We start from the raw sequence: 43,153 nt of genomic DNA on the forward strand, positions 1-43,153 counted from the left end.
TACCACTTCGCTGCCGGCAGCGGAGGTGCGGGAGGCATCCTTGGCGGCGCTCATGGCATCCGTGGTGTTGCGGGCCACTTCATTGACGGTGGACTGCATCTCGTTCATGGCGGTCGCCACCTGGGAGACTTCGTTCTGCTGGATGGCCATGCCGCTGGCGGACTGGCTGGAGATGGCGCTCACCTCCTCCACTGCGCTGCTGAGTTGGCTCACGGAGCCGGCGATCTCGCTCACCAGATCGGAGAGGGAGCCCTGCATCCGGTTGATGGCGGAACCCAGTTGGCCCAGTTCATCGCGGTTGAAGCGGCTGTCACGGATCCACTGCTGCAGTTCGCCCTGACCCAGATCGCCATTGGCAATACGCTGGGCCTGACGGGCCAGCATGATCAGCGGGTCGCGGATCTGGCGGGTCAGTACCACGGAGAGCACCACCACAAGGATCAGACCGAGCACCAGCGCGATGGTGACACTCAGATTGGCGGATTGATAAGAGTCGACAATATCGCTGCGGGATTCAGACGCATAACCATGGTTAATCTGGATAAGGGAGGCCACTGACTTGCTCAGCGCGGTATAAAGGGGAACCCCCTCCTCAAGGAAGATGCGTTGGGCTTCGGCAAGCTGATCGCTGTCTTGCAGCTGTTTGACTCGCTGGTGCAGGGCGACGTAACGATCCCAGTCAGATTTCACCGTATCGAAGGTACGGCGCTCCGCCACATCCTCAGGCCAGATCGTCTTGTCATGGGCAATCAGCTGCTGCGCGATCGAGTTAAGCTGTTGACTGGCAATATTCCGATATTCAGCCCTTTTCAGCGGCTCGGCAGCCACCACGAAATAACCCAGCTCATAACGACGCAACTCACCGAGAGAATCCCCGATCGCGCTGGTGCGATTGACCGCTGGCAAGATGCTGTCGGTAAACCGGATGGCAACATCATTCATGTTGCCAAACTGGACAAGGGCAAAACCGCCGATAAAGGCGACCATCAAACCGAGCACGGCAAAGCCGGCTGTGAGTTTTTTACCTATGGTCATGGTACTGGTATTCATGGGATATCCTGGTGGTCGTTAAATTCGTAGCACTCGTCCGGTTCACGCCCTCCTGGCATGAACTATCTGGCCACCTGTTCAGTGGCGCACCATCCAACCTTGATGAATATCTCTGAATTCCATGAGCGGCAGCGAGAGCCGTGAGGGGGCGCTAGAGTAACCGGATTGTGACGGTTCGGAAAGAGTCTACCCGGTTACTTTTTGTAAGGTGAAAACGAGGTTTTTTTCGTGTTCGATTAAATATACCGCTCAGATGAATAAATCGGAAAAATGCATAACGTTTGCATAAGGCAAGCAGCGCGGGTCAAGCCGTTGCAGGCCGCCACTCTCATCCGGGACCAATGAAAAACGCCAGCAATGGCTGCTGGCGTCTCGTTTATTCAGCAGGGCGGTTACAAAACAACCGCCATCTTATCCGCGCAGGCCGCCCAGAAATTCGGCCCGGGTATCGGGCTGGGTCTTGAACACCCCGCCGAGGGAGGTGGTGGTGGTATAGGAAGTGGAGTCCATCACGCCGCGCGCCTTGACGCAGTAGTGGGTCGCCTTGATGCTGATGGCCACATCCTTGGTGCCGAGCAGGGTCTGTAGCGCCAGCAGGATCTGCTGGGTCAGCCGCTCCTGCACCTGGGGACGACGGGCGAAGAACTGCACGATGCGGTTGATCTTCGACAGGCCAATCACCTTGCCGCGAGGGATATAGGCCACATGGGCCATGCCGTCGATGGTGACGAAGTGGTGTTCGCAGGTGCTGGTGAGGCTGATATCCCGCACCATGATCATCTCGTCCACCTGCATCTTGTTCTCGATCACCGTCACCTTGGGGAAGGTGGAATAGTCGAGGCCTGAGAAGATCTCGTTGACGTACATCTTGGCGATCCGGTGCGGTGTCTCGGCCAGACTGTCATCGGTCAGATCCAGCCCCAGCGTCTCCATGATGGAGCGCATATGGCCTTCGATCTTCTCCCGCTTCTGCTGGCTGTTCAGCTCGTTGGTGACCAGGGGAGTTTCCAGTCCCTGGGCTTCGAGGGCAGCCCTGACCAGCAAGGCTTCCGGACTTAAGGTTGTCATTATCTTCTCTCCCACGCTCAGGGACTGTGAGGGCCGCTCAAGGAGCAACCCCTTATGTTATGGCGACGCACAGGGCCGACGGTATCGCTGTAATGGTCGCCACACGGGATGTGACGGCCATCTGTTATGGCGGCATAGTAAACGGCCATTGCCGCCAAGATTCAAGTCAACTTGTGCGTCACCTCATACTTTATGGCCATCTACCCCCGTTTTAGCGCCGATTACCCCGAGATTCCCTCGAGATAACCTGCCCATCCCCGGGGATTTTTGTGATAATCCCGCCTTCAATCATAGAAAGAGGTCATGACGATGGGATTTGATACCAGCGGACTACTCCCCTTAAGCGATGCCCTGCAAGGGATGCTGGAACAACTCGCCTGCTGCTGCGATAGCGAGCAACTGCCCCTGCCAGAGGCCCTTGGCCGGGTTCTTGCCAGCGACATCGCCTCTCCCCTCGCCGTGCCCCCCTTCGACAACTCCGCCATGGACGGTTACGCCGTGCGCCTTGCGGATCTCGCCAGCGGCACCCCGCTCATCATGGCGGGCAAAGCGTTTGCCGGTCAGCCCTATCAGGGCGAGTGGCCCGCCGGCCACTGCGTGCGGATCATGACCGGCGCCCCGGTTCCCGCAGGCACCGATGCGGTGGTGATGCAGGAAGAAACGCAGGCCGACGGCGATCGGATCACTTTTCTGGCACAACCCGAACCGGGCCAGAATATCCGCCGCGCCGGCAGCGATATCGGCAAGGGCGCCTGCGTGCTGCCAGCCGGTACTCGCCTCACCCCAAGAGAGATGCCACTGCTGGCCTCCCTCGGCGTGGCTTCCGTCACGGTGCGTCGCCCGCTGAAAGTGGCCATCTTCAGCACCGGCGACGAGCTCAAACCGGTCGGTACCCCGCTTGCCCACGGCGATATCTATGACTCCAACCGCTACGGCGTGCGGGCCATGCTGGCGCGCATGGGCTGCGACTGCCTCGACCTTGGCATTATCCCCGACGACCCGGCCCAGCTACGCGCCGCCTTTATCCGCGCCGACGAAGAGGCCGATGTACTCATCACCACCGGCGGCGTCTCGGTGGGGGAAGCGGACTTCACCAAACAACTGCTGGACGAGCTCGGCGAGATTGGCTTCTGGAAGCTGGCCATCAAGCCGGGCAAGCCGTTTGCTTTTGGCCGTCTGCCCCGCGCCTGGTTCTTCGGCCTGCCGGGCAACCCCGTCTCCGCCATGGTCACCTTCGATCAGCTAGTGCAACCGGCGCTGGCCAAGCTGGCGGGCCAGCACTTCGAGCGCCCGCTCCAGCTGCAAGCCATTGTGGCCGAGCCACTCAAAAAGAGCCCGGGCCGACTCGACTTCCAGCGCGGCATCCTGAGTCAGGGACCGAACGGCCTCGAGGTGCGCAGCACCGGCTCGCAGGACTCCGCCGTGTTCAGCTCCCTGTCGCAAGCCAACTGCTACATCGTTCTTGAACGGGAACGGGGCCTCGTCGCCGCGGGCGAGACGGTGACCGTGGAGCCATTCGGGGGATTGCTGCTGTGAGCGAGATCCTGAGCGACGCCGAACTGCTGCGCTACAACCGCCAGATCATCCTCAAATCCTTCGACTTCGAGGGACAGGAGGCGCTCAAGCAGGCCCGTGTGCTGGTGATCGGCGCCGGTGGCCTTGGTTGCGCCGCCAGCCAGTATCTGGCGGTGGCCGGGGTTGGCCAGCTCACCCTGGTCGATTTCGACACGGTGGAGCTCTCCAACCTGCAGCGTCAGGTGCTACACAACGATGAGCGAATTGGCCACTACAAAGTAGACTCTGCCGCCCAGTCGCTGCGTGCGCTCAATCCCTGGCTCAAGGTGGAGACCCACGCTGCCGTGGCCGACGAGGCGCTGCTCGATACCCAGCTGCCCCGACATCAGCTGGTGCTCGATTGCACCGACAACCTGGCTATTCGCAACCTGCTGAATCAAAAGGCACGTCAGCACAAGGTGCCGCTGGTCAGTGGCGCCGCCATCCGACTGGAGGGACAGCTCTGCAGCTTCACCTGGAAGGATAATGAGCCCTGCTACGCCTGCCTCAGCGCCCTGTTCGGCGAGCAGGCCCTCACCTGTGTCGAAGCGGGAGTGCTCGCCCCCGTGGTGGGTCTGGTGGGCAGCCTGCAAGCGCTCGAAGCCATCAAGATCCTGGCCGGCATGGGAAAAAGCTACAGCGGACGCCTGTTGATGATCGACGGCCTGAGCGGCACCTTCCGCGAGATGAAGCTACCCAAGCGCCCCGACTGCCCCGTCTGCTCCCATCCTTGACGCAAACGGGATCAAAAAAGCCGAACCCTGTGGTTCGGCTTTTTGGTACCTGCACCTAACAACCCCTTCCTCAATGGGTCGTGAGGATCCGTTGCAACAGGTGATTAAAGCCCGAGGGGTCTTCCGCAGGCCAGGCGTGGTGGCCGTTGGGGGTGTGGATGGTGGCGTTGGGCAAGGCGGCAAACTGCTCTACCCGTTTGGCCAGCGGCAGGTAGTCGTGACTGGTGGAGATGATGGCCACCGGCTGCCAGATGGTGCCGAGCCGGGCGCGTACAGACCAGCCGGGTAACGCCTCCAGCAGCGCCTTGTAGGTTTTCTTTTTATTGCGCACGAAACGCAGCCGGAAGGTGTGGCGCACCTGCGCCAGATCCGGGCCCGGGAAGAGCTCGCGTCCCAACCACCAGGCGAGGGGGCGCATGCCAAACCAGCGCAGCCACTTGAGGCGCTGGGCGTAACGCTCCTGCTCTTTGGGTGTCTCCAGCAGAAACTCGCTAAAACCGTTGACCAGCACCAGCCCCTGCACCTTGTGGGGCAGTTGCAGCGCCAGCTCCAGCGCGACCATGGCCCCGAGCGACAATCCCACCACCCAGGCGGGGTCTGGCTGCTCGTCGAGCCAGTTCACCACATCGGCTGCCAGGGCCGCCACATCGAACGGCCCCTCCTGCATGCTCTGGCCGTGGCCGCGCAAGTCCAGCGCCACCACCCGGTAGTGTTCGGAAAACCGTTCGATCTGCGCCTGCCAGTCGAGGCTGGAGGAGCCCAGCCCATGCAGCAGCAACAGCAAAGGGCCCTCCCCCGCACTGCGCAGGGCAAGACCGTTGAATTTCATCACCTGATTGCGGCGCATCAGTGTATTGCCTCTCGACTCATCACCTGAACCATCTCTTGTTGTTATGTTGCCCGTGGCCATCCTGCCACGTTATCAGCACGGCGCTCAATCAGCCTTCGCTGACCAGACTCACCGCCTTGATATAAGCGTAGATCTGCTGCTCCGGCGCCAGCGCCAGCCGCCTGGCGGAGCGGCTGGTGATCCGGGCCAGCAGTATCTGCTCACCCAGCGCCAACTGCAACAGAGTCTGGCCGGGGCACACCTCGCGCACCGCCAGCAGACGGGTGACGAGACAGTTGGAGAGACTGGAGTGCTCGATGGGTGCCGTGGCAATCACCACATCCCGCCCGGCCACCTTGATCTGCAAAGGGCCGCTCTCATCCGGCACATGGGTCATGGTGACCCGCAGTTGCTGCTCACCGAGCTGCAGGGTCGCCATCTGCTCCTCTTCATCGTAGTGAGAGAGGGTCGCCGCCAGCATCACCCCGGCATCGTCGCGACTGGCGAGCGATAGATCGATGCGGGCGAAGATTTCGCTCGGCCTGCCTTGTGCCTCGACCCTGCCACCTTCCAGCAGCACCAGCTGATCGCAGAGCAGGCTCACCTCCTCCATGGCGTGGCTGACGAAGATCATCGGGATACCGCTCTCCTGCTGCAACCCCTTGAGCACATGGGCCTGATGGATGCGGCTACGCCGATCGAGCGCCGAGAAAGGCTCATCGAGCAGCAGCAGATCGGGCTCGGCCAGCAGCGCCCGCCCCAGCGCAACCCGCTGGCGTTGACCGCCAGAAAGTGCATGGGCAGGTTGCCCCAGCAGATCGGCAAAACCGAGCCGAGCAGCCAGCGCTTCGGGCTGCCAGCGCCCTCGCCCCTTGCGGGCCGCCAGTTGCAGATTGCCGAGCACCGTCAGATGGGGGAAGAGCCGTGAGTCCTGAAACACCAGCCCGATCCGGCGCGCTTCGGGCAGCAGTTGAGCATACTCCCGATCGCGCCACAGCAAGCGATCCCCGTTTTGGCGATCGAGCCCGGCGATGATGCGCAGCAATGTGCTCTTGCCGCAGCCTGAAGGGCCGAACAGGCCGAGGATCCCCCCCAGCTCGAGGGTCAGAGCGCAATCGAGGGTAAAGGAGCCAAACTCGCGCCGGACATGGAGGTTCAGGGCATGGCGGTGCGGCTCGTTCACTGGCGGCATAGTGGCGGGCAGGTTCATCCAAACACTCTCCGCTGTCTGCGCTGCAACACCCCGTAGACCAGCACCAGCATCACCAGCGAGAAGGCCATCAGGCCGCCCGCCAGATAGTGGGCGTGTCGGTAATCCATCGCCTCCACATGATCAAACAGGGCGATGGAGAGCACCTGGGTCTCGCCGGGGATATTGCCGCCAATCATCAGCACTACGCCAAACTCCCCCAGGGTGTGGGCAAAGCCCAGCGCCGCCGCCATCACAAAGCTCGGCAGAGTCATCGGCAAGATGATGTGGAAGAAGCGCTCCAGCGAGCCAAGCCCCAGGGTAGCGGCAGCTTCCAGCTCCTTGTTGCCCATGTTGACGAAGGCGGAGGTGAGCGGCTGCACCACGAACGGCAGCGAATAGAGAATGGAGGCAAACAGCAGGCCGAGAAAGCTGAAGGCGAGCGGGGCGCCAAAGGTGTCGCGCCACCAGGCGCCGAAACCATATTCGGGGGAGAAGGCGAGCAGCAGATAAAAACCCAGTACCGTGGGAGGCAGCACCAACGGCAGTGCCACCAGCGCCTCCACCAGCGGCCGCAGCCGGTTCTGACTGCGCGACAGCCACCAGGCCAGCGGCGGTGCCAGCAACAGCAAAATCGCTGTGGTGCAGGCCGCAAGCTTCAGGGTGAGCCAGACCGCCAGCAGATCCCCTTCACTCATTGCCGACCTCCCGGTTGATAAATGCCCCCAACGACATGGTCTCCATCCTTATTGCAAAGAGTGGCCGACCCGAAGGCCGACCACTCAGGGTATTGCATCAGGCCCATCCCCTTATTGGGGCAAGGCATAACCAGCTGCCTTGATCTGTGCCTGACCCGGCCCCTTGAGCCAGGCCACCAGCGCCTCGACCGCACTCCCTTTCTTCAATACCAGCCCCTGCTGTTCGATGGGGGGATAGAAGTCAGCCGGTACGGCCCAGGCTTCACCGGTCTTGTCCGCTTCCACCAGATTGGCCCAGGCGACAAAGCCCAGCTCGGCATTGCCGGTGTCGACAAATTGCCAGGTCTGGCCGATGTTGGCGCCGGTCAGCAGCCGGTACTGCTTGGGATCGATCTTGAGATGGGTGAGGGTCGCCATGGCGGCAGCACCATAGGGTGCTGTGCGGGCATTGGCGATGGCGAGGTTGCCTTTCCAGCTACGCAGGGTCACCTCGTCAGGGGCCGGCCCCCCCTTCTTCCACAGCCCCAGCTGGCCGATGGCGTAGGTGAAGCGATCGCTCCCCTTGCCCTCTTTTTCCAGCTTCTCGGGGGTCGCCACATCGGCGGAGAGGAAGAGATCGAACGGTGCGCCGTGACTGATCTGGGTGTAGAGCACCCCGGTGGCGGCAGATGAGATGGCCAGGGTGTGGCCGGTCTTGGCGGTGAACTCCTTGCCGATACGATCCATGGTGCCCTTGAAGTTGGCCGCCACGGCCACTTTCACTTCATCAGCCTGCACGGCACCGGTATGCAAGGTGGCGGCGCAGACGCCTGCGATGACAACAGATAACAGCGGTTTCATTCCCTTTCTCCTGATGGGGCCCGCACATCCGCGCCCCTTGGCGGGGCCGTGGTTCCCGTTGAACCTGCGCCCCTCGTGATGAACAGGTCAGGCTTGCCAGCGGGCAGCGGCGGCGTTGTCGCTCTCCTTGGCCTCGACCCAGCGTTGCACACCCTCGGCGGTCAGCTCTTTTTTCCAGAACGGCGCCCGGGTTTTCAAGAAATCCATGATGAAGTGACAGGCGTCAAAGGCGGCGTCGCGGTGGGCACTGCTCACCGCCACCAGCACGATCTGATCGCCAAGCCACAACTCGCCGATACGATGAATGAGGGTACACTCCTGCAGCGGCCAGCGGCGGCGGGCCTCCTGCACGATATCGGCCAGCGCCTTCTCGGTCATACCGGGGTAGTGCTCGAGGGCCAGCCCCTTCACCTCCTCCCCCTGATTGAAGTCGCGCACCTTGCCAACGAAGGTGACGATGGCGCCACTGTCGGGGCGGGTGGCTAGGCGGGCATATTCGTCCGCCAGCGAGAAATCCTCCCGCTGGACCAGAATGCGATCGGTCATGGTTGCCTCGCTCATCCTTAACCTCCGGTCACCGGTGGGAAGAAGGCGACCTCATCGCCATCGTTGATGGAGGTATCGAGGGGCACCAGGGTCTGGTTGACCGCGACCAAGAGCTTGCCTGCTTCCAGCGCCAGCGCCCACTTGTCGCCGCGCTCACAGAGCGCTGCGCGCAGTTGTTCGGCGGTGGCGTAGTCGCACGGCAGGTTCAGCTCGTCACACGCTACCAGCTCTCTTACTTGCGCAAAAAACAGTACCTTGATCATGCTTGTTCCCCGCTCGTTAACCCCAACTGAAAATGGCCGGACTTGCCGCCCTTTTTCTCTACCAGCCGCACCTGTTCGATCACCATGTCCTTTTGTACTGCCTTGCACATGTCGTAGATGGTCAGCGCCGCCACCGATGCCGCCGTCAGCGCCTCCATCTCTACCCCGGTCTTGCCGGAGAGCTTGCAGAGGGTGCGGATATGCACCCGATTCTGCTCGGCCAGCGGCACTATCTCCACCTCGACTTTGGTCAAGGCCAGCGGATGGCAGAGTGGGATAAGATCGGAGGTCTTCTTGGCGGCCATGATGCCTGCGATGCGGGCGGTGGCGAACACATCCCCCTTGTGGTGCTGGCCGCTCAGGATCAGCGCCAGCGTTTCGGGGGCCATGGCAACAAACGCCTCGGCGCGGGCTTCGCGCTCGGTCACCTGCTTGTCGGTCACATCCACCATATGGGCTTCGCCGCTCTGGTTCAGATGCGTCAGGTTGGGCTGGGTCTGCTTGGGATCGGTCTGGTTCATCGCTTGCTCTCAGAGGTGGGAGACAAAGTTGCACGGCTTGGTGCGGGCATCGAGCTGATCGCGGATCAGTTGCTCCCAACCCAGCTGACAGGCGCCGGTGGAGCCCGGCAGACAGCAGATCAGGGTGCGATTGGCGAGTCCCGCCAGCGCACGGCTCTGCATGGCGGAGCCTTTAATCTCGGCAAAAGAGAGTTGACGGAACATCTCGCCAAAACCCTGTACGGTGCGCTCGAACAGCACACCGACCGCTTCCGGCACCCGGTTCTGTTCGTTGAAGCCGGTACCGCCGTTAATCAGTACCACCTGCACCCCCTCATCGGCGATCCACTCGCTCACCCGCGCGCGGATGCGAAACAGGTTGTCCGGGCAGAGCGCCCGATCGGCCAGCTGATGGCCCGCGTCGGTAAGGGCCGAGACCAGATAGTCGCCCGAGCTGTCATCGGCGGCGGTGCGGCTGTCGGAGACCGTCAGCACGGCGATCTTGAGGGGAATAAATGCGTTGTGTTTCTGTCCCATCGGGCAGCTCCTTGTGGCTATGGGCCGTCAACGAGGCAGGAAGAGAAGGGGTATGAGAGGCCAGCTGTCAGGGCGCAAAAACGGACGCAGACAGGGGTGACCAACTTGCTCAAGCGTGTGACGGCGGGCTGATTCTATCAAAGGTTTCACGAGATATGGGATTTAAAAGACACACAAATCTGATGCTTGTCCCATATATGAACAAAACGCAGGCCGGGCAAACCCGGCCTGTCGTCGCAGGATCAGAACCCTTTCACCCCGGTCATGTCGGGCAGCTGGTGAGCTATCCCCTTGTGACAGTCGATGCAGGTACTTTCACCACTGGCCAGATTGGTAGAGTGCATCTTGGCGGCACGCTGCCCCTGCAGGGAGAAGTCCATGTACTCGAAGTTGTGGCAGTTGCGGCACTCGCGCGAATCAGTCTCTTTCATCCGCTGCCACTCCCGCTCCGCCATCTCGCGCCGGTGTGACTCGAACTTCTCGCGGGTATCCACCTTGCCGGTGATCATGCCCCACAGCTCCTTGGAAGCCTGCACTTTGCGGATGATCTTGTAGGTCCACTCATGGGGTACGTGACAATCCGGGCAGCTGGCCCGCACACCGGAGCGGTTGGCGTAGTGGATGGTATCGCGATACTCCTCGAACACGTTGTCCTTCATCTCGTGACAGCTGGTGCAGAAGGCCTCGGTGTTGGATGCTTCCATGGCGGTGTTGAAGCCACCCCAGAAAATCACGCCACCGAAGAAGCCCATCAGCAGGATGACCCAGAGAGCCGCCTTCGATGGTGACTTGAAGGTGGTCCACAGACGCTGGATAAAGCCGGGTAATTTCATCTATGGATTCCTCAGTTCAGCGCTTCAACCGGTTTAAAGGTATTTTCCACCAGCGGCTTGGCATCCGCTTGCGGGACATGGCACTGCAGGCAGAAGTAGCGACGCGGCGACACTTCGCCCAGGGTCAGGCCGTCGCGGGTCTCGAAGTGAGTCGGACTGATCTTGGGGGCCTTCATGGCGCTGGCATTCTTGAAGCTGTGGCAAGCCAGGCACTTGTTGACCTTGGTGTCCACCTCATAGTTGCGAATGTCGTGGGGGATCAGCGGCGGCTGATGCATGTACTGGCGATCGTAGGGCGCGCCATCCTTGCGGAAGTTTTTCAGGGGTGCGGCGGTGGCATCGGTCACCAGATCGGTGGCGCCACGCTCGGACTTGAGGCCACCGGTACTGTTGGTGATCTCGGGGGCCGCTGCCATCAAGGATCCCGCCATCAGGCAGGCCAGCATTGCTCCAATCAGCTTTTTCATTATTTGTTCTCCGACGTTTTTTCTGCCTTGACGGCAAAACCTACAGTGATTTCAAAAACTTGTTCCGCGCAGACATCGATGCAGCGGCCACAGTTGGTACACTCCTGAGCCGCAATCAAGGGCCCGTGACCTCGCTTGGCACCATGAACAGGCCCGCGCAGGATGGGACGCTCCGGGCAGACCGCATAACAATCCATGCAGTTGTTGCACCGCTCGCGCCCCTTGGCAGAAATCTTGATAAATCCGACCCGGTTGACCAGGGCATAGAAGGCCCCCACCGGACAGAGATGACCGCACCAACCCCGCTCAACCACGAAGAGATCGAACAGGAACAGCGCTGCAAGCAGGGCCCAGCCCGCCCCCATGCCAAACAGCAGACCGCGCATGGCGAGCGACACAGGATTGACCAGCTCCCACGCCATCACCCCGACCACCGCTGGCACCACCAGCACCATGGCCAGCAGCCAGTAGCGAGTCGTGCGGCTGAACTGGCCGTTGCCCTTGAGGCCAAGTCGCCCCCTGAGCCAGGCCGCCGCATCCGTGATGAGGTTGACCGGACAGACCCAGGAGCAGAACACCCGCCCCCCGACCAGCCAGTAACCGACCAGCACAATGGCTGCCCCCAGCCAGAGTGAGGTGATGGGCCAGTGGCCCGCCGCTGCTGACTGCAGCAGGGTCAGCGGATCGGTGAGCGGCACCGTCTCCAGCAACAGCGAGCTGGAGAGGTTGCCCTTGAGGATCCAGACACCCGCCAGCGGCCCCGGCAGGAACAATGCGAGCACACCGAACTGACTGAGCCTGCGCAGCAGCAGGAAACGGTGGGAACGCCACCATCCCAGCTTGATGCGCGCCTCGGCCCCCGGATAACGACTCATAGTCCCTCCGGTTTACGGGTTGGTAGAGTGAGCCTGTCGCCAATAAGCGACTTGCCCGCCTTCGCCTTCTCTTCCCAGCCAAGCCGGTAGTGATGACCCAGCTCCCCCTTGGCGAGCTGGCGAGGTAGCACCTTGATGGCAGCCTCCTCCAGCACGCAGGCATGCTCGCACTTGCCACAGCCGGTGCAGATATCGCTGTGCACCGTGGGCAGGAACATGGCGTGCTTGCCGGTACGCTGGTTGTGCTGCAGCTCCAGGGTGATCGCCTTGTCGATCAGCGGGCAGACCCGATAACAGACATCGCAACGCAAACCCAGATAGTTGAGGCAGGTCTCGTGATCGATGAGCACTGCCACCCCCATCCGCGCCTGATCGATGTCGGTCATCTGCTGATCCAGCGCCCCGCTCGGACAGGCCACCACGCAAGGGATGTCATCACACATCTCGCACGGGACGGCGCGAGCCTTGAAGTAGGGAGTCCCCGTGGTCACCGGCTCAAACAGCCGGGCGATCTTGAGGGTGTCGTAGGGGCACGCCTCGACGCAAAGTCCGCAGCGCACGCAGGCGCCGAGGAACTCAGCTTCGTCGAGGGCGGCGGGCGGACGCAGCGCCTGAGCCGGCACTGCATGCACCTGCTGGCGGGCCATGCCGCCGAGCCCCACGCCAAGCAGGCTCACACCGCAAGCCCCCTTGGCCATGTCGGCCAGAAACTGGCGACGACTACGACTCATCTCGACTCCTCGCCTCAGGCCTTCATCACCTTGACGGCGCACTTCTTGTAATCCGTCTCTTTGGAGAGCGGATCGGTGGCGTCCAGGGTCAGCTTGTTGACCAGCTGGCTCGCATCAAAGAAGGGCATGAAGACCAGTCCCTTGGGCGGACGGTTGCGGCCACGGGTCTCGACCCGGGTTTTCACCTCGCCACGGCGGGAAGAGACGATCACCTCTTCACCACGACGCACGCCGCGGGCCTTGGCATCGTCCGGGTGCATGAAGAGCACCGCATCCGGGAAGGCACGATAGAGCTCGGGCACCCGACGGGTCATGGTGCCGGTGTGCCAGTGCTCCAGCACGCGACCAGTGGAGAGCCACAGGTCGTACTCTTTATCCGGCGACTCGGCGGCGGGCTCGAACGGCAGGGCGAAGATGACCGCCTTGCCATCTGGCTTGCCATAAAAACGCACTCCCTCGCCCGCTTTCACGTACGGGTCAAACCCTTCGCGATAGCGCCACAGGGTCTCTTTGCCATCCACCACCGGCCAGCGCAGACCGCGCGCTTCGTGGTACTGATCGAACGGCGCCAGATCGTGGCCATGGCCACGACCAAAGGTGGCGTACTCCTCAAACAGACCCTTCTGGACGTAGAAACCGAAGTGCTCGGCGTCGTCGTTCAGCAGCCCTTTGCTCTGCTCTTTCGGGAACTGGTTGACCTGACCGTTGGCATAGAGCACGTCGAACAGGGTTTTGCCCTTCACTTCCGGCATCTTGGCAATCAGCTCAGCTGGCCACACTTCCTCGACCTTGAAGCGCTTGGAGAACTCCATCAGCTGCCACAGGTCGGACTTGGCCCCTTCCGGCGCTTTCACCTGCTGGTGCCAGAACTGGGTACGGCGCTCGGCGTTGCCGTAGGCTCCCTCTTTCTCCACCCACATGGCGGTGGGCAGGATGAGGTCAGCGGCCTGGGCGGTAACAGTCGGGTACGGGTCAGAGACCACGATGAAGTTGCGCGGGTCGCGATAGCCAGGCAGACGATCGGTATTCATGTTGGGACCGGCCTGCATGTTGTTGTTGCACATCACCCAGTAGGCGTTGAGCTTGCCATCCTTGAGCATGCGATCCTGCAGCACGGCGTGGTAACCCACCTGCTCCGGGATGGTGCCTTCCGGCAGTTTCCAGATCTTCTCGGCGATGGCGCGATGCTTGGGATCGGTCACCACCATGTCGGCCGGCAGACGGTGGGCAAAGGTGCCCACTTCCCGCGCGGTACCACACGCAGAAGGCTGACCAGTCAGTGAGAAAGGACCATTACCCGGCTCGGAGATCTTGCCGGTCAGCAGGTGGATGTTGTAGCAGAGGTTGTTGGCCCAAACGCCACGGGTATGCTGGTTGAACCCCATGGTCCAGTAAGAGACCACCTTCTTGCTCGGATCGGCATAGAGCTTGGCCAGCTTTTCCAGCTTCTCTTTGGAGACGCCGGAGAGCTTGGAGACAGACTCCACATCGTAGTCGGCCACAAACTTGGCAAACTCCTCGAAGGTCATCGGTGTGGCATCGCCGCTGTCCGGGTTCTTCGCTTTCTGCTGCAGCGGGTTGGTCGGGCGCAGACCGTAACCGATGTCGGTGGCACCTTTCTTGAACACGGTGTGCTTGTTGACGAAGTCCCAGTTCACCTTGTCGTTCTGGATGATGTAGTTGGCGACATAGTTGAGGATCGCCAGATCGGTCTGGGGGGTAAATACAATGCCGTTGTCCGCCAGTTCGAAGCTGCGGTGCTCAAAAGTGGAGAGCACGTGCACCTGTACATCCGGATTGGAGAGACGACGATCGGACATCCGCGACCAGAGGATGGGGTGCATCTCGGCCATGTTGGAGCCCCACAGCACGAAGGCATCGGCCTGCTCGATATCGTCATAGCAGCCCATCGGCTCATCCATGCCGAAGGTACGCATAAAGCCGACGACCGCGGAGGCCATGCAGTGGCGGGCGTTGGGGTCGATGTTGTTGGTACGGAAACCTGCCTTCATCAGTTTGGCGGCGGCGTAACCTTCCCAGACGGTCCACTGGCCTGAACCGAACATACCGACGGCAGTCGGCCCCTTCTCTTTGAGGGTGGCCTTGAACTTCTCGGCCATGATGTCGAAGGCCTGATCCCAGCTGATGGGAGCAAAGTCGCCATCCTTGTCGAACTTGCCGTTCTTCATCCGCAGCATGGGCTGGGTGAGGCGATCCTGACCGTACATGATCTTGGAGAGGAAGTAGCCCTTGATGCAGTTGAGGCCACGGTTGACCGGTGCATCGGGGTCGCCCTGAGTCGCCACGACCCGACCATCCTGAGAGCCCACCAGCACGGAGCAGCCGGTACCGCAGAAGCGGCAGGGAGCCTTATCCCAATGGATGGCCGTCTTGTCGGTACTGGTGATGAGATTGGCTGCCAGCGTGGGGGCACTGACACCGGCCACGGCAGCGGCAGCTGCCACCGCGTTGGCCTTCATAAAGTCGCGTCGACTCAGCTTCATGGCATATCCTCACATTGCTTATCGCGTAATAGTTGTCGAATCTGTCGAACGGGAGCCAGCCATCAGCGGCAGAGGGCACGCCCGGCATCCCATCACTCTTTTCAGTGACCGCCCAGTTCATCGAACTGGTGGTAAATCAGGGCGGCTGAGAGCACACCCGGCATCGCCTGTATCGCATCAATGGCCGCCATGATCGGCCGCTGGCTCGGACCTTCCAGGGTCACGACCAGCTTGCCCTCGTCACTGACGGCGTGGATCTCGGCCCCTTCAAGGGCGCCAATCTGCTCGGCGAGCTGATGGCGCAATGGGGGCTGGGTCAGCACCACCAGACTCGATACATGGAACTCCTGATCCACTGTGGCTTCTGTGTCACACGGCTTCTGACTCATTCTGACTCCTGCTTGAGGGTGGGCTGGCTCGCACCACCGGATGGGACGGCTCGCCCGTCGACCTTGATGCTGCCAACCGGACAATCCTGCACACAGGCGCCGCAGCCATTACAGCGATCCGGCTCGACCGTCGGGGTAGGCACACGCCCCAGCACCGGAATAAAGCGAATGGCATTGGGCTCACAGCTGTCCTGACAGCGCTGGCAGAACACCTGACCATTGGCCAGACAGTTGGCTTCGATATGGGCCTTATAGTGCCAGGGGAACTCGCTGGTCGGGCGAAACAGCGGCGCCTTGCAGACCGTGACGCACTCGGTGCAGAAGGTGCATTCGCCACGCTGGAAATCGACCACCGGAAAACCGCCCTCGCCATTCACCAGGATCTGCTCCGGACAGGCCGCCAGACAGTCCCCGCAGCGGGTGCAGTCGGCGACAAATGCCGACCAGTTGACTGACCAGGGCAACTGCACCGGCGGTTCGGCAGTTCTCAACCGCCCCCGGAACAGGCCGCGGCGGGCAAGATCGATCTCATCCGGCATGTTGACTCCTGTTCTGGTGAAAAAGGGGACAGTGCGAGTCCATGATTGGCATTCTTGATACCAATTATAAGAGTGGGTGTATATTGCGGCCCTGACAAGGTAAGGGATATACCACCAGGGAGATAAACAGGGGGGATTCTTGCGCCAGATCAAAGCCTTGCAGCGCAATAAAAATGGAGGTATCGGTTAAAATACCTCCATGTGAGGATTGCTATTTAATCGTTGGCGATTTTTTGCGGTTATCCGCCGATCGAGGCGAGATGAGGGGTGATGCCGGCATTGCCCTCATGGAGACGATGGGTAGCACTCTTGCCCGCCAGTGCCGCGCGAATGCGCTGTTGCAGCTCATCAGATTGTCCATCTGCGCCGAGCAGATCCCGCAAGTCGATGCCGTTGTCACCAAACAGGCACAGATGCAGCTTCCCCAGCGAGGAGACCCGCAGCCGGTTGCAACCGGCACAGAAATCCTTGCTGTAGGGCATGATAAGCCCCACCCCACCCTGCGATTCCGGATGCATGAATACCTGCGCCGGACCGTCATCCGTGCCCCGCAACTGCTGCACCCAGCCGCTCTCCAGCAAGCGCTGTTTAATCTGTTCGCCGCTGACATGATGGTCACGAAACAGGGTATCCATCTCGCCGGTCTGCATCAGTTCGATAAAGCGCAACTCGATGGGCTTGTGCCTGATCCAGCCCAGAAAGGCATCAAGCTGGTAGTCGTTGAGCCCCTTGAGCAGCACCGCATTAATCTTCACCGATTTGAAACCGGCGGCCAGTGCTGCTTCGATCCCCTCCATCACCTCCGCCAGCTTGTTCTCACCGGTGATCTGGTGAAACTGGCGCGGGTCGAGACTGTCGACACTGACATTCAGCGCGTTGAGTCCTGCATCAAACCACTCCTGGGCCCGCTCCTTGAGGCGATAGCCGTTGGTAGTCATGGCGACCTTCTCGATACCCGGAGTAGAGGCAATCACCCTGACGATCTCGGTGAAATCGCGGCGCAGGGAGGGCTCGCCCCCCGTGATGCGCACCTTGCGGGTACCCATGGCGGCAAAAACGCTGACCACACGGCGGATCTCGTCAATCGAGAGAAAGGGTTGACGCCCCGCTTTGTGACCTTCTGGAGGTCGATAACCGTCAGGCAAGCAATAGGTGCAACGGAAATTGCACACATCGGTCACTGACAGACGCAAATAGTAAAAACGACGGGAAAAACCATCTTCAAGTGGCAACATAAACACCTTTCCAAATACGGGAGGCCAGGGCATTTCTTTCCTGACCCTTACAGCTCGAACGTCGGCTGACGGCTGGTTTCCCCCTATCGCTAGGACTTAGGCAAAACCGCTCGGAGTTCATCTAGTTTTTCGATGCTAACACAAGTTGGAGTACACTCCCACGCATCTTGCGGGGTCCTTATCACTATTCAGAGGTGCGCATCAGTATGGGAAAACGGTTCAGGGTCCATTCGGTCAGCAGTGCCATTGGCCGCGCCATGGTGTTGATCCTCTTTATGGCCAGCCTGATCGCGCTGGTCGCCATGGTCACCCTTTTCTACTCGGTACCCGATGCCAAGGCGATCAACCTCTCCGGTTCGCTGCGGATGCAGGCCTACCGGATGGCCTACGAAATCGAGCGGGGCGACAGCGTGCTGGGGCGCCTCTCCCAGTTTGAAGAGACCCTGCACGCCGAAGAGCTGCAGGAGACCCAGCGCTGGATCACCCCCGCCTCCCTGCGTCGCACCTATGGCGAGGTGCTCGGCCAGTGGCAGGTGATGCGCCAGCACATCGAGGATCGCACCCCCAGACGGTACACCGATAACACCGAGCAGTTTGTGGCTGCCATCGACAATTTCGTCAATCAGATGCAGTACCACGTGGAATTCAAGGTGCGGATGCTGGCACTGGCAGAGGGGCTCGGCCTGCTGGCCATCATCACCATCGCCTGGTTCACGGTGCGCTTCACCCGCCAGCAGGTGGTCGCCCCCCTCAACCAGCTGGTCTACTGCGCCCGCCAGATCCAGCGGCAGGATTTCGATCTTCAACTGCCCGCCCACGGCGAAAACGAGCTGGGGGAGCTGTCGCGCGCCTTCGTCACCATGGCGGACGAGCTGGGCAAACTTTATCGGGAGCTGGAAAACAAGGTGGAAGAGAAAACCGCCAAGCTGCAACAGGCCAACGACACCCTCTCGTTTCTCTACTCGACCGCCCAGAAGCTGCACGCCGCCCCGCTCAGCACCCGTACCCTCATCAAACTGCTGGACCGCGCAGCCGCCCACCAGCATATCGACCACATCCGGCTGACCCGCTTCGAGCACAACGCCATGCCGGTCTATATCTCGGGGCGCACCGGCTGGCCCGGTGATCTCGATGCGGTCGCCAGCTTCTATCTGCAGATGGATGAGCAGGAGTTTGGCCGCCTCGACATCATCAGCCAGCACCCCATCGATGAGCGGTTGATTAAAAACTTCACCATGCTGCTGGCTCAGGTGCTGCACAAAGACCAGACCCTGCTGCAACAGCAGCGACTGCTGCTGATGGAGGAGCGGGCGGTGATCGCCCGGGAGCTGCACGACTCGCTGGCGCAGGCCCTCTCCTACCTCAAGATCCAGTCTACCCTGCTCAAACGCTCTTACGCCAAGGGGCAGCATGACAAGGCGCGGGAGGCGATGCAGCAGATCGACGAGGGGCTTAGCAATGCCTATACCCAGTTGCGCGAACTGCTCGGCACCTTCCGTCTCACCATTGGCGATGCCAATCTGGGGGAAGCGATCCGCGTCATGCTCGATCAACTGCAGCCTCAGACCCAGGCCGAAATCCGGTTCCATTACGGACTGGCCGACAACGACCTGGAGGCGGGCCAGCATATCCACATATTGCAGCTGATCCGTGAGGCAGTGCTCAATGCCATCAAACATGCCAACGCGCAAGTGATTGATGTTAGCTGTGAGACCCTCGCCAGTGGTAACATTGAGGTTCAGATTTCAGATGACGGTGTCGGGATCGGACTCGCCAGCTCGGCGATCAACCATTACGGGTTGAGCATCATGAACGAGCGCGCCAGCAAACTGCACGGTCTGCTGACCATCAACGAGCAGCAACCACAAGGCACCTGCGTGCATCTGACCTTTCCCACCAGTCTAGCGAGAGACGCCTGATGGACGAGATGAAATACACAGTTCTGGTCGTAGATGACCATCCCCTCATGCGCAAAGGGATTGTGCAGTTGCTGGCTCTGGAAGAGAACATGGAGGTGACCGGTGAAGCCTCCAACGGCACAGATGCCGTGGCATTGGCCAAAGAGTCCGAGCCGGATCTGATCCTGCTCGACCTCAATATGAAGGGGCTCTCCGGCCTCGATACCCTCAAGGCGCTGCGGGCCGAAGAGATCACCTCCCGGGTGGTGATCCTCACCGTCTCCGATGCCCGTCAGGATGTGGTGGCTCTGCTCAAGGCCGGTGCCGACGGCTACCTGCTCAAGGATACCGAGCCTGATCTGCTGCTGGCCCAGCTGGCCGACGTGATGACCGGCAAGCAGATTCTGAGCGAACCGCTACGCCCCTATCTCGAAAACATCTACGAGCTGGATCACCTGCAGCAGAAGCTGGAAAGCTTAACGCGTCGCGAAATGCAAATCCTGCGCGAAATTGCAAAAGGCCTCTCCAACAAACAGGTCGCCTCGGTACTCCATATCTCCGAGGGAACGGTCAAGGTTCACGTGAAGAGCCTGCTGAAGAAACTCGAGGCGCAAAGCCGCGTGGAAGCGGCTGTCATGTATCTGGAGCAGCGCAACTAAGCGCCCTCAACCGCCCGAAAAGCCACCCTCCGGTGGCTTTTTTCATTCTCTGGCACAGTCGCTGCATTGTCATATTCAGCAACTACTCAATGGAGGATGGAACATGAAACTACAACCTTTGGCACTGTTCCCCTTGCCTTCCCACATACTGCCGGGCGGCAAGCTTCCTCTGCGTCTGTTCGAGCCACGCCACCTGCAGATGCTCAAGGAGTCATTCATCAACGATCAGGGCTTTGGCATCGTGATGGAAGAGTCGACCACCTCGGGACAATCCGGCCGCATTCTGCCGGTGGGCACCCGGGTCAAGGTGACCGACTTCTACACCCTTAATGATGGCCTGCTAGGGGTGACGGTACTGGGACTGGAGCGCTTCTGCATCCACGAGATGGAAACAGACGAGATGGGCCTGCGTCGGGCCAAGGTGGAGATGCTGCCCAACTGGCCGAGCACCCACTCAGATTTCAACGACAAGCTGCTGGTCAATCGCCTGCGGGAAGTGTTCGAGCAGTATCCGGAGCTTGATGAGCTCTATCCGGACAAGCGTTTTGAAGATGCCGCCTGGCTCTGCCAGCGCTGGCTCGAGATATTGCCGATGCCGATTTATGAAAAGCAGATGCTGATTGCCAAACAAAACAGCGAAGCAGCCCGTAAATTCCTGCATCGCCTGATTTCACAATGACAAAAACAGCGTTGCAAAATGCAATTATTCCAACAATGAAAATGTGAAATTCGCATTTTGCGAGTAAGTAGGAACGCAAAACGCCATAACAAGAGAGAGCCGCTGCGCTAAACGGCCAAAATTGAACACAAAAGAGTCCCAAAAAAGTTGGCACAGATTTTTCATATAGAATGATACAACCCGATTTATCCCGTGCTCTCTTCAGTATTTGCTGAAGAACTGGTCAACCCACAAAGTTGACCATTTTTTTTATCCGCGCGTCGGCAACCGCTGACCAAAGTGACGCTGCAAACACTCTCTCAGCCGTGACAAGGTGATAGGCTTGGCGAGAAAGTCATCCATCCCCTGCGCCAGACAGCACGCCTTGTCCTCCGCCATCGCATTGGCCGTCAGGGCGACGATAGGCATAGTACATCCCAACTCACGCAAGCGCCGGGTGGCTTCCAGTCCGTCCATCAGGGGCATCCGCATATCCATCAGGATCAGATCCGGGAGCTGCTCATCCACCTGCGCCAGCGCCTCCAGACCATTGGCAGCCAGCCGTACCTTGCCCACCAGTTTTTGCAGCATCAGCGATACCACCAGCTGATTTACCGGGCTGTCCTCCACCACCAGCACATCCAGTGGCAGTAGTGCCGAAGCCCCCTCCTCCCGCTGCGGCTGGCTATGACAAGGCAGCGCCATACCGGGCAGCTCGAACCAGAAACAGCTTCCCTTGCCCGGCTCACTCTTCAGGTGGATCTCTCCCCCCATAAGCGTCACCAGACGCTTGCTGATGGCAAGACCGAGGCCGGTACCGGAAAAACGCCGGGTGGCCGAGTTGTCGACCTGGGAGAAGGGTTCAAACAGCAGCGCCTGATCCGCATCAGCGATCCCGATCCCGGTGTCGGAGACCGAGATCAGCAGCTTCTCATCCTGCCAACCCAGGTGCAGTGTCACCTGCCCCTGTTCGGTAAATTTGAGGGCGTTGTCCAGCAGATTGCCCATCACCTGCGACAGACGCATCGGATCTCCCTGTAACTCCCGGGGTACCGACTCATCGACCCGATAAACCAGCGCAATCCCCTTGGCGGTCGCGCGAGCTTGCAGCGGTTCGACCAGAGATTGGCAAAGCTGGACGGGTTGCAGGGTCTCGCAGTGAAACACCAGGGTTTGCGACTCAATTTTCGAAAAATCGAGCACGTCGTCGATGATGGTTTGCAGCAATCTGGCCGAGTGGGTGGCATGGCGCAGCAGGCTCTGTTGCTCCGGCGCCAGCTCGGCATGCTGCACCAGATCGAGCATCCCCAACACCGCATTCATGGGCGAGCGGATCTCGTGGGTCATCATGGCGAGAAACTGGGACTTGGCACGGTTGGCCGCTTCGGCCTCATCCCGTGCCCTCGCCAGCTCCTCTTCCCTACGGATCTGGTTGCTGATATCCCGGGCAGTGCCGCGATAACCGATAAACAGGCCATCATGGTCAAAACAGGGCTCGGCGCTCACTTCCATCCAGCAGGGGCCGTGTTGCAGCGCAACCTGCATCCGCACCCCTCGCACCGGCTGGCGCAGCTCCAAAAGCTGCAGGTATTTCTGGGCATCGCAGCTCTGCTTGTTGCAGACGTAGTCATAGAGGGTCGGCCGGGTCGCCTGCGGGGTCATCTCATCCAGATAACCCGGCTCAGAGGCATAACTGAGGCGATGCTCGGCATCTGTCTCCCAGAACCAGTCAGAAGCCATGGCGGCGAAGCTGCGAAAACGGCGTTCGCTGGCCTGCAGCGCCTCGGTTTTTACCGCGACCTGCTCCTGCAAGCGGGCCCGATAGGTGATGTTGACCAGCGCTTGGGCGATGAGCGGACGGCAACGCTCCATGGCGGCCTTGCTGGTGAGATCGAAGGTGCCCGCCCGAGCGTGGCGGCAGATGAGGGTGGCGGTAAAACCTGGGGCCTGCAGCCCGGTCAGCATCACGCTGGCCCACCCCGGCTCGCTTGCCAGCGGCGCCAGCTCGGGCAGCTGGGCGGGATCGTAAATCACCAGGGTTTCACCCGAGATGGCGCGGGCAAATGCCGGGGTCATGCGCCAACTGCGGGCAGCGAGCATAGGCTCGGTACTGAGGTGGGTACACCCCTGCTCCCCTTCCCAGGCCACCACATCCGCGTGCTCAAAGCCGATAAAGGGTTTGAGCACCTGGATAAGGCTCTCCAGCACCTGCTCCAGCGTCTTGGCATCGGCGAGGGTGGCAACCCCCCCCAGCAGAGTCTGGGACTCGTGACGATACTTGGCCTCGCGCTCACGGCAACGCATAAGGTCGACCAGCGTGGTCTGCAATTTGTCGCCGAGGGCTTCCAGTTCACTGTTGCCAATCATCTTGTTGCCTGCTCTGTTATGTTCTGCCGACTCAACGGGTCAGGAAAATCACGCTCGATACCATCAGGTTGCCGTGAGCCAGCTCGCCATTGGGCAGCCGCCCCTGCTCGCCGAAGGTAAAGGGGGTGATAAAAGGGATCTTGCCGAGGCGAGCCTGGCTCTGCTCGACAAATTGGCACAACATATCACCTAGCGCCAAACGGCAACCAGCACAAAAGATGATGAGAGCGCCGATAGGCTGCAATTCCACATCGACCCCATACCCGGGCTCGACGCGCATGGCATTGAGGCTGCGCTGCAACAACCCTTCCTGACTGCTGTACATCAACAGCAGACGCTCCCCTTGCACCACATCGGTAAAGAGCCGCAGCCCGCCCTGTTCAGTCACCGCTTCGGGGTGGGAGAGTTTGTAGTAAGGAATGCCATCCAGCGCTCCCACCTGACGGGCCAGCGGGGTGAGCGTGGTCTCCCGCAAAATCGCCCCTACCGGCCAGGGCTGTTCGCGCCCGCACCAGCGGGCATAGACCTCGGCGGCTGGCTGGTGATCGATGGTGAGTACCTCCCGCCCGTTGCAGGCGGTGATCTCGCCGCTGAATTCGGCAGGCACATAGCCCGAGTGAAACTGAAAGGCCAGCTGGCAATCGGGATAGAGCACCGCCAGACCGATGCCATCCTGAGCCACCGCCTCATCCCAGCAGAGCTGCCAGTCACCGCTGACACTGCTATCAGCCGCGGATCCACCGACCACCGGCACCGAGGCACCGAGTTCGGCCTCGATACCGGCCAGCAGCCCCTCTTCCTTGCCGGGACTGGCATGAAACAGGATCAACTGGGGCAGCTCCCCCGGCCGACCACAGTCCCTCATGGCTCGGCGCAGCAACTGCCGCACATCCACCCCGTCACCGCTGGCACCGGCCACCCCGAATGCCCCTTTCTCGTCGTACAGGGCAGCAGCGGCCAGCCCATATCCGTCTCGGGCGTGGTGTCCCATCTCGGTCATGACACCACCGCAAGAGCTGCACCCAAGCAGGCGGGTCGTCGGGAACTGGCGTTTGAGCGCGTCGCGCAGTATCGCCCCGTCATGGGCTTGGGTAAAATAGAGTAACAGCAGGGAGGGGGCCTGATCGGCATGGTGGCGCAGCTGCGCGCAGATATCTTGGGCCGCCAGCGATGAATTCTGGGCGAGGGAGTGAACGGTCAGAAATTTCAACACCATCTCCTTGTTTTATCGAATGGCAGCCTCAAGCAAAAATCATACCTTTATCAAACAATTATCTCGCTTCGCTTGCTAACATAGCGGTCAACTGAGACCAATAACAGGACGCCCATATGTGGCAAAAAAACATCAATGACTTCGATCGGGTCGTTGCCATCGGTGGTGGCCACGGCATGGGACGAGTGCTTTCGTCCCTCTCGTTTCTCGGTCAACGGCTCACCGGCATCGTCACCACCACAGATGATGGTGGCTCGACCGGACGCCTGCGCAAGAGTCAGGAGTGCATCGCCTGGGGCGATCTGCGCAACTGCCTGAACCAGCTGGTGACCGATCCCAGCATCGGCAGCCTGTTGTTCGAATACCGCTTTGCCGGCAAGGGCGAGCTGGCGGGCCACAACCTTGGCAACCTTATGCTGCTGGCGCTCGATAATCTCTGTGTCCGTCCTCTTGATGCTATCAAGCTGATCAGTGACATGCTCAAAATCGAGTCACAATTGCTACCCATGTCTGAATTTCCCACCGATCTCTGCGCCCATATGGAGTGTGGCACCCAGATCCTGGGAGAGGTATCCATCGATCAACTGGCAACACCGCCTCTCTCCCTCGGCCTGATGCCGGAGGTGCAAGCGACCCGGGAAGCGGTGCTGGCATTACAGCAGGCGGACATGATCATTCTTGGGCCGGGCAGTTTTCTTACCTCCATCATGCCGCCACTACTGCTGGCCGAGATCGCCCAGGCCATCAACGAGAGCAGCGCCATGCTGGTTTTCGTTTGCAATCTGGTGGCGGAAAACGGTCCTGCCAGCCAGCTGGACCTGATGAGTCAGTGTCGCTGGCTGGAGTCCCGGGTCGGTCAGGGTCGGCTGGATGCCATCCTGACCCCACAGGGCGCGGGTGATGCGGGGGACTGGCAAGGGCGTGTGATCGAAGCCGAGCTGGGCGAGCTTGAGCTGCCCCATCGGCACGATCGGTTGAAGCTGAAACTGGCGCTGGACCGGATCATCCAGCAACTGCTCAACCAGCGTTAGGCAACGGTCACGGCGCCCCGGCATCCCTGCATGGCGCCGTTACTGATAATCGGCAAGAAACGCCAGCACCTGGGGCAAGGAGGCCTCCAGCAGTTGCAACTGGCGCTCTGCCTCGGCCACATCGGCCTGCTTGCTGGCCATCTCCAGCGCCATCACCTGCTGATAACTCGGTATGGCGCCATAGCTGCCACAGGATGATTTCATGCTGTGCGCCACCCGAGCCAGCGCCTCCCACTCTCCCTGTTCATAGAGGGGTCTGAGCTGACTCAGCTGCTCGCCCACCTCTTCAATAAAGACTGCGATGACCACGGGCAGCATATCCGGACCGATATCCTCTGCCAGCTGCTGCAACACCTTGCGATCCACCCACTCCATGCGAGGCTCCTCCTGAACAGTATTCAAACAGACCATACTATAGATAGTTTTCGATGTCGTGGCTCACGGCCAGGCAGTGATGAAGCACCCGATTGGATGGCTCAGGGAATAAAGTGGCAAAAAATGTGATCGGCATCAAAATAGCGACGCAGAAACGCCCGTCAAGACAACAACTTCATTGCTGCAAATTAACAATTGATCAACACTCGATGCCATCAGAGTGATGATGCTCAGCAACACCTCTCATCCCTTTTGCCTTTTATGGCTGCTGCGAAGAACCAGGGTAGGAATCTACCCTGGTATTTTTTTATCTCACTCAGGCACGCCCTGATTGGTCGCCACCCGCTCCCCCATGCGAAACAGATTGAATTCGCCGGGCGCCATTTTGACCCAATTCTCATTGCCAGTCAGCGGACGGGTGGTGATCAGGGTCACCACATCGTTGGGGGTGGTCTCGCTTTGAAAGTCGATCACCACCTCCTCATCCAGCAGGCTCGCCTCGCCAAAGGGCGCACAGCGGGTCAACCAGTGCAGGTTGTTGCTGCAGTAGCTCATCACATACTCCCCGTCCGAGAGCAGCATGTTGAACACCCCGAATGCTCTGAGATCGTCACACAGGGTGGCGAGATAGCGAAACATGGCGGGAAAGTTGGCCGGACGCTTGGGATATTTTTGCTCCAGCCGATCGAGCAGCCAGCAGAAGGCGTGCTCACTGTCGGTATCCCCCACCGGCCGGTGGCGGCCGGTGGGCAGCTTCTTGTAGCCGGTCAGCTGACCGTTGTGGGCGAAGGTCCAGTAACGCCCCCACAACTCACGGGTAAAGGGGTGGGTATTTTCCAGCGACACGCAGCCACGGTTGGCCTGCCGAATGTGGCTGACCACAGCGCAGCTCTTGATGGGCAGCGCCTGTACCAGTCTGGCGATGGGAGATTGGGCGCTGGGCTCGGGATCCTTGAAGGTGCGAAAGCCCTTCCCCTCGTAGAAGGTGATCCCCCAGCCATCCTTGTGGGGCCCGGTCTTGCCGCCGCGCAGCATCAACCCGGTAAAGCTGAAGCAGATATCGGTCGGCACATTGGCACTCATGCCGAGCAGTTCGCACATATCCGGCAGACTCCTTTCATGATTTGGCTTGTGTCATGTTCGACCAGCACGCTGGTTCGACAGACAGCAGGGGAAGGCGCAATCCCTTCCCCTGTGACTGGCAACAACCGGCCGATGGCGAACCATGCTACCGGCGTTGCCCTTGTCTGGTGACGATGGCCTGATTACTTGGCCATCTCTTTTTCGACCAGCTGGATCAGGATGTGGATCACCTTGATGTGCACTTCCTGAATACGGTCGGCATAGCCAAAGTGCGGAACCCGGATCTCGACATCCGCCAGACCCGCCATCTTGCCGCCATCCTTGCCGGTCAGGGCGATCACTTTCATGCCTTTGGCGCGGGCAGCCTCGATGGCTTTCAGGATATTGCCGGAGTTGCCGCTGGTAGAGATGCCAAGCAACACGTCGCCACGGCGGCCGACCGCTTCTACGTAGCGGGAGAAGACATAGTCATAGCCAAAGTCGTTGGAGACGCAGGAGAGGTGGCTCGGATCGGAGATGGCGATACCGGCATAACCCGGGCGGTTCTCGCGGTAACGACCGGTCAGCTCTTCGGCGAAGTGCATGGCGTCACAGTGGGAGCCACCGTTGCCACAGGAGAGCACCTTGCCCTCTTCCTTGAAAGAGTCGGCCAGCAGTTTGGCGGCCGCTTCGATGTTTTTCAGGTTCTGCTCATCTGCCAGGAAGGCCTGCAGCACGCTGGCAGCTTCGGTCAGTTCATTGCGGATCAATTCTTGGTACATGATGTCTCTTCCACTGTTTTTAGTGTGCGTGTAGATCGCGGCTATTCTCGCACAAGCGAATCGCACAGTCGCCCCCCTGCGAGCCACAGCGCTGGCGGCGCGTGAGCGTTATGGGGATCACAGAGAGAAGGTAATGAAGATGTAAACAGCTTGATAACTTTGTGCGTATGAATTACAACAGAGCCCATATCCAACAGGTCAGACCTCTGGATCAGTTACGCCACGTTGGCAGTCTTTCACGCAAGGAGCAAGCAATGACGACGACCCTTACTCTGCTCGGGGTGATCCTGGTTATCGGAGCCCTGGCCTATCGCCGGGCATCCCTGTTCATCTCCACCCTGGTCACCGGCGCCGCCCTGGTGCTTGGCGCCATCTATGGTCATGTGCCCTTGCTGGTATGGGCGCTGTTCGCGGTGATCGCCATCCCGCTCAATCTGGTGGAATTTCGCCGCAATCAAATAACCAAGCCGCTGTTCAAGATCTACAAATCGATCATGCCGGAGATGTCCCGCACCGAGAAAGAGGCGATTGAAGCGGGCACCACATGGTGGGAAGCCGATCTGTTCGCGGGCAACCCGGACTGGAAAAAGCTGCACGCCATCCCGGTCAGCGCCCTCTCTGCCGAAGAGCAGGCCTTTATGGATGGTCCGGTCGAGGAAGTGTGCCGCATGGTGAGTGACTGGGAAGTGACCCACGAGCGTGCGGACCTCTCCCCCGAGGTGTGGCAATACCTGAAGGACAACAAGTTCTTCGCCATGATCATCAAGAAGAAATATGGCGGTCTGGAGTTCTCGGCCTACGCCCAGTCCTGTGTCCTGCAAAAGCTGTGCGGTGCCAGCGCCGTGCTCGCCTCCACCGTCGGCGTGCCCAACTCACTGGGCCCGGGCGAACTGCTGCAACACTATGGCACTGACGAGCAGAAAGATTACTACCTGCCCCGCCTGGCGGTAGGTAAAGAGATCCCCTGCTTCGCCCTGACCAGCCCGGAAGCAGGTTCTGATGCCGGTTCCATCCCCGACTTCGGTATCGTCTGCAAGGGCGAGTGGGAAGGCAAAGAGGTGCTCGGTATGCGCCTCACCTGGAACAAGCGCTACATCACGCTCGCCCCCATTGCTACCGTGCTGGGTCTCGCCTTCAAACTGCGTGATCCGGAACACCTGCTGGGTGAAGAGGAAGAGCTCGGCATCACCTGCGCCCTCATTCCCACTCACATCAAGGGTGTCGGGATTGGCCGTCGCCACTTCCCGCTCAACGTGCCGTTCCAGAACGGCCCGACCCAGGGCAAGGATGTGTTCGTCCCGCTCGATTTCATCATCGGTGGCCCGGCCATGGCCGGTCAGGGCTGGCGCATGCTGGTCGAGTGTCTGTCGGTCGGTCGCGGCATCACCTTGCCCTCCAACAGCACTGGCGGCGTCAAGATGCTGGCCCTGGCGAGCGGCGCATATAGCCGCATCCGTCGCCAGTTCAAGCTGCCCATCGGCAAGATGGAAGGGATTGAAGAGCCGCTGGCCCGCATCGGCGGCAACGCCTACATCATGGGCGCCGCAGCCAACCTGACCGTGACCGGTATCGACCTTGGCGAGAAACCCTCGGTCATCTCCGCCATCGTCAAATACCACCTCACCGACCGTGCCCAGAAGTGCATCATCGATGCCATGGACATCCACGGTGGCAAGGCCATCTGCATGGGCCCCAACAACTATCTGGCCCGCGGCTATCAGGGTGCCCCCATCGCCGTTACGGTAGAAGGGGCCAACATCCTGACCCGCAGCATGATCATCTACGGTCAGGGCGCCATCCGTTGCCACCCGTATGTACTGCCGGAGATGCTGGCCGCCAGCCACCCCGACAAGGAGCAGGCGCTGAAGGATTTCGACAAGGCGGTGTTCAGCCACGTCGGCTTTGCCATCAGCAACCTGGTACGCAGCTTCTGGCTCGGTATCACCGGCGCCCGCTTTGCCGCGGCACCGTACAAGGATCAGACCAAGGGCTACTACCAGCAGCTCTCCCGCCTCTCGGCCAACCTGGCATTTCTGTCAGACATGGCGATGGGCACCCTAGGTGGTGAGCTCAAGCGCAAGGAGCGGGTCTCCGCCCGCCTTGGCGACGTGCTGAGCCAGCTCTATCTGGCCTCCAGCGCCCTCAAGCGCTATCAGGACGAGGGACGCCAGCAGGCCGATCTGCCGCTGCTGCACTGGGCACTGCAAGATGCCATGTTCAAGGCACAAGAGGCGATCGACGAGCTGCTGCGCAACTTCCCGAACCGCTGGATTGGCCTTGCCCTGCGTGCCGTGGTGCTGCCGCTGGGCCGTGACCTGAACCGTCCGTGCGACAAGCTGGACCAACAGGTTGCCCGCCTGCTGCAAACCCCGAGCGAAACCCGCAGCCGCCTGGCCAAGGGGCAATACCTGACTCGCGAAGAGGGCAACCCCTTCGGTCTGCTGGAGCAGGCGCTCGATGACGTGCTGGCCGCCGAGCCGCTGTTCGAGAAAGTCTGCAAGAGCGATGGCATCAAGCGCCCCTTCATGGCGCTGGACAAGGTGGCCGACATCGGCCTGGCCGCTGGTGTGCTGACCCAGAGCGAAGCCGAGCTGCTGCGCCGCGCCGAGGTAAGTCGCCTGCGCACCATCAACGTCGATGATTTTGACCCCATCGATCTGGTGGCCAACAAGAAGCTGTTTGAAGCCTCCGCTTACCATCACGCGGCCTGATAACCAGCTATCGACAACGCCTCCCTTGTGGAGGCGTTTTTTATGGGCGCTCACCACTATTCACGGCCCGAACAGCCACCACTCGCACGCACAGCTCCCCCGACCAGCTGCAGCCCCCGTGTGGTCAGCCGGGAAAAAAGGCACAATAGCCGACAAATCGAATCACCAAGGAAGCCAAGATGACCCTTGAGCACCTGATCCTGTGGCGCCGCGACCTGCACCGCCTGCCGGAAGCCGCCTGGAAAGAGTTTCGCACCACCAGCCTGATTGCCCACCACCTGAGCGAGCTCGGTTATCGCATCGTGCTCGGCGACAAGCTGCTGGCCAGCAATCTGATGATGGGGCGTGATGTGGATGTGGCGGCCGAGAAGGCTCGCGCTCGCCGTCAGGGAGCCCATCCCGACTGGCTGGAGCGGATTGGCGATGTCACTGGCCTGATGGGAGAGCTGGACACCGGCCGTCCCGGCCCAACCCTGGCCTTTCGCTTCGACATCGATGCGGTGGAGGTGGAAGAGTCCGACGCCGAACAGCACCAACCGCAGCAAGAGGGTTTTGCCTCCCACAACAAGGGGTGGATGCACGCCTGCGCCCACGATGGCCACACCGCCATCGGCATGGGGCTGGCCAGCCAGCTGATGGCGATGAAGGAGCAGCTGTGCGGGCGCATCAAGCTCTTCTTCCAGCCCGCCGAAGAGGGGTGCCGCGGTGGCAAGGCGCTGGCTGCCGGTGGCGCACTCGATGACGTAGATGCCCTGCTCTCGCTCCATATCGGTATTCACGCTGGCAGCGGCGAGCTGGTGATCAACCCCACCGAATTTCTCTGCTCCACCAAGTTCGACGTCCACTTTATGGGCACCGCCGCCCACGCGGGACTCGAACCCAATGCCGGCAGCAATGCGCTGGCAGCCGCCTGCATGGCCACCACCGCCATGCTCGGCATTCCCCGCCACCGCGATGGCATGACCCGCATCAACGTCGGCCAGCTTCACGCTGGCAGCGGCCGCAACGTCATCCCCGATCATGCAGAGCTGCGCGGTGAAACCCGCGGCGCCGACAGCACGCTCAACGACTACATGTTCAGTCAGGTACAGCGCATCGTCGAAGGGACAGCCCTCGCCCACGGTGTCACCTATCGCATCATCAAGCAGGGTGAGGCCATTGCCCTCGACAACAGCCCGGCACTGCAGGCCGAGCTGGCGGCGCTGGCCCGCAAGCAGGGACTCGCCACCATCCAGACTCGCCGCTTTGGCGCCAGCGAAGATGCCGGTTTTCTGATGGAGCGGGTGCAAAAGCAGGGGGGCGAAGCGGCTTACCTCATCCTGGGGGCCGATCTGGCGGCGCCGCACCATCACAACGAATTCGATTTCGATGAGCGGGTGATGCAAAGCGGGGTAGAGCTACTGGCCGCCTGGGCCCGTGCACGACTGGGTGTGGCAGAAGCAGCCCTCTCTTGATATCCCCTTGGCCAGCTCACCGGCTAACGGGATCAAAAAAAGGCGCCTCAGCGCCTTTTTTCTGCAAGAAGAACCTGAGCGCTACTCGCGGAGCTTGCGATGCACATCGGGGCGACCACCGGTCACGCTATCGGCTCTCCCCTCCTCTTTGGCCTTCTCGGCGCGCTTTTTACGCATCTCGCGGGGATCGGCGATGAGCGGGCGGTAGATCTCGATACGATCGCCGTCGTGCAGCGGCTCGCTCCCTTTCACCGGTCGGCTGTAGATGCCGAACTTGTTGACCGACAAGTCAATCTCGGGGTGTTTTTGTACGATGCCGGACTGCTCGATGGCCGCCAGCACGCAGGTCTCGGGCGCAACCCGCAGGGCAATCACCGTCTGCTGCTGCGGCAAGGCATAGACAACCTCGATGTTGAGCTGGTCAGACACCGTAGACCTCCTTCGCCCGGTTGGAGAAGGCGGAGACCATGGAGCTCACCAGATCGCGGAACACCTGACCAAATGCCACCTCGATAAGCTTGGAGGTAAACTCGAAATCGAGATCAAACTCCACCTTGCAGGCGTCGACATCGAGCGGGGTAAAGGTCCACCAGCCCGCCAGCTTGCGGAACGGGCCATCCACCAGCTCCATCCTGATCTGACGGTTCACATCCAGCTGATTGCGGGTGGTAAAGGTCTTGGCAATCCCCGCCTTGGCCACATCGACCGACGCCATCATGTAGTCATCGCCAGCCTCGTGGACACGGCTGCCGACACAGCCGGGCAAAAACTGCGGATAGGCATCCACATCGTTAACCAACTTGAACATCTGTTCTGCACTGAACATCACCAGGGCACTGCGCGTAATTCGGGGCATGGCTTTTCCTCATCCAATCGGCGCGATTTTATCACCATGTTTGGGGTTGTGGAGGTAAAACCTCAGCCAAACCGCTCAGAAAGCCACCACTTGACCTGCTGCGCGTTTTACAGCCGCCCCTGCCTACGTATAATACGAGCCTCCTAGTCATTGCCGGAAATCGCCCGTCATGAGCAAAAAAAACAGTAAAAACAAAGCCGGGTCCAGCACCATTGCACTCAACAGAACCGCGCGCCACGAATACTTCATCGAAGAGAAGATCGAAGCGGGTCTGTCCCTGCAAGGGTGGGAAGTCAAATCCCTGCGGGCGGGCAAGGCCAACATCAGCGAAGCCTATGTCATCTTCCGCGATGGCGAGGCCTATCTGTTCGGCTCCAGCTTCCTGCCACTGCAAGCGGCCTCCAGCCATGTGGTATGTGACCCGACCCGCACCCGCAAACTGCTGCTGAGCCGTCGTGAACTCGACAAGCTCGAAAGCCTGATTGCCCGTCAGGGCTACACCATAGTTCCCCTCGCCCTCTACTGGAAACAGTGCTGGGTCAAGGTCGAGATCGGCCTGGTGAAGGGCAAGAAAGAGCACGACAAGCGCGAAGATACCAAGGCCCGCGAGTGGGATCGGGAAAAAGCCCGCATCATGAAGAACAAGCATCGCGGCTAACCTGCGACTGGCAGGATCAGGACGCCGGTTCACCTTCCCCCAGCGCAGCTGGCTCTTCAGGCTCAGCTGCGTACAATAAATCGGCAAACAGACTGGCTGCCAGAGGGAATGGGTATCAACGCCTTGCTATGACAGCATTTTTGCGTACAATCGCAATTAACAACTTGGGGCTGATTCTGGATTCGACAAGATTCACGAAACCCAAGGTGCATGCCGAGGTGCGGTAGGCCTCGTTAATAAACCGCAAAAAAATAGTCGCAAACGACGAAAACTACGCACTAGCAGCTTAATAACCTGCATAGAGCCCTTCTACCCTAGCTTGCCTGTGTCCTAGGGAATCGGAAGGTCATCCTTCACAGGATCGTGTGGAAGTCCTGCTCGGGGCGGAAGCATTAAAACCAATCGAGCTAGTCAATTCGTGGCGTGTCTCTCCGCAGCGGGTTGGCGAATGTAAAGAGTGACTAAGCATGTAGTGCCAAGGATGTAGTAATTTTGGACGGGGGTTCAAATCCCCCCAGCTCCACCAAATATTGTTCCTAGAAGGAACGAAGAAGTACAGAAACCCGCACAGCGTAAGGCTTTGCGGGTTTTTTGTTGTCCGATGAAGTCTGAAGTGGTCGCCTAAAACCAGCTTCACTAGTACTATAATTAGTACCACAAGGTTGGTGGTACTAAATTCGATGGTACTAAGGAGCATTAAGGTGACGGTGGAGAAAAAGAGGCGCGAAACAGGTAACTGCAGATTAACCGACCCAAAAATTAAGAACGCCAAGCCATCCGAAGACGCTAAGGCGAAAGGCCAGATGACCACCTTGCGCGATGGTGATGGGTTAGAACTGAGGATCAGTGCAGCGGGTTCAAAGCTCTGGGCCTTCAAATATTCAAAGCCTTCTGACAATAAGCGCACAAACATGAGTTTTGGCACTTACCCAGAGGTGTCCCTTGGCCAAGCCCGTGAACTACTGCGAGAGGCTCGCGCCCTGCTGGCCCAAGGCATTGATCCCAAGCTCCACAAAGAAGAACAGGCCGCCATGGTCAAAGCCATGGAAGAAGCCAGCACCAACACCTTTGAACACATGGCATCTAAGTGGCTGGATCTCAAACGCCATGATGTAACTGAAGCCTATGCCGCAGATTCGTTGCGCTCCCTTGAGCTGTATGTATTGCCCTTCATAGGTTCCATGCCCATCGACCAGATCCGAGCACCCAAAGTCATTGAGATACTTCGTCCGATTGAGGCAGATGGCAAACATGAGACTGTACGCCGCCTTTGTCAGCGGATTAACGAAATCCTCGACTATAGCGTTAACCATGGCCTGCTCGATGCCAATCCCTGCTCAGCGATACGCAAGGTTTTCAAGAAGCCAGCCAAAAAGCACATGCCGACCCTCAAACCGGACGAGTTACCGCTTTTGATGGCTGACATTGCCAATGGTCGGTTAGACCCGACCACGCGCTGCCAAATTGAATGGAGCCTGCATACCTTGGTGCGCCCGGGCGAATCAGCCGGTACCCGTTGGGATGAGATAGACCTTGACGCCAAAGTCTGGAATATCCCTGCTGAGCGGATGAAGATGGATCGCCCCCACCGGGTTCCGCTGACCCCGCAAGCTCTCTCTCTGCTGGAGCGCATGAAGCCGATCAGCGGCCACCGTCCTTTTGTGTTCCCTGGCCGCCGCGATCCGCTTGGTCACATCAACGACCAAAGTGCCAATGCCGCCTTAAAACGGCTTGGTTATGGCGGGCGACTCGTGGCTCATGGTTTGCGCTCGCTGGGGAGTACCACGCTCAACGAACAGGGCTTCAACCCTGACGCCATTGAGGCCGCACTATCCCACACCGATGAGAACGAAATCCGTCGCGCCTACAACCGCTCTGACTACTTTGAGCAGCGGGTGATCATGATGGGCTGGTGGAGTGACCACATAGAGAACGCCAGCCAAGGAGGCCTGTCTCTGGCAAGCGGCACTAAGGCGCTCAAACTGGTCAACGAATAAACCGAATCCCACCGGGTCTATCTCGACGGAGAGAAAAGCGGGAAAACCTTGCCCGCAGGTCTTTCAAACCCAACAAAGTCCTACACAAAAAACACGCATGATAAATAAAACATCCATCCGCATTAATAAATTTGTCTCTGCGAATAGAGCTAGTCTGATAGTCGCTGGTATCGACCCGTCTCTGGATAATAGCGAGTTAACTGAGGCCGAAGTACACAATCTCGAATGGGGGCTGGCAGCAATCGTAAGGGATGCACTACTTGAGAACTTAAGGTGGGGACATCGAGACCCTGAACCTGTTTCAGTCAAGTTCTACAAGGACGAGGAATCTTGTATGAGTGAAGTAATCATCGGTATTGATAATATTAACGCTGCTTTGATGAAGGGAGCTGTGCCTTCTAACGCTACTTTCAAAGCCGATGACTTATGGCCATGGCTTGTTGAAAACATAGAAGGACTGAAAGTATATAATCCGGAGCTGTTTAATGTCCTCACCGAGATTTACCCCCATCCCAAGGCTTACAATACCGCTCACTCCCTCTCATATGACGCCAAATCAAACGAGCAAGACACAACTCTCGCCAAACCAGTTGTAGCAACAGTAGAACTCCAGCAACAAGCTGAAAGTGAGACCGTAAACCACATGGCAGAAGCCCCCAAATTTCGCTACCTAACACCATCCCTTCAATTGGTGGCAGAACTGCAAGAGTATGCTTGGGGGAACAACTGGGATCCTAACGACAAAGATACATACCCTCGCAACAAAGACATGTTCGAATGGCTACGGCAAGATCCGCGCTGTAGCTCTTATAAGCGGGCTGAAGCAATATCGATAGTGGCCCGCCCTTAGAAGTCTCCACCTTCCAGTGTTACAAAAAAACGTTCCTTTTCACGTTAAGAATATGAACTTTTGGCTAAGAGACGCTCACAAAACCAGATTAATTAAACTCAAGTGGATTCCTCTCATGTAAACCAGCATGTCACAACAAGTCACAAGTTAAACACTGTGGTAAACCTTACAACCACTTTTGCTATCCCGTTAGGTGTTGGAACACTTTGAACGATGGCTCAATAGCAATACCCGAGCCCAGAGATTAGAAATCCAAAGTCCCCGCCCCTGAGGGTATCAAATCCAGTAATGGCGAGGGTTTAGCTATACCCTCCCCCCTGCTGAACACCATACCCTGAGCCCTGAGGCTGTTGCCCTGAGGGTGCTTCGACGTGTTCCAATACAGTCGTCAATAACGACCATTGGAGACGAATATGGAACAACCAACAACCAATCCCTACCTGCGCTTTATCCCTAAGTCTGAAACAAGCCATTTTGACGGTGGCCCCTCAGTGGCTTTTGTTGCAGCAAAGCTTTATGCCTTGCAACACAATTGTGTCAGTGAAGCCTATACAGCAGCCTCGTGGCGCACCCTTGAGCTGTATGTATTGCCCTTCATAGGTTCCATGCCCATCGATCAGATACGAGCTCCCAAAATCATTGAGATACTTCGTCCGATTGAGGCTGATGGCAAACATGAGACTGTACGACGCCTTTGTAAGCGGATTAACGCAATTCTCGACTATTCCGTTAACCTCGGCCTGATCGATGCTAATCCTTGCTCTGCCATTCGCGAGGAATTCCAGAAGCCCACCAAGAAGTCCATGCCCACCATCACACCAGACGAACTCTCTTTGCTGATGACTGACATCGCAGCCGGGCGCCTCGATCACACCATTCGCAGCCAAATTGAATGGAACCTTCATACGCTGGTGCGTCCAGGGGAATCTGCCGGTACCCGTTGGGATGAGATTGATCTGGAGAACAAGATTTGGATTATTCCCAGCGACAAGATGAGTAAGAATCGCCCTCACCGGGTTCCGCTCACCCCGCAAACGATCGCGCTATTGGAACGTATGAAGCCAATCAGCGGCCATCAGCCCTATGTGTTCCCCAGCTATAGCAACCCACACATCCATATCAGCAACCGAAGCACCAATACAGCCCTGAAACAGCTGGGGTACGGAGGTCGATTAGTGGCCCAAGGATTGCGCTCATTGGGCTGCAACATTCTGTTAAATCAAGGCTTTGCCTCTCATGTCATTGAGGCTGCACTGGCACATATCAATGAAAGCAAGATCCACTTCGCCTTTAACCGCTCCGACTACTTCGAGCAGCGGGTAACCATGATGAGTTGGTGGAGCAATCACATTGAGCAGGCTAGCCAGGGTAAATCTGTCCTTGGCTAGCGGTACCAAAGTACTCCAGGTCAACGAGTAAACCGACAACTTTGCGGGAGTATCTTGGCGGGAGAGTGAGAACATCTCCCTGCCAGATCCGGAAACACAAACAAGGCACTACACGGAAGATGACTTAATGTTAGAAAAAGCACCCTCATTAGAAATCGCGTTTAAATACCACAGAAAATCTACGCACTATCAGCAACATAATTATTTGCTAGCAATGTCTGTTGTCTCGTTCATGTCTGAGTGCCTGACAAATCATAGAAAGTATCCCTGCAACTCAAACTCCACAGTGAGCATTTCACACAGCCAAAGTCAGGAGCCAACCCCTCTTATCCAACAGAACGTCACACTCGCCGAGAGGGTACATCAGTTGGAGCAAAAGGTAGCCGAGCAAGATCGCCAGCTCGCATTTCTAAACCCTAAGCATGACCGCTACGCTCCCAAGCTAGCTGCGGCAGCTTCAGCTTGGCACAACTACATTGAACAACCCGGCAGAACGCCCAAACAGAGCCTACTGAAATTCCTCACGAAAAATGCTGACAACTTCGGCTTGGTCGATAGTGAAGGTACACCATTAAAGGATCTTCAAGATCTAGCGGCAATTGCAAATTGGAAACCTAACGGTGGCGCGCCCAAAACGCCCAGTAAAAAATCCCTCCACTAGTTCTCAAGGACGTCGTCTCTCACTTCTCCGCGAATCTGGGGACAACACCTACTGTAGTGATCCCCCTGTACGAAAACCTAGGGGAGGTTTTAATTGCCTCCTCCCCTAGCCTTTAAAGACCGTTACACCCTTTAATGACCCCTCTGACACTAATGACGAGTGAGGTCATATATGGATAGCTCTACCACCCAACGCCTGATCCGTATTCGTGAAGTGATCCAGCGCACCGGCCTGAGCAAATCAAGTATTTACGATCTGATGGCACAAGGCTCTTTCCCGAAAACCATCCGCTTGAGCGAACATGGTCGGTCCGTCGCATTTTTAGAGTCTGAAGTGGTTGAATGGATGGCGGCCCGTATTGCTGCTCGCAATTCGACGGCATAGGTGACTGCGATGAACTCTCCCAAAAAGGCAGTACCGAAGAACGGCACGACCCAACCCAAGCCAGTGGGCGGCAGCATTCAACCAACCGGCCATAGCACCAAACTGGAATTGGCCGCTCACCACTTGCAGGAAAGTCGTACCAAAGACGCTGGTGCCTTGTCTGCTCATGTTGGGTTGCGCTATCTGAACTGCCACCACTCTATTCTCGAGATACGCCTTCACCACAGGATCTCAAGGAAGGATGTGCTTTACCGCCATATCAATCGCGTGAGCCAGCCGCGCAATGCGATTCCCTTTGGCCAGGCATTAATCGCCCGTCACCTGCACGCTACCTAACCGAGGTTTAAACATGATCATTGCAAGCAATGGGCGTATCGCTCAGGGCGAAGCTTTGCCCAAAATCAACAGCTTGGCGACTGAACCTCTCAGCTCGTGGCACACCGGGAAGGAGCATCCCTGTGTCCATGGTCAACGGCATCAACCGAACGACGTCGTACAGGTGAACGAGGGGTAGTCATCATGACTCTAGCTAAAACCTTTGTTTCGGATGCGGTCACCGCAGCCTGTGGCCACTGGCCCAAACTGCTGGCGGAGCTGGGTATCGACACCCCGCGCCATGGCAAGCATGGCCCCTGCCCTGTCTGTTGTGATGGCAAGGACAGGTTTCGGCTCGATGATAAGGAGGGGCGCGGTACCTTCATCTGCAACCAGTGTGGGGCAGGTGACGGGCTGGATCTGGTTTGCAAGGTTATGGGCAAGACCCCCAAGGAGGCCGCCGAACTGGTTGCCCCTTTGGTGGGCCTGTCTGCCGGTGGGCTGGATCCGGCTGAACGTGAGCGCATTCGTCAGCAGCAGCAAGCCAAGGCAGAGCAGGCGCGCAAGCGGGGCGAGCAACAGCGTGAGCAGGCTGCCCGCCGTGCTGCTGCCATTCTCCGCGACTGTGAGCAGGGGGAGTCCCTTTACCTGACGAGCAAGGGCTTTGCCGAACGCCTGAATGCGGTGAATCGCGCCACGATCTGTGTGGGCGACAAGAACTACCCGGCCGGTAGCGCGGTGATCCGGTTGACCAATGAGGCTGGCGAACTGGTGAACGTACAGCTGATCAGCCATGACGGCAGCAAACGTTATCTGGCGGGCGGACAGAAGGCCGGAGCGTTTCACCGTATCGAGGGTGGGGAGTTGATTGCCATTGTCGAGGGTTATGCCACCGGTCTATCGGTTCATTTGGCTACCAGAGCGACGGTCTATTGTGCGATGGATTGCGGCAACTTGGCTGTAGTGGCCGCCATTGCTCGCAGCCAGCATCCTGAGGCCCGGATCCTGCTGTGTGGCGACAATGACACCAACACCAAGGGCAACCCCGGCAAGGCCAAGGCCGAACAAGCCGCCTCAACCGTAGGCGGGCTGGTAGCCCTGCCACCGGTTGCCGGTGACTGGAACGACTACCACCAAACCCACGGGCTGAACGCAACCAAGGAGGCCATCATGAGCGCCAGACCGAGCACTGCTAACCCCCAAGCCAAAGAAGCTAGCCAGAAGGAACCGGAGCACTGGCAGGCCGAAGTACTACCGCTTCACCCTGATCGCCATGATAAATCAGCGTACGTGCCGGATTTGCCAAACGGGTTTGATTTCCAAGGCAATCGCCTCTGCGCCTGGGAGACGGTTGGACGGGGAAACGATGCCAGGCAAGAACTGGTACCCATATCCAGCCCGCTCCGGGTGCTGGCTGAAACCAGTGATGAGCATGGCCGTGGCTATGGCCGCCTGCTGGAGTGGCAAGATAGCGCGGGAAGAACACGCCAATGGTCGATGCCTGTTCGCTCCTTGATCCCGCGCAACAGTGAAGAGGTCTTCACTGCCCTGCTGGATGCGGGCTTGCCGTTTATTGAGTTGGGCCGCAAACGTAAACTCGCCGAGTACCTGATGGCTTGTCAGCCCGATAAGCGGATCACCTGTGTGGAACGTACCGGCTGGTATGGTAATGCCTATGTGCTGCCACAAGGGTCAATAGGACCTGACGCTGAGGGGGTGATCCTGCAAACAACTGGCTACGCAGCCAGCGACTTTACCGAACGCGGCACCTTGGCCGAATGGCAACAGGGTGTGGCGGCGCTGGCCGTGGGTAACTCCCGGCTGTGCTTTGCGCTGTCGCTCGCCTTTGCGGCCCCACTGCTGACTCTGGTAGGCATGGAGGGCGGTGGGTTCCACCTCAAGGGCGAGAGTACCGACGGCAAGACCACTATCATGAAGGCCGCAGCCAGTGTCTACGGAAACCCAGATCGCTATTGTCAGACGTGGCGGGCAACCGGTAACGCTATCGAAGGAATCGCCAACCGCCGCAATGATGCCCTGCTCTGTCTGGATGAAATTGGGGAGCAGGCCGGGAAGGATGTGGGAAAAACAGCCTACATGCTGGCAAACGGCCAAGGTAGAGGCCGTCTCAAGCAAGATGGGGAGTTGAGGGAGCGCAAGGCATGGCGCTTGCTGTTCCTCTCCACTGGCGAATTGAGCCTTGAAGATCATGCTTCTGAAGATGGTACGCGCACACAAGCAGGAATGGAGGTGCGCACCATCCAGATCCCGAGCGACACCGGGCAGCATGGCGCATTTGAGCGGTTGCATGGTATGGCGGATGGTCGCAGCTTCGCCGATACGCTCAAGGCCCGCGCCGACAGCCAGCACGGCACCGCCTTTCACGCCTTTGTGAAGGGGCTGACGAACGATATGGAGCCGCACCGCGAGCACCTTAGGGGTGAGATCAAGCGCCTTGCCACTGAGTTAACCCCGCATGGCGCAGGCAACCAGGTAGGCCGCGCTATCAACCGGTTCGCACTGGTGGCCGCAGCCGGCGAGTTGGCTACCAAGCTGGGCGTGACAGGCTGGCCAGAGGGGGAAGCTATCAGGGCGGTGAGAGTCTGCCTCAAGGCATGGTTGGCAGAGCGGGGACATCTGGGTAACCAGGAGGACGCCGCCACCCTGATGCAGATCCGCGCCTTTATGCGGGCTCACCAGTACACCCGCTTTGTTGATTTGAGCGACCCGAACCACCGACCGGCAAATGCGGTGGGCTATCGGCGTAATCCCAAGCAGGGCACCAATGAAGCGCTGGAGTTCTGGGTTGACCCATCAGGCTGGATTGAGATCACCAGCGGACGCGATGCCAAGAAGGCCGCAAAGCTATCAGCCAAAGCGGGATACCTGCTTAATGGTGAAGGGCGCTATCAGTTGTTGAGGCCGCTCCCGACCGGAAAGCGGGCACGGGTCTATGTGCTGACCGATCTGGTGTTGGCTGACGAGACAGAATAGGCCAACCAGAAGGAATCAAGGGGCTGCCAAGTGCGGCCCCTTCTTCAAGGCTCGCGCACGTGAAAGGGAAAAAAACAGTGGTTCTACTGGTTCACTGGTTTCTAGATAGCGCAATCTCTGGCTACATAAGGCTTATAGCCGGAACCACTTAATTAAATGTGACTGGTTCCGCACTGGTTCCAGTGGTTCCAAACTCAAAGGCATGTTGAGGCTTGAACTGCTCACTGGTTCGCGGAACCAGTGGTTCCCGGCAGACTGGCTCACCCACAAACCCAGTCGTGGCGAGGGCTGGCGGGGTGTAGGAACCACTGAACCACCGGAACCACCATTTTTGATACATATAAACAAGACGCAGGTAGACCCCAAACATGATGGCTCATCTAGCTGGCAGCCATGTTGTCACAGCACAATAAGCGCAACCTGATCACATGCATGCAGGATAAGGGGAACACAGTACGGATTCACCCCACGCGCCACCATCAGCCAAACATCCATCGCCCCCTCATTGACCTACTGACCAAATAGTCCGTCACCTCTCATTTGCCACAAGAACATCGCCCCAAAAGCATCCATAACGGTTTATGGCATCCGAGCAAGGCGGTAGAATGGCAGTCAACTCAATCCAATAGCGGCAACAGTCTAAGGATGCAACCGTAACGACGGCTTTGACCTTGCCCGATTGATGGGCAAGTACAAGATGCAAATAGCCGATGTAGTGAGGGATAGCGGACTTAGTCGCAGCACAATCACTTTGTGACTGTGAAGAGCCTGATTTGCTGCAAAAGGTTCCAGCGTCGCAGTATCGACAAGAGAAAAATGAATGACTCTGATTAACCTAAAAGACCTTGAAGCCCACCTTTGGCATGCCGCTCATATTATCACCGGGCCCATCGATGCTTCTGACTACAAAACATACATATTCCCCATCTTGTTCTTCAAGCGTATCTGCGATGTGTACGACGAAGAGTTTCTTGAGGCGATGGAGCAAGTCGGTGATGAAGAGCTTGCCAAAAGCGATATGTTCCACCGCATCCAAATTCCTGCATATTGCCACTGGAAAGATGTCTTTGCCGAAACCAAAGACCTTGGCCAGGCATTGAAGGATGCGTTTAGAGGCATCGAGTTAGCCAACCCGAAGTTGCATGGCATATTTGGTGATGCCAGCTGGACCAACAAAGAGCGCCTATCTGATGAGCTCTTAGCTACGCTGCTCAATCACTTCAATAAAGTGAATATGGGCGTAGCCAGTGTTCGTAACGATGATATGGGCCGCGCATACGAATACCTGATTAAACGCTTTGCGGATAAAGCCAACAAGAAAGCCGGTGAGTTCTATACCCCGCGCACCATTGTGCGCTTAATGGTCAATATCCTAGATCCGCAAGCAGGCGAAAGTGTTTACGATCCTGCCTGCGGCACAGGCGGCATGTTGCTAGAAACCATTCATCACGTAAAAGAA

General features: G+C 58.8%; 42 protein-coding genes, 1 other RNA gene and 1 riboswitch. Of the genes, 18 read left to right on the forward strand and 25 right to left on the reverse strand.

The genetic code is table 11. From position 1 onward, the window contains the following. Together DBR30_RS22155 and folE are read right to left on the reverse strand one after the other, a co-directional pair. The coding region (locus DBR30_RS22155; protein ID WP_258224419.1) for a methyl-accepting chemotaxis protein at positions 1-1,050 on the reverse strand (1,050 nt) is incomplete at its 3' end. Positions 1,051-1,461: 411 nt separating this feature from the next. Further along, positions 1,462-2,118 (reverse strand): GTP cyclohydrolase I FolE, encoded by a 657-nt coding sequence (folE, locus tag DBR30_RS12295; RefSeq protein ID WP_005334419.1) that lies wholly within the window; start codon positions 2,116-2,118, stop codon positions 1,462-1,464. A 309-nt stretch (positions 2,119-2,427) separates the two neighbouring features. Here folE and moeA point away from each other — a divergent pair, with 309 nt between their 5' ends. Further along, on the forward strand, positions 2,428-3,654 hold the full coding sequence (gene moeA / locus DBR30_RS12300) for a molybdopterin molybdotransferase MoeA (RefSeq protein ID WP_108588366.1): 1,227 nt from the start codon (positions 2,428-2,430) through the stop codon (positions 3,652-3,654). After that, positions 3,651-4,406: a molybdopterin-synthase adenylyltransferase MoeB gene (gene moeB, locus DBR30_RS12305; RefSeq protein WP_108541449.1), complete on the forward strand. Its 756-nt coding sequence runs from the start codon at positions 3,651-3,653 to the stop codon at positions 4,404-4,406. Before moeA ends, moeB begins: the two co-directional genes overlap by 4 nt. Before the next feature lie 70 nt (positions 4,407-4,476). Here the strand turns inward: moeB and DBR30_RS12310 are convergent, their stop codons facing one another. From DBR30_RS12310 to moaA, 16 genes are all read right to left on the reverse strand, one after another. Continuing rightward, on the reverse strand, positions 4,477-5,253 hold the full coding sequence (locus DBR30_RS12310; protein ID WP_181363567.1) for an alpha/beta fold hydrolase: 777 nt from the start codon (positions 5,251-5,253) through the stop codon (positions 4,477-4,479). Between the two features lie 91 nt (positions 5,254-5,344). After that, complete coding sequence (gene modC / locus DBR30_RS12315; protein WP_375061504.1) at positions 5,345-6,445, reverse strand: molybdenum ABC transporter ATP-binding protein; 1,101 nt, start codon at positions 6,443-6,445, stop codon at positions 5,345-5,347. After that, a complete protein-coding gene (modB, locus tag DBR30_RS12320; protein WP_108541448.1) occupies positions 6,442-7,122 on the reverse strand; it encodes a molybdate ABC transporter permease subunit in 681 nt (226 codons plus the stop codon). Before modB ends, modC begins: the two co-directional genes overlap by 4 nt. Positions 7,123-7,233: 111 nt before the next feature. After that, entirely contained in the window at positions 7,234-7,962 is a 729-nt protein-coding gene (gene modA / locus DBR30_RS12325; protein ID WP_108541447.1) for a molybdate ABC transporter substrate-binding protein, read from the reverse strand. 87 nt (positions 7,963-8,049) lie between these two features. Then, complete coding sequence (moaE, locus tag DBR30_RS12330) at positions 8,050-8,523, reverse strand: molybdopterin synthase catalytic subunit MoaE (protein WP_064340972.1); 474 nt, start codon at positions 8,521-8,523, stop codon at positions 8,050-8,052. A gap of 2 nt (positions 8,524-8,525) precedes the next feature. Continuing rightward, positions 8,526-8,771, reverse strand: coding sequence for a molybdopterin synthase sulfur carrier subunit (gene moaD / locus DBR30_RS12335; protein ID WP_108541446.1), 246 nt, complete (start codon positions 8,769-8,771; stop codon positions 8,526-8,528). Further along, positions 8,768-9,292 carry a cyclic pyranopterin monophosphate synthase MoaC gene (gene moaC / locus DBR30_RS12340; RefSeq protein ID WP_108541445.1) on the reverse strand — a complete coding sequence of 175 codons (525 nt, stop codon included), beginning with the start codon at positions 9,290-9,292 and terminating at the stop codon, positions 8,768-8,770. The genes moaD and moaC overlap by 4 nt, the downstream gene beginning before the upstream one ends. 9 nt (positions 9,293-9,301) lie before the next feature. Next, a complete protein-coding gene (gene moaB / locus DBR30_RS12345) occupies positions 9,302-9,808 on the reverse strand; it encodes a molybdenum cofactor biosynthesis protein B (protein ID WP_005344126.1) in 507 nt (168 codons plus the stop codon). A 242-nt stretch (positions 9,809-10,050) separates the two neighbouring features. Beyond that, a complete protein-coding gene (locus DBR30_RS12350; RefSeq protein WP_005353459.1) occupies positions 10,051-10,641 on the reverse strand; it encodes a cytochrome c3 family protein in 591 nt (196 codons plus the stop codon). A gap of 11 nt (positions 10,642-10,652) precedes the next feature. Then, entirely contained in the window at positions 10,653-11,108 is a 456-nt protein-coding gene (locus DBR30_RS12355; RefSeq protein WP_005334452.1) for a nitrate reductase cytochrome c-type subunit, read from the reverse strand. Further along, complete coding sequence (gene napH / locus DBR30_RS12360; RefSeq protein WP_108588367.1) at positions 11,108-11,983, reverse strand: quinol dehydrogenase ferredoxin subunit NapH; 876 nt, start codon at positions 11,981-11,983, stop codon at positions 11,108-11,110. The genes DBR30_RS12355 and napH overlap by 1 nt, the downstream gene beginning before the upstream one ends. Beyond that, a complete protein-coding gene (gene napG, locus DBR30_RS12365; protein ID WP_108541444.1) occupies positions 11,980-12,714 on the reverse strand; it encodes a ferredoxin-type protein NapG in 735 nt (244 codons plus the stop codon). The genes napH and napG overlap by 4 nt, the downstream gene beginning before the upstream one ends. A gap of 14 nt (positions 12,715-12,728) precedes the next feature. Next, positions 12,729-15,218 (reverse strand): nitrate reductase catalytic subunit NapA, encoded by a 2,490-nt coding sequence (gene napA / locus DBR30_RS12370; RefSeq protein WP_108541443.1) that lies wholly within the window; start codon positions 15,216-15,218, stop codon positions 12,729-12,731. Positions 15,219-15,319: 101 nt separating this feature from the next. Next, a complete protein-coding gene (locus DBR30_RS12375) occupies positions 15,320-15,574 on the reverse strand; it encodes a chaperone NapD (RefSeq protein WP_031227438.1) in 255 nt (84 codons plus the stop codon). A 29-nt stretch (positions 15,575-15,603) separates the two neighbouring features. Then, the gene (napF, locus tag DBR30_RS12380; RefSeq protein WP_108541442.1) at positions 15,604-16,146 is read right to left on the reverse strand and encodes a ferredoxin-type protein NapF; all 543 of its coding nucleotides are present in this window, start codon (positions 16,144-16,146) and stop codon (positions 15,604-15,606) included. A gap of 239 nt (positions 16,147-16,385) precedes the next feature. Continuing rightward, positions 16,386-17,381, reverse strand: coding sequence for a GTP 3',8-cyclase MoaA (gene moaA / locus DBR30_RS12385; RefSeq protein WP_108541441.1), 996 nt, complete (start codon positions 17,379-17,381; stop codon positions 16,386-16,388). Next, a riboswitch (molybdenum cofactor riboswitch) is annotated at positions 17,369-17,509 on the reverse strand. Its footprint overlaps the gene before it by 13 nt. A gap of 78 nt (positions 17,510-17,587) precedes the next feature. On the opposite strand from moaA, the gene narQ reads away from it, so the two are divergent. The 3 genes from narQ (at position 17,588) to DBR30_RS12400 (ending at position 20,617) form a co-directional block, all read left to right on the forward strand. Continuing rightward, on the forward strand, positions 17,588-19,300 hold the full coding sequence (gene narQ / locus DBR30_RS12390; RefSeq protein WP_108541440.1) for a nitrate/nitrite two-component system sensor histidine kinase NarQ: 1,713 nt from the start codon (positions 17,588-17,590) through the stop codon (positions 19,298-19,300). Further along, positions 19,300-19,938 carry a two-component system response regulator NarL gene (gene narL / locus DBR30_RS12395; protein WP_005334471.1) on the forward strand — a complete coding sequence of 213 codons (639 nt, stop codon included), beginning with the start codon at positions 19,300-19,302 and terminating at the stop codon, positions 19,936-19,938. Before narQ ends, narL begins: the two co-directional genes overlap by 1 nt. A gap of 103 nt (positions 19,939-20,041) precedes the next feature. Beyond that, on the forward strand, positions 20,042-20,617 hold the full coding sequence (locus DBR30_RS12400) for an LON peptidase substrate-binding domain-containing protein (RefSeq protein ID WP_005334473.1): 576 nt from the start codon (positions 20,042-20,044) through the stop codon (positions 20,615-20,617). 249 nt (positions 20,618-20,866) lie between these two features. Here the strand turns inward: DBR30_RS12400 and DBR30_RS12405 are convergent, their stop codons facing one another. Both DBR30_RS12405 and DBR30_RS12410 read right to left on the reverse strand, forming a co-directional pair. Continuing rightward, complete coding sequence (locus DBR30_RS12405; RefSeq protein WP_181363568.1) at positions 20,867-22,963, reverse strand: hybrid sensor histidine kinase/response regulator; 2,097 nt, start codon at positions 22,961-22,963, stop codon at positions 20,867-20,869. Between the two features lie 31 nt (positions 22,964-22,994). Further along, complete coding sequence (locus DBR30_RS12410) at positions 22,995-24,179, reverse strand: FIST signal transduction protein (RefSeq protein ID WP_108541439.1); 1,185 nt, start codon at positions 24,177-24,179, stop codon at positions 22,995-22,997. A gap of 113 nt (positions 24,180-24,292) precedes the next feature. On the opposite strand from DBR30_RS12410, the gene DBR30_RS12415 reads away from it, so the two are divergent. Continuing rightward, positions 24,293-25,207, forward strand: a complete 915-nt coding sequence (locus DBR30_RS12415) for a gluconeogenesis factor YvcK family protein (protein ID WP_108541438.1) — start codon at positions 24,293-24,295, stop codon at positions 25,205-25,207. 39 nt (positions 25,208-25,246) lie between these two features. Here the strand turns inward: DBR30_RS12415 and DBR30_RS12420 are convergent, their stop codons facing one another. The 3 genes from DBR30_RS12420 to lpcA all read right to left on the reverse strand — a co-directional run bounded on the left by DBR30_RS12420 (position 25,247) and on the right by lpcA (position 27,426). After that, complete coding sequence (locus DBR30_RS12420) at positions 25,247-25,582, reverse strand: Hpt domain-containing protein (protein ID WP_019446543.1); 336 nt, start codon at positions 25,580-25,582, stop codon at positions 25,247-25,249. Positions 25,583-25,894: 312 nt separating this feature from the next. Then, the gene (locus DBR30_RS12425) at positions 25,895-26,683 is read right to left on the reverse strand and encodes a class II glutamine amidotransferase (protein ID WP_108541437.1); all 789 of its coding nucleotides are present in this window, start codon (positions 26,681-26,683) and stop codon (positions 25,895-25,897) included. Positions 26,684-26,847: 164 nt separating this feature from the next. Then, a complete protein-coding gene (gene lpcA / locus DBR30_RS12430) occupies positions 26,848-27,426 on the reverse strand; it encodes a D-sedoheptulose 7-phosphate isomerase (RefSeq protein WP_005334485.1) in 579 nt (192 codons plus the stop codon). A gap of 254 nt (positions 27,427-27,680) precedes the next feature. On the opposite strand from lpcA, the gene fadE reads away from it, so the two are divergent. Next, entirely contained in the window at positions 27,681-30,137 is a 2,457-nt protein-coding gene (fadE, locus tag DBR30_RS12435) for an acyl-CoA dehydrogenase FadE (protein ID WP_108541436.1), read from the forward strand. Positions 30,138-30,316: 179 nt separating this feature from the next. Further along, positions 30,317-31,591: an amidohydrolase gene (locus DBR30_RS12440; protein ID WP_108588368.1), complete on the forward strand. Its 1,275-nt coding sequence runs from the start codon at positions 30,317-30,319 to the stop codon at positions 31,589-31,591. Positions 31,592-31,672: 81 nt separating this feature from the next. Here DBR30_RS12440 and DBR30_RS12445 read toward each other — a convergent pair whose 3' ends face one another. Together DBR30_RS12445 and DBR30_RS12450 are read right to left on the reverse strand one after the other, a co-directional pair. Then, positions 31,673-32,020, reverse strand: a complete 348-nt coding sequence (locus DBR30_RS12445) for an RnfH family protein (protein WP_058059898.1) — start codon at positions 32,018-32,020, stop codon at positions 31,673-31,675. Further along, positions 32,013-32,447 (reverse strand): SRPBCC family protein, encoded by a 435-nt coding sequence (locus DBR30_RS12450; protein WP_005334496.1) that lies wholly within the window; start codon positions 32,445-32,447, stop codon positions 32,013-32,015. The genes DBR30_RS12445 and DBR30_RS12450 overlap by 8 nt, the downstream gene beginning before the upstream one ends. 169 nt (positions 32,448-32,616) lie before the next feature. Here DBR30_RS12450 and smpB point away from each other — a divergent pair, with 169 nt between their 5' ends. The 10 genes from smpB to DBR30_RS12500 form a co-directional block, all read left to right on the forward strand. After that, entirely contained in the window at positions 32,617-33,105 is a 489-nt protein-coding gene (gene smpB, locus DBR30_RS12455; protein ID WP_005334498.1) for an SsrA-binding protein SmpB, read from the forward strand. Between the two features lie 166 nt (positions 33,106-33,271). After that, positions 33,272-33,631, forward strand: a transfer-messenger RNA (tmRNA) gene (gene ssrA, locus DBR30_RS12460). Between the two features lie 181 nt (positions 33,632-33,812). Beyond that, positions 33,813-35,102 carry an integrase domain-containing protein gene (locus DBR30_RS12465; RefSeq protein ID WP_258224420.1) on the forward strand — a complete coding sequence of 430 codons (1,290 nt, stop codon included), beginning with the start codon at positions 33,813-33,815 and terminating at the stop codon, positions 35,100-35,102. 334 nt (positions 35,103-35,436) lie between these two features. Further along, entirely contained in the window at positions 35,437-35,952 is a 516-nt protein-coding gene (locus tag DBR30_RS12470; protein ID WP_108541433.1) for a hypothetical protein, read from the forward strand. Positions 35,953-36,365: 413 nt separating this feature from the next. Continuing rightward, positions 36,366-37,340 (forward strand): tyrosine-type recombinase/integrase, encoded by a 975-nt coding sequence (locus DBR30_RS12475; RefSeq protein WP_108541432.1) that lies wholly within the window; start codon positions 36,366-36,368, stop codon positions 37,338-37,340. A 127-nt stretch (positions 37,341-37,467) separates the two neighbouring features. Further along, the gene (locus tag DBR30_RS12480) at positions 37,468-38,001 is read left to right on the forward strand and encodes a hypothetical protein (RefSeq protein WP_108541431.1); all 534 of its coding nucleotides are present in this window, start codon (positions 37,468-37,470) and stop codon (positions 37,999-38,001) included. A gap of 171 nt (positions 38,002-38,172) precedes the next feature. After that, a complete protein-coding gene (locus DBR30_RS12485) occupies positions 38,173-38,385 on the forward strand; it encodes a helix-turn-helix transcriptional regulator (RefSeq protein ID WP_108541430.1) in 213 nt (70 codons plus the stop codon). A 9-nt stretch (positions 38,386-38,394) separates the two neighbouring features. Beyond that, a complete protein-coding gene (locus DBR30_RS12490) occupies positions 38,395-38,721 on the forward strand; it encodes a hypothetical protein (protein ID WP_108541429.1) in 327 nt (108 codons plus the stop codon). 183 nt (positions 38,722-38,904) lie between these two features. After that, positions 38,905-41,694: a DUF927 domain-containing protein gene (locus DBR30_RS12495; RefSeq protein WP_108588369.1), complete on the forward strand. Its 2,790-nt coding sequence runs from the start codon at positions 38,905-38,907 to the stop codon at positions 41,692-41,694. A gap of 820 nt (positions 41,695-42,514) precedes the next feature. Next, positions 42,515-43,153, forward strand: a 639-nt coding sequence (locus DBR30_RS12500) for a class I SAM-dependent DNA methyltransferase (RefSeq protein WP_146181381.1), incomplete at its 3' end; no start/stop codon positions are given.

Source organism: Aeromonas sp. HMWF017 (assembly GCF_003061465.1).
GTDB lineage: Bacteria > Pseudomonadota > Gammaproteobacteria > Enterobacterales > Aeromonadaceae > Aeromonas > Aeromonas veronii.

Excerpts from the sequence above, each read along its gene's own strand:
- folE (WP_005334419.1), bottom strand. The coding sequence starts at position 2,118 with ATGACAACCTTAAGTCCGGAAGCCTTGCTGGTCAGGGCTGCCCTCGAA.
- moeA (WP_108588366.1), top strand. The coding sequence starts at position 2,428 with ATGGGATTTGATACCAGCGGACTACTCCCCTTAAGCGATGCCCTGCAA.
- DBR30_RS12310 (WP_181363567.1), bottom strand. The coding sequence starts at position 5,253 with ATGCGCCGCAATCAGGTGATGAAATTCAACGGTCTTGCCCTGCGCAGT.
- modC (WP_375061504.1), bottom strand. The coding sequence starts at position 6,445 with ATGAACCTGCCCGCCACTATGCCGCCAGTGAACGAGCCGCACCGCCAT.
- modB (WP_108541448.1), bottom strand. The coding sequence starts at position 7,122 with ATGAGTGAAGGGGATCTGCTGGCGGTCTGGCTCACCCTGAAGCTTGCG.
- modA (WP_108541447.1), bottom strand. The coding sequence starts at position 7,962 with ATGAAACCGCTGTTATCTGTTGTCATCGCAGGCGTCTGCGCCGCCACC.
- moaE (WP_064340972.1), bottom strand. The coding sequence starts at position 8,523 with ATGAGCGAGGCAACCATGACCGATCGCATTCTGGTCCAGCGGGAGGAT.
- moaD (WP_108541446.1), bottom strand. The coding sequence starts at position 8,771 with ATGATCAAGGTACTGTTTTTTGCGCAAGTAAGAGAGCTGGTAGCGTGT.
- moaC (WP_108541445.1), bottom strand. The coding sequence starts at position 9,292 with ATGAACCAGACCGATCCCAAGCAGACCCAGCCCAACCTGACGCATCTG.
- moaB (WP_005344126.1), bottom strand. The coding sequence starts at position 9,808 with ATGGGACAGAAACACAACGCATTTATTCCCCTCAAGATCGCCGTGCTG.
- DBR30_RS12350 (WP_005353459.1), bottom strand. The coding sequence starts at position 10,641 with ATGAAATTACCCGGCTTTATCCAGCGTCTGTGGACCACCTTCAAGTCA.
- DBR30_RS12355 (WP_005334452.1), bottom strand. The coding sequence starts at position 11,108 with ATGAAAAAGCTGATTGGAGCAATGCTGGCCTGCCTGATGGCGGGATCC.
- napH (WP_108588367.1), bottom strand. The coding sequence starts at position 11,983 with ATGAGTCGTTATCCGGGGGCCGAGGCGCGCATCAAGCTGGGATGGTGG.
- napG (WP_108541444.1), bottom strand. The coding sequence starts at position 12,714 with ATGAGTCGTAGTCGTCGCCAGTTTCTGGCCGACATGGCCAAGGGGGCT.
- napA (WP_108541443.1), bottom strand. The coding sequence starts at position 15,218 with ATGAAGCTGAGTCGACGCGACTTTATGAAGGCCAACGCGGTGGCAGCT.
- napF (WP_108541442.1), bottom strand. The coding sequence starts at position 16,146 with ATGCCGGATGAGATCGATCTTGCCCGCCGCGGCCTGTTCCGGGGGCGG.
- moaA (WP_108541441.1), bottom strand. The coding sequence starts at position 17,381 with ATGTTGCCACTTGAAGATGGTTTTTCCCGTCGTTTTTACTATTTGCGT.
- narQ (WP_108541440.1), top strand. The coding sequence starts at position 17,588 with ATGGGAAAACGGTTCAGGGTCCATTCGGTCAGCAGTGCCATTGGCCGC.
- narL (WP_005334471.1), top strand. The coding sequence starts at position 19,300 with ATGGACGAGATGAAATACACAGTTCTGGTCGTAGATGACCATCCCCTC.
- DBR30_RS12400 (WP_005334473.1), top strand. The coding sequence starts at position 20,042 with ATGAAACTACAACCTTTGGCACTGTTCCCCTTGCCTTCCCACATACTG.
- DBR30_RS12405 (WP_181363568.1), bottom strand. The coding sequence starts at position 22,963 with ATGATTGGCAACAGTGAACTGGAAGCCCTCGGCGACAAATTGCAGACC.
- DBR30_RS12410 (WP_108541439.1), bottom strand. The coding sequence starts at position 24,179 with ATGGTGTTGAAATTTCTGACCGTTCACTCCCTCGCCCAGAATTCATCG.
- DBR30_RS12415 (WP_108541438.1), top strand. The coding sequence starts at position 24,293 with ATGTGGCAAAAAAACATCAATGACTTCGATCGGGTCGTTGCCATCGGT.
- DBR30_RS12420 (WP_019446543.1), bottom strand. The coding sequence starts at position 25,582 with ATGGAGTGGGTGGATCGCAAGGTGTTGCAGCAGCTGGCAGAGGATATC.
- DBR30_RS12425 (WP_108541437.1), bottom strand. The coding sequence starts at position 26,683 with ATGTGCGAACTGCTCGGCATGAGTGCCAATGTGCCGACCGATATCTGC.
- lpcA (WP_005334485.1), bottom strand. The coding sequence starts at position 27,426 with ATGTACCAAGAATTGATCCGCAATGAACTGACCGAAGCTGCCAGCGTG.
- fadE (WP_108541436.1), top strand. The coding sequence starts at position 27,681 with ATGACGACGACCCTTACTCTGCTCGGGGTGATCCTGGTTATCGGAGCC.
- DBR30_RS12440 (WP_108588368.1), top strand. The coding sequence starts at position 30,317 with ATGACCCTTGAGCACCTGATCCTGTGGCGCCGCGACCTGCACCGCCTG.
- DBR30_RS12450 (WP_005334496.1), bottom strand. The coding sequence starts at position 32,447 with ATGCCCCGAATTACGCGCAGTGCCCTGGTGATGTTCAGTGCAGAACAG.
- smpB (WP_005334498.1), top strand. The coding sequence starts at position 32,617 with ATGAGCAAAAAAAACAGTAAAAACAAAGCCGGGTCCAGCACCATTGCA.
- DBR30_RS12470 (WP_108541433.1), top strand. The coding sequence starts at position 35,437 with ATGAGTGAAGTAATCATCGGTATTGATAATATTAACGCTGCTTTGATG.
- DBR30_RS12475 (WP_108541432.1), top strand. The coding sequence starts at position 36,366 with ATGGAACAACCAACAACCAATCCCTACCTGCGCTTTATCCCTAAGTCT.
- DBR30_RS12480 (WP_108541431.1), top strand. The coding sequence starts at position 37,468 with ATGTTAGAAAAAGCACCCTCATTAGAAATCGCGTTTAAATACCACAGA.
- DBR30_RS12485 (WP_108541430.1), top strand. The coding sequence starts at position 38,173 with ATGGATAGCTCTACCACCCAACGCCTGATCCGTATTCGTGAAGTGATC.
- DBR30_RS12490 (WP_108541429.1), top strand. The coding sequence starts at position 38,395 with ATGAACTCTCCCAAAAAGGCAGTACCGAAGAACGGCACGACCCAACCC.
- DBR30_RS12495 (WP_108588369.1), top strand. The coding sequence starts at position 38,905 with ATGACTCTAGCTAAAACCTTTGTTTCGGATGCGGTCACCGCAGCCTGT.